This window comes from Aetokthonos hydrillicola CCALA 1050 (assembly GCF_017591665.1).
Classification (GTDB): Bacteria; Cyanobacteriota; Cyanobacteriia; order Cyanobacteriales; family Nostocaceae; genus Aetokthonos; species Aetokthonos hydrillicola.
Map to the genome: position 1 here is coordinate 97,346 of NZ_JAAKGC010000008.1, position 57,671 is coordinate 155,016.

A 57,671-nucleotide genomic window follows, 5' to 3' on the forward strand; every position below is an offset into this window, starting at 1 on the left:
TCCGGACAAATTGCTCAAAAAATCAGAAACTTTTTTCTAAAAGATAAAAAAAACCCTAGAAGGTGTGATCCGACTAGGGGAGTTAGTTATCAGGGTGCATCTACCACTACTATGTTCTAGGGAACACTACTTTCTTCCGGACAAATTGCTCAAAAAATCAGAAACTTTTTTCTAAAAGATAAAAAAAACCCTAGAAGGTGTGATCCGACTAGGGGAGTTAGTTATCAGGGTGCATCTACCACTACTATGTTCTAGGGAACACTGCTTTCTTCCGGATAAATTGCTCAAAAAATCAGAAACTTTTTTTTAAAAGATAAAAAAACTACTAGCCTACTACTGGAAATTGCTAGACGTATGCTAGAAAAAGGTTATTAGGACAAGGAGTGAAGAAGGCAGTCCCGATGAAAAAATTTTCACCGCCAGGCAGGTAAGAGGAATATACCCTGCTCCCTACTCCCGGCTCTCTGCTCCCTCTTACAACTGAAACACTTTTTCTTGACCAACTAGTGGTAAATAACACTGTTGGATCCATATACCGAAGGGGGTATTCTAGTGTATGGATACCTATAGGGCTCACATTGATGTGCATTCAAGGTTATTTTTAAGTAAGGAGAAAAAAAACTCCCAGTAGGTGATAACCAACTACGGGAGGTAAAGATCAAGGTGCATGTACCAGTTAAGAATGTTCTGGGCAGAAACTAGAGAATCCGGATAAAGTTATAAAAGCTGGTTTGCAAAACAGCTTGAAGGAGAAACATTCAGTAATGGAATGCATCTAAGGTATAACAGTAAGCGAAACATCGACTTGAAACTTTCGCGTTTCAACCTAGATTTAGGAGGCAAACAGAAGTTGTGACCCAGGAATTTCACATTTCCGTAACCCCAGTAGGGCAAAATGACTACTTGGTGCGAACGGAACAAGTAGCGCCTGGGGTGCCATTGGCAGAAGAACTGGTAAATTGGCCTGTGGCTGACTGGTTGACAGCTGCGGGACATCTAATGAATGACCCTTTAAAGTCGGTGTTACAGGGGGATGCGATCGCAAGAAACTCTGTAAACTTGGTGGCGCTGGGTCAGCAACTGTATAATGAACTGTTTCAAGGCACTCTCAGAGATAGTTGGATTACGGCACAAGGAATTGCCCAAAACCACCAACAAGTACTACGCTTACGGTTGGGGTTAAAAGATACAAGATTAGCTCGTCTGCCTTGGGAAGTGATGCATTTTGGCGATCGCCCGGTTGCCACAGGAGCTTATATTGCTTTTTCTCGCTACCAAAGTGGAATTACCGCAGCATCTCGTTTGCCATCAACAAACATGCCGCTCCCCCTAGAAGAAGGCGCGATAAAAGTACTAATGGCGATCGCGTCCCCAACAGATAAAGTGCGTCTTGAGCTATTAACACAAGAAGCAATCAGACTTAAAGATGAACTTCAATATCGTCAGGGAGGCAATAATTACTTCCCCCAAATTCAACTAACCGTGCTAGAGCAACCAGGGCGGGAAGAGTTGACACAAGCCCTAGAACAAGGACGATACCACGTCCTGCATTACGCAGGGCATAGTAATTTAGGTCCTAATGGGGGCGAGATTTATCTTGTCAGTCGCAGAACAGGATTAACAGAAACTTTAAGTGGGGATGATCTAGCAGGCTTACTCGTCAACAATAATATCCAAATGGCAGTGTTTAACTCTTGCTTAGGAGCATACACTGCTACCTCAGATCCGGCTGCCGACACGGGCGAACGTAATCTCACAGAAAGCCTCGTAAAACGAGGGATTAAGAGTGTTTTGGCAATGTCAGAACGCATTCCTGATGATGTAGCCCTAACGCTAACACAACTGTTTTATCGTAATCTTGCACGAGGATATACAGTAGATCTCTGTGTGAGTAGGATGCGGCAAGGATTAATTGCTGCTTATGGTTCGCATCAGATGTACTGGGCATTACCCATTTTGTATCTCCAGCCAGAGTTTGATGGCTATCTCAGCCCAGACATGGATTTACATCAGGGTATGAAGCTACTTAACGAGTACAATCCTACCTATGCGGATGAAGCAGATAATGTTGAGATGCCTTTGCCAATAGAAGGTATGATGTCCCCCATTTATGTAAAAGAGTCTCCTGAACTAGACTGGCTAGGTGAAGATACTTGGGGCGATGATCTCGTTGATGAAATCTATGATGACCCAACTACTTACGCAGAAGATTCTGCTATTGTTAACGATCTATTCCGCCAGATCAATAACTCGTCATCTAGTCATGAGCAGTCTCATATGACTGCTGAACTGATAAACGACGATGTTGGTGAAAATAACATCTACGGAAGGCAGTTTTCAGGAGAAATAGGTTCACAAAATAGTGACTTAGAGATGTGGGCACAAATCCCACCAGGAGAAGAATATAGTAGACAAACGACTGATGATACAGCTAGGTTTGAGTTACCCTTTGGAAACCAAGACTTTGAGGAAGCCCAGACTCAAAATTGGGAATCTAATTTCTCAGAACTATACCAATCTACCCCATCACAACAAGTTTTATCAGGACGCAGCGTAAGAAAAAAACTGGGGTCAATTTTTGGAATTGTCGCAATAAGTGCGATCGCATCTGTTGTTGGTTTTAGTTGGTGGCGTAGTAATCACCAAGTGTCACAGCAACCTCACGTTTCTACATTGCCTACTCAATCTCCACCTAGCCAAAATCATCCCCAAGTTAATTTAAAAACCGATGCAAATGGAATTGTGACCGCTTATGCTTATGAAAAATTAAGCAAGGGCGATTTGCAAACAGGACTTCCGGCTGTAGAAGAATTACTTAACCGTGGTGCACTTGATAAAGCTAAAGCCGCGCTTGATGTTATTCCCCAAGCCCAAGCTGATGATCCATCTGTCAACTTTTTCAAGGGACGATTAACTTGGCAGTTTATCCAGGCAGGAGACAAAAAATATACGGTTGATGACGCTCGTCGTTACTGGGAAACCGCAGCTAAAGCGCGACCAGATTCTCTTGTATATACAAATGCCTTGGGCTTTGCTTATTACGCAGAAGACAACTTGAATCGAGCCAATGATTCTTGGTTCAAAGCTTTGAACGTCGCTGTTAAACAGCAAAACGCAAACACCACTAGCACAGCAGTTGCAGCTCCACCACCAACACCTGGGCTAGATGCTTTAACAGCCTACGCTGGGTTGGCACTCGGCTTGTATAAAACTGCCTATGCGCAACCTCCTAATAAACGCCAGCAATACCTTAATGAAGCAATCAAGCTTCGTCAAATGGTCGTAAAAGATGATCCCGTAAATTTCCAGCTCGATCAACTGCGGAAAAATTGGCTATGGTCAGAAAAGTCTATTGATGATTGGCGATCGCTCCTCCAACTTAAAAATGAGAGCAGAGCAATGGCTAGGCATTGAATCAGTTATCAGTTACCAGTTATCAGTTATCAGTAACCGTTTAGAAGGTGATTAAGACACAAAGCTGAATTTTAGCCACTCAATTTTTAATTGAGTGGGGGTCTTAAACGCTTGTACACAAGTGGTCGCCAGATGGTTCGGGTATTGATAAAATGTGCGTTTATGCTAAATCAGCATTAATCTCAAGGGATCTAAACGAATGTGCCATGGGAAAGGTTGATCTTTCATGATTGCCCATCTTTCCTTGAAAACTTCTGCTTGTAGATGGTAATCTTGAGGGCCATCAGAAGAAGAATTAAGCTTAAGAAATAACGTCATTCTGTGCGGCGTTTCGATAGTCTTTACCAACCAACCAGGGAAGGTATTAACTTGATTGGGGTTGTTCGTAAAAGTTATTTGATGGGCGCGAATTCCTACGTGGGAGAAAGTTTCTGGGATAGGTTCAATAACTTCGAGTGTACAATCCCAGTCTATCGCCTCCACATGTTGAGAATCTCTTACAACAGCACGAGAAAAGTTCTTACATCCTGTCAATTGAGCAACAATTAAGTTTGTTGGTTTCTCAAAAATTTCTTGTTTAGAGCCAGATTGAACAACTTTCCCTTGCTGCATTACTAACAAATTTGGGCAAATACGATAAGCCTCTTCCATATCATGGGTTACAAATAGAGTGACACCATGATACGAATCAAGTGTTTCAATCATCTGCTGTGCCAATTGGCTGCGCAAATAAGTATCTAGTGCGGAAAACGGCTCATCTAATAGTAGCGCCTCCGGTTGACTTGCTAAAGCTCTTGCTAAGGCTACCCTCTGTTGTTGACCACCAGAGAGTTGATGAGGATACCGATCGCCTAAGCCTTGCAACTGCAATGCTATCAGTTGTCTTTCTACCTCTTGCCGAATTGATGAACCTGATACTCCTTTAGGTAAGCCAAAGGAGATGTTTTGCGCCACAGTCATATTAGGAAACAGAGCGTAGTTCTGTACTAAAAAACCGAGGCGGCGATCGCGCGGCGGTACATTAATTTTCTGTTCCGAGTCGAATAACACCCGTTCATTCAAAACAATGCGCCCTTTTGTTGGTGTTTCTATTCCTGCAATGCAGCGCAAAATCATGCTCTTGCCAGCCCCAGATCCTCCCAGCAATCCCAATGGTTGCTCATCGCTGCTGAGAGCCACTTTCAAGTTAAAGCCAGCAAGCTTTTTCTCAATGTCTATAACCAGTCCTTGGGGAGTTGAAAAAGTGGGAGCATGCTGATCTACTTGTGTAGAGGAAGAAGAAATTCCCACACCCTTCGTTTTCTCCCGAATTTCTTGCCAAATATTTACTACAACGATCCCAGATAGTGAAATCGCCATGATTACTATTGCCCAAAACCATGCTTGATTCATATCTCCGGCTTCTACGGCAAAATAGATAGCCATTGGGATCGTTTGGGTTTGTTCAGGAATGTTACCTGCTAGCATTAAAGTCGCACCGAATTCACCCAAGGCACGGGCAAAAGCTAGAGTCGTTGCTGCTAAAATTCCAGGGAATGCTAACGGTAAAGTAATTTGCCAAAAAATTCTTAACTCCGATGCCCCAAGAGTCCTTGCTACCTGTAATATATTTTTGTCGATTTGCGCGAAAGCCCCCTGCGCTGTTTTATACATTAATGGGAAAGAAACCACTGTAGCTGCGATCGCCGCACCATACCACGTGAAGACAACGCTGAAGTTTAAAGGCTCCATCAGTTTCCCTAGTGGTCCATTTTTACCAAACAGTAGTAGTAATAAGAAGCCAACAACCGTCGGAGGCAAGATCAAGGGAGAAACAAATATACCTTCAATCAGGGATTTTCCTTTACCTCGGTACTCCAGCATCCAATAGGCTGCTGCAATACCAAGGAAAAACGTTATAAATGTAGCAACTAATGAAACTTTCAGGGAGATCCATAAAGGAGAAAGGTCTAGGGGCATATTAAACAAGGAGTCAGAATTCAGAATTCAGAATTCAGAATTAATTTACATAGGAATTTAAACTTCTCTATTCATTCGCCAGTTGCACAGAACTCCTCGTGAAGAAGGCAGAAGTGGCTCCTCCTGACTCCTGACTCCTGACTCCTGAATACTTTATATCAGCGGCTTACAACTGGCTATTGCACAAGAAAACCGTATTTCTGAAGTATGTTCTTAGATTGGTCGCCAGATAAAAACTGGACAAATGTCTTAGCAACATCACTATTTTTACTTGCTTTAAGTACTGCCATAGGGTAAACAATTGGAGAGTGGGACTTCTCGTCAACAACGACAGCAACTTTTACCTTATTAGAGATTTTGGCATCAGATGCATAAACTAACCCTGCATCGGCGTTGCCACTTTCTACCGCAGCTAGGACTTGTCGGACGTTGTTACCATAGACTAATTTGGGTTTAATTTGGTCATAAATCCCTGATTGTTTGAACGCTTGGTCAGCATATTGTCCGGCGGGAACACTTCTAGGTTCACCAACTGCAATTTTCTTAAACTTTGAGTCGGTCAGGTTACTCAAGGAATTGATGCCAACACTACTATTACTAGGCACAATCAAGACCAGACGGTTATTTGCTAGATTTGTGCGGCTACCGGTCAGCAGCAACCCTTTTTGCTCGAGTGCATCCATTTGCTTCTTCCCAGCAGAAATAAATATGTCTACCGGAGCACCTTGTTCTATTTGTTGCTGCAACGCGCCAGAAGCTCCAAAGTTGTAATTAATATTAACGTTCGATTTAGTTTGCTGGTAGAGGGGCTTGATTTCTTCCATAGCATTTTGCAAGCTAGCAGCTGCAGATACCAACAGGCTTGCATTTGACTGTGCTGCTACCTTAGAGAGATCAAGTAACTGAAAACTAACTACCACAAGCAAACTAGCAATGGTTGTGGCAATCAAGCTAAAAATTCGTCTTCTCTTCATAGAGTTCGATTATGCTCAACTAATACCAACTTAATCAGTATCTTACCAGAGAAAATTGGTAAAGTCTCCCAAAACCCGGGAATATATATATAAAGGAGTCAGGAGTCAGAATACAGGAGTCAGAATGCACCACCCATAAAGGAATTTCAACCCCTCCGCATGGTAACGAGAAGGGCGCGTGGTTTTAACCAGTATTTATTTATCATTCTGACTTCTGACTCCTGACTCCTGAATTCTTCATAAAGGCATAAATGTAAAAATTTATTGAACGGTTTTACAACCACAGAAGTCTTAATATATGGCATCAATCAATTTGTGGGGAGATTGCCCAAATTAATGAGTTCGCGTACTCACTTTGTGCCTTCAAGTGATTAAAAACTTAGGGTGCTGATTTTTTGGTGTGCCCATGACTCCCCGTGATGCAAATTACCCTTTAGGAGTCGTGTTGTCTATGACTAGTCGTTTTAAAGATATGAATCGAGTTATTGAACTTCTTCCAGTCATCATCAGCTTTTTAGTTGCAACATTGTTGACTTTGTCTACTCTATCTCCCCAAGTTAAAGGGAGTGTAGCTCTAAAGTCCCCAGAAATGCATCATCACAACAAAAATCATGTTCATTGAGAAGAAGTCAGGAGTCAGAATTCAGAAGTCAGGAGTCAGGAGTCAGAATTCAGGAGTTAGAAGCAGCCTCAATGAAATGCAAATTCAACCCTCTGCTCCCCCTGCCTCCCCCGCTTACCAACTTTTGACTTCCCCGTAGGGGCTGCTCCCTCTTATTTCCTAGAAAGAGGTACATAAACTGGATTCCCAGGAGTTTGTAAAGGAGTTTCAGATTGGCTTGGCATTTGTTGTAATGTAGGTGGTAATGGGTCAATTAAACTAGGCGTTTTAGTTTGAGAAGTTGGTGATTGATCTGGTTTGGGCTGTACAGACTGGATAATAGGGGTTTGAGCAACCTGATTTTGTCTTTGCAACATTGCAATTTGCTGGACTAAGTCCTCAACCTTGTCGGCTTGGGCAATGTTACCTTGTTCGCGATATCTATCTCGAGCATATTTAAAGGAAACCTTGGCTTGCTTGAAGTTCCTCTCGTTATACAACATGACTCCCAAGTTGTAGTATGCTGTGGGATCATTGGGAATTTCTTGAATGGCTTTTATGTAGGTGTCAATAGCAAGGGATGTTTTACCTTCAAGTGCTAAAATAGAGCCTATGTTATTGTAAGCAACAGCATTTTTAGGATTTAGCTCTAAAAACTTGCGATAAGCAGCGATCGCTTCAGTGTTTTGTCCTTGTTCTTGTAGCGCGATCGCTAAGTTAAAGACAGCATTGGCATTACTGCTATCAAGATTAATCGCTTGTTGATAAGTAGCGATCGCCTCCTGTTTTTGACCTTGCTCATATAGTCCCAAACCCAAATTATATAAAGCTGGTACCATTGTTGGATTTACTACTAAAGCTTGGCGATAAGAGGTGATTGCTGCTGCCGTTTGTCCTTGCTTGTGCAACGTTAACCCCAAGTTATAATAAGCTTCGCAAAGATTAGGATTAATTCTAATCGCTTCAGTATATTCTTGAATTGCTCCGTCCAAGCGATTTTGTAGCAATAAGATATTACCTAAGTAGTTGCGTGCTGTCCCAACATTAGGATCTCGCTCCAAGGCTTGACGAAAAGCATTTTCTGCTGTTTGTAAATCTTTGCGATAATAGCGCATCACTCCCTGTTGGTACAAACTAGCTGCTTCTAGATCTTGAGTAGGAACATTTTGTGCTAGCAGCTTGCTCCCAGGTAACTCAGTACCCGTCAGCACCAACAAAATAGAAGTCACACACAAAACTCTCTTGCCCGGCACAAGCCGCGTTTTCAAGGTAGAGTCAAACCATTTATAGATTCGATATTTATGAAACATTAATGGTACACCTGGACTTATATGTATATGCTCTTCAGTCAGGGTACCCATTACGAAACTCAAAATTGAGATGAAACAGAAAAATGTTGGGGCATGGGGCATGGGGCATGGGGCACCCCTGCGGGGAAGTCAAAAGTCAAAAGTCAAAATTGCTCCCTGCCCCCTGCTCCCTGCTCCCTGCTCCCTGCTCCCTTTAATTCACATTTGCTTCAGCAAAAATCCCGTGGAATTCGATGTCTCTGGCTGCTGTGCAGATTTTGTTTTGTTGTTCAAGTATTTTTGCTAATCCACCTCTTTCAAACTCTGGTGGTAAAGCGATCCTTTGCTCGGTTAATACAGGCATGACTTCCCAACAGTGGCGGCAGAACCAGTAAATGACATGACCATGTATATGGCGTAGAAGCCGAGACGAACAGCAAGGGCAAGTATTCATTTTTCTTAACTCTCTAATAATATAAAATTATTCAATCGAGCTCAACAGCTTCCGATTGCATCGAAGAAATTACGGAAATTACGCTCCTCATATCTTTAGAATAAATTTAAAAAATGAGGAAGTTGTGAGGAAAATATAAATTTTATCATTAATAATACTTAAATCCGTAATATTACTTAAGTTGTCAATTTTAAGTAATATTACTTAAAATAATCCTCACAATTTCCTCATATTGTTTTCCTATAATTAAGACTAGCGATCAGGGTTACGCAGAGTACACGTAGGCCTATAATAAAAGGACTAGGAAATATGTTTCAAAAAATTTTGGTTGCTGTAGATAATAATACAGAGAAGACTGAAATAGATCGGCATGTTTTTGATGAAGCTGTATCTTTAGCAAAAGCAATGAATGCTCATCTAATGTTGCTGCATGTTTTCTATCCGTTCGATGATGAATTCTTCAACCCTTTGGTGGTTGAACCGCATATTGTTCACCCTACCCTATACACAGAAACGAGTAATCAATACATCAAGCGGCTAGAAGAATGTAAACAAGAGGGAGTTGATCTGTTAACATCTTTACGCGAACAAGCAATTACTGCTGGAGTGACTGCGGAATTTACTTTAAAAGCAGGTGATGCAGGTCGTATGATTTGTGAAGTTGCCCGTAATTGGGAGGCTGACTTAATTGTTGTAGGTCGTAGAGGTTATAGGGGATTCAGCGAATTTTTACTCGGCAGTGTCAGCAATTATGTGCTGCATCATGCTCCTTGTTCGGTGTTAACAGTGCAAGGTGCGATTCATGCAAGTGCAGCTAGTTAAGAAAGTAAAGTTAGAGAGACTCGTAATATGAGGATTCTCATAGTAGAGGATGATGAGGTGACAGCCAAAGCTCTGACAACAGTCCTGTGTCACCACAATTATGCAGTTGAAGTTGCTACAGATGGTCAATCAGCATGGGAGTTGGTAAAAGCTTTTGACTATGACTTAATCATGCTTGATGTTATGTTACCCAAGCTGGATGGGATTAGCCTTTGCCGGTGCGTGCGATCGCACGGCTTGAAAATGCCAATCCTCTTGCTTACAGGTAGAGACAGTAGCCATGATAAAGCAATTGGGTTAGATGCAGGTGCAGATGATTATGTCGTCAAACCCTTTGACTCTGAAGAGTTAGTGGCGCGTGTGCGTGCTTTATTGCGTCGGGGGAATTCGACCTCACAACCTGTACTGGAGTGGGGAAACTTACGCTTTGATCCTAGTACAGCCGAGGTGAACTATGAAACGCAACCGCTACATTTAACTCCTAAGGAGTATGCGTTACTGGAATTGTTTTTGCGAAATCCTCGGCGGGTATTTAGTTGTAGTGCAATTCTCGATCATGTATGGTCTTTTGACCATGCACCAGGTGAAGAGGCTGTTAGAACTCAGATCAAAGGTTTACGCCAGAAATTAAAAGCAGTAGGTGCATCCGGAGATTTGATAGAAACTGTTTATGGAATTGGGTATCGCCTTAAACCATTACAAGCAACAACTACGGTTATTGGTAAGAGTGAAGCCGTCGAACAGATTCAGCAGCAGACTTTGGCATCATTAGTCTCTGTGTGGAATCGATTTAAAGATAAAATTAGTCAGCAGGTGTCTGTTCTAGAACAAGCTGCTACAGATATATTGTCAAATACAATAAATCAGGAATTACTCACTCAAGCACAACACCAAGCTCATACATTAGCAGGTTCATTAGGTACTTTTGGATTTACTAAAGGTTCTGAGCTAGCTCGAAAGATTGAACATTTATTGCAAAATGGTTCTATAGGGGCGAAAGAAGGTAAGCATCTGCATAAATTAGTAGAGGCATTACGCCAGCAAATTGATTCACCCCTAAAGCTGGTTTCAGCAGAACACACACCCAACGACGAACGACCCTTTCTATTAATAGTTGATAGCGATCGCCCACTTGCTAGTAAATTAGCGATTGAGGCTGATCTCCAGGGAATACGAGCAGAAGTGGCGACGAACTTATCTGAAGCCAAACAGATGATACATGATCATCATCCTAATGTGGTACTACTTGACCCGACTGTTGCCGACACAACAGAGGAGGGTTTAGCACTATTGGCACAATTGTCTCGGGAAACCCCACCAGTAGCTGTTTTGGTATTTACAGCACAAGACAGTTTAAGAGATCGCGTTGAAGTGGCTAGATTAGGTGGACGTGCCTTTTTCCAAAAACCAGTATCTCCTTTTCAAGTGATTGAGGCAGTTACTCAGATTTTACAACAAGCTGATATACGCACAGAAGCAGTGGTGATGATTGTGGACGACGACATCGAAATTTTAGCCACCCTGCGAACCTTGCTTGAGCCTTGGGGACTTAAGGTGATTTCCCTCAACGATCCACAGCGTTTTTGGGAAACGTTAGAAGCATCTCTACCAGATTTGCTGATTCTGGATATAAAAATGCCACATGTCAGTGGTGTCGAACTCTGCCAAGTCGTGCGCAATGATCCGCGTTGGAGCGGACTCCCGATACTTTTTTTGACGGCTCACACAGACGCAGCTACCCTAAATCAAGTGTTTGCCGTTGGTGCAGATGATTTTGTGAGCAAGCCTATAATAGGACCAGAACTTGTCACTCGCATCATCAATCGCTTGGAACGAATTAAACTGCTGCGGAATTTGGCTGAAGTTGATCCGCTGACTACGGTATTTAATCGTCGTCGCGCCACTGAAGATCTCAATAAGTTCTTGCACTTGAGTCAGCGCTATAATCAACCTCTGTGCTTAGCTATTCTAAATTTAGATAACTTTAAGCAAGTTAATGAAACTTTTGGCCATACAGTTGGTGATAGTGTATTACGCCGAGTAGGACAACTTCTCAAACAAACATTTCCCTGCGAAGATGTTATAGCTAGGTGGGGTGGTGAAGAGTTCATCGTGGGTATGTACGGTATGACTAGAAACGATGCCTTACAGCAACTAGTTCGTCTAAAAGAATCTTTGCAAGCACAAGAGTTTATTACTCCTAATGGCATTAAGTTTCCAGTTACTTTCAGCACTGGTATAGTCCAGTACCCTGTAGACGGCACTGACTTGGAATCATTGTATCAGTCTGCGCGGGTTGCACTTTATCAAACCAAGGTAAGTGGGTGCAATACTGCTTAAGCTGCTAGCTTTGCGATGCTCATGCGCAAAGCGGCAATCATGCGATAGCGGGCATAGCTGCGCCCAAGGCGCGTTGGCGCAGCCTCTCCGTCAGGAGAAGCGTCTCTAGTACCCCTGCGCTTAAGCAAGCGTGACAAGCAGCGTCTCCCAAGAGCGAGAAGAGAAGCGCTGCTCGCACTCGCGAGATCGCGTTCTACTAAAAGAGACTTCCAAATACAACAAGGGGGAGAATTTCTTGGAGTTCATTAAGTACTTCAAAAGTTGTAAGTTCTGAACAGATCCACCATAAAAAGGAAGTTAAATTAATTCACCTTACCAACTTGCCTATACAAACAATTGGAATTAATATAACTTGATAACCTACATTTAAACAAAAAATTTCGTTGTTGACCATAACATAAACACAAGACGGTATTCGTTTCCTTTCTAAAAGAATAGAGGTTCTGGAATTACGCTAATGAGTTAAAATTGCAAGATGAACGCTCCTTTACCTGACAATGAAGCAGCTCGACTTGTCGCTCTTAGCAAATACGAAAAGAGCCTCAATGCGCGGGTTAACCAGCAAGCAGCCGTAGCTAAATTAGGTCAATTGGCTTTAGAGGGTTGTGACCTTTATACGTTAATGGACGAAGCTGTTGCTCTGGTTATCCAAAGTCTTGAAGTTGAGTATTGTGAGGTGTTAGAACTTATTGAAGACGGTAAAGCGGCCCTTTTACGAGCAGGCGGTGGATGGCAAGAAGGGCTTGTGGGTTCTGCGAAAGTGAGTACAGATATGAATTCTCAAGCAGGCTATATCCTATTGGCGAAAGAGCCTTTGATTGTTGAGAATCAACATAACGAAACTAGATTTAGCAATTCTCCTTTGTTGGAGCAACATCAAGTCATCAGCAGTTTAAGCGTAATTATTCTAGGACAAAACATGCCTTATGGCATCTTAGCTGCACATACTACTGAACAAAGAACATTCGTCCAAGACGACATTAATTTTCTGCAAGCTATTGCTAATGTGCTTGCACAAGTAATTTCGCGTAAATGTTCAGAACAAACTCTACAAGCATCACTGAAAAATCTAGCTGATCTCAAGTTTGCGCTAGATCAGTCTTCAATTGTAGCAATCACTGATCCCAATGGAACAATTACTTACGTTAACGATAAATTTTGCGAAATTTCAAAATATTCTAGAGTCGAACTATTGGGACAAAACTATCGCATCATTAATTCTGGATATCATTCTAAAGAATTCTTTCGATTGATGTGGCAGACTATTACTAGTGGAGAAGTTTGGAAAGGCCAGATCAAAAATCGTTCTAAGGATGGAACATTTTACTGGATAGAGACAACAATAGTACCTTTGTTAAATAGTCATTGTCAACCTGAGCAATACGTGGCGATTCATAACGACATCACAGAACGCAAACGTGCTGAACAAGCACTTCAACAAAGTGAAGAGCGTTTTCGGGCTTTAGTGGATGGTGTGAAAGACTACGCAATTTTTATGCTTGATCCTAATGGATTTATTATCAGTTGGAATCACGGAGCAGAGCGTATTAACGGCTATCTTATGGAGGAAATTTTAGGACATCATTTTTCATGCTTTTTTCCTGTTGAAGAAATTGAAAATAATAAGCCGCAGCAAGAATTGAATACGGCTTCTTTGCAAGGTCGCTTTGAAGGTGAAGGTTGGCGCTTACGTAAGGACGGATCTCTGTTTTGGGCAAATGAGATTATTACAGCCTTACGTAATGAATCTGGACAGCTACAAGGCTTTTCTACAGTGATCCGCGATGTTACTGAGCGGCAGCAAATAGAGCAAGCACTGCGCAAAGCTAAGGATGAGCTAGAAATGAGAGTAGCAGAACGCACGGCTGAGTTGATTAGCGTTAATGAGCAGTTACAAGCAGAACTAGATGAACGTAAGCGGACACAGGAAGCACTGCGGGTGTCACAAGCTCGCTTTGCTGGTATTTTAGATATTGCTGACGATGCTATTATCTCTGTAGATATAAACCAACATATTAATCTTTTCAATCAGGGAGCAGAAAAGATTTTCGGTTACACTGCTAAGGAGGTTCTTGGTCAACCACTCGATTTGCTTTTACCACTGCAATATAGCCAAGTTCATCGCCAGCATGTTGTAGAGTTTGCTTCTTCTTCTGGTAAAGCTCGTCGGATGGGAGAACGTAGGAAGATTTTAGCTCGTCGCAAAGATGGTACCCAGTTCCCGGCAGAAGCTTCTATCTCCAAGCTGGAAATCGGCGAAGAAACAGTATTTACAGTTATTCTCCGCGATATTACGGCTAATTTGCAATCGCAGGAAGCTCTTGAGCGCCTTAGTCGTCAGAACGTGTTGATTTTAAATTCAATGGGAGAGGGCTTGTGTGGATTGGACAAATCGGGCAGAATCACCTTTGTAAATTCAGCGGCGGCTAAGTTGCTGGGATACAACGACATAGAATTAATTGGTCAATCGATAGAAATTATCTTACCCCACTCAAATTCAGATGGCAGACCCTACTCCTTGACAAATTCTCCTATCTATGCATCGCTATCGGATGCATCTGTGCATCAAGTAACTAACGAAGTCTTTCGGCGCAAAAACAATTCGAGTTTTTCTGTAGAGTATGTATCAACACCCATAAAAGAGCAAGGTGAGGTGAAAGGGGCTGTGATTACCTTTAAGGACATTACTGACCGCCAGATGGTAGAACGGATGAAAGATGAGTTCATTTCTGTAGTCAGTCATGAACTACGCACTCCTTTAACTTCAATTCATGGTTCTTTAGGTATGCTGGCTAGTGGTTTGGTTGATCCCAGTTCTCAAAGGGGTAAGCGCTTGCTAGCAATTGCTGTAGATAGCACTGAGCGCTTGGTGCGTCTGGTTAATGACATCCTCGATATTGAGCGGATTAAGTCGGGTAAGGAGACAATGATGAAGCATGCTAGTGATGCGGCTGATTTAATGACGGAAGCAATAGATGTCATGCAACCTATGGCACAGCAATATGAAGTGAATTTATCTGTGTTACCTGTATCGGTTCAGCTCTGGGTTGATGGCGATCGCATCATTCAAACTCTAACTAATCTATTGAGCAATGCTATCAAATTCTCTCGGCCAGGAGGTACAGTTTGGTTAAGTGCTAATTGTCACGAAAATTATATAATATTTCAAGTCAAGGATCAGGGGCGGGGTATCCCCAGCGATAAGCTGGAAGCTATTTTTGAACGCTTTCAACAGGTTGATGCTTCTGATTCTCGTCTCCACGAAGGTACTGGTTTAGGTTTGGCAATTTGTCGTAGTATTGTGCAGCAGCACTCTGGGCGTATTTGGGTTGAAAGTGAATTGGGAAAAGGTAGTAGCTTTTACTTTAGTCTACCTATTTTGACTGTACCAGAATCACCTAGAAATAAAAGCAGGGAACCATGAAAACTAAATGCATCTTAGTCATCGATAACGAGGAATACATCGGAGAAATTGCGCAGATTTGCTTAGAAACTGTTGCAGGCTGGAAGGTTTTGACTGCTCGCTCTGGGCATTCTGGATTAATTCTGGCAGAGAATGAACAACCTGATGCTATACTCTTGGATGTCATGATGCCTGATATGGATGGCCCTACTACCTTTCAACATTTACAGGCTAATCCTGCAACTCAAGATATTCCAGTGATTTTTCTGACAGCTAAAGCTCAAGCTTATGATCGTGCTCGGTATGCTTCTATGGGAGTTCAAGCTGCGATCGCTAAACCTTTTAATCCGCTAGAATTAGCAAGTCTTGTGGCAGAAGCTTTGAACTGGAAGTTGTGAAGAAGAATTCAGATCTCAGGATTCAGAAGAATAAATACTGAGCTAAAACCACATATGGACTCGTTACCAAGACAGAAATTGAAACTTTTCTTAAAACACCATCTCTTTATGGGTGGTGTATTCTGACTCCTGACTCCTGACTCCTGACTCCTAAATTGGTATTATGCCATTTCCAGAGCAACCTGACGGCAAGACTTGGCGCAATGACGGCACATTTGAGCGCAGGCTTTCATTCGGGGATCATCGTTCATTTTTTCACACTCTTGAGCGCAGCGATCACATATTACGGCACTAATAGCACAGATATGTGTGTACAAATCGGAAGCCCGAAGCATAAAATCAGCACAAGTCTTGCAGATTTCTGCACAATCAAGCATCAAGGTAACATAAGCTGGTTCAGCATACACACCACCCTTTTGTAAGCAGTATGTCATGGTATTTAAGCAGATGCTGTAACAATTCAAGCAGTTGTTAATACACTGCTCCATTTCTGGGTTCACTTGGTTCCAGGTAAGTGGTTGTCTGGTCATGATTTTCCCTGTTAAATTCCATGGGTTGAGCTTAAAATAAGGTCGTCTTTTCTTAAGCTTTACCTTAGAAAATTAGAGGTGCCTTAGCAACCTCTAAGGGAAGCGGCTCTGATCTTGCTAATGGGGGAAAAATTATTTCTAACTTTTATATCCCATGTTAAGCAAATGGTAACTATTTTCTGAGTAACTGTAAGAACAGGGAGCTAGTTTGACTACAGCCTATAAGCTCACTTGAGTTACTCACCCTACCATTATCCTCCAAAAGTGTAGTTTTGGCATAAATGGAAAGAATTAAATAGACCAACACAGATAATAGCACAATGGTATTAATAGATGTATTGGCTTAAGTACCCAAAGCTAAATCTCTGAACTTTAGTGTGAAAGTAGTCCAGCCAGCACTACTTTCAACTTCAATAGTTCCTTGTAGTTGTTCGACTAACTTCTGTACTAAAGCTAACCCTAACCCTGAACCATTTTGTTTATAGTCGTCAGGTTTAGCAACACGATAGAATTTATCAAAAACTCGTGGCAAGGCTGCTTGTGGAATTTCTGCTGAATTGCTAATACTAAAGATAGTACGCGAGGCAGGGAATGACGGAGCCAATGCTGTTAATGAGCCTGCTGACTTCAGGCATCTAGCATCATGAGGTACTGGTAATTTATCATTTCCCTGCTTTTGATTGTTCTCGTCGAGCGCCCATACTGGACTTTTTTCGTAGCCAACCTTTAGGATAATTTTGCCACCTACTGGAGTATACTTACAGGCATTATTCAGCAATTCAATAAAGATTCGCGCTAAACTCGTATGATCTGACACTAATGGTGGTATATCAGATGGGAGATCAAGTTGAAGAGTTTGTTGGCGTTCTTGAGTACGAATCAAAAATGACTCTGTAATGTTATGCAACCAGTATTCTAACAGCAAGGGTTCTGGTGTGACTAAGGGAGTTGTTGCTGCTTCAACTCGTTGGAGATCTAGCAGATCGTTGACTAGTTCAAGCTCGCGATCGCACTCAACTTGCAAAATCTCTAGATATCGCTGAGTTTGGTCGTCGGTGCTGATTGATTGTAGTATTTGAACTGCCATCATAATATTGCACAGAGGAGTCCGTAACTCATGAGAAACGGTGTTCAAGAAGTTATCTTTAAGAGCATTGAGTTGTTCTAATTGTGCTACAAGTTGTTCTTGCTCGATTTGTTTGTGATGTGTATCGAGAATGCGTTCTTGTTCAGCAATATCAAGTATCTTGCAGATTGCTTCCTCTGTACGTTTGCGTTCATTCACTTCTGTAAGTAGAGCTGCATTTGCTGCGTCTAGTTCACCAGGACTAGGCAAAGCCAGTGCTTTAGGTAATAACGATATGAGTTTTATAGCCGTAAATACAGAGATGAAAGCTGTGATGGTCTTGACTAATCCAAATAACCAATAAACAGGATGCAAGAGCGTCGAGGCTTCGATGACATGAGCTGTACCACAAACAACAATGAATGTTCCGAACATTAAGAACATCCGATTGAAAAGCGAATCTCGTTTAGCGTCGACAAAATAAACTAGGACTACTGCAATTGAATAATAGGCAAGTGCAATCACTAAATCCGATATCACATGAAAGGATAACAATCCTGGGAACCAAAGATAGCAATGACTTTGAGGTATAAACTGTTGAGATAAAAGAATGTGTAAAAATTCCATATATTTGCTGGTGCTACTGACTATCTCAATGTAAACTTCAACTGAAATTAAGTATTTCCTCTTATAGACTATATATAAAATCTTGATTGTGTCACCCCAAAATTACTGAAATTATGTAAATAATATTATTTTTTTTTAATGCTTGTAAAGTGTTTGTACTATTGACATTCATGCTTTTGTGCGGTATAAGACTACTATTTACCAGGGTATCGAAGCTAGTTAATCTGTAGACAATAAGCTTTCCAGTAAAGCATCGTCTCCCTATATATCTGTATTTGCACCTAAATTGTAAGTTTCGTCTTCAGCACAAAAGAGGATATTGACAATACATCTGCACTCCATCCAATTCTCTATCAACAGCAAGCTCGCGAGTGCAAAAGAATCAATCGCGATCACCATTGTGTTGAATTACAAGTTCAAGGACTAGAGAATAGAATCTAATTTTGTCCTCATCCTTAGCAAATAAACTATATAATTGACTTTACATTACTTTACATATGCCTGAAAGCTATGCTCACTGCAATCCTGTTTGACTTAGACGGAACTATAGTGAACACTGACCCAGTACACTACCAGGCTTGGCGAGAAATGCTGTTAAGCTATGGCATAGAAATTGACGAAATATTCTACAAAGCGAGAATTAGTGGGCGGCTGAACCCAGAAATTGTTAAAGATATCCTGCCACAATTATCACCAGAAGCAGGTGCTTTATTTGCAGATGAAAAAGAAGCTCTCTTCCGTGAAAAAGCATCGCACCTCAAACCACTAGAAGGATTTTCTGAACTTTTAGCATGGACAGACACGCATCATCTGAAACGTGCTTTAGTAACAAATGCACCTAGACTAAATGCTGAATTTATGCTTGAAGTTTTGAAGATAAAAGACGTCTTTGATGTCGTCGTTTTAGCAGAGGATTGCATCGCAGGTAAACCAGATCCTGCACCCTATGAGGCTGCTTTGCATAGGTTAGGTATAACAGCAGAACAGGCGATCGCTTTAGAAGACTCACCCTCTGGAATTCGTTCGGCTGTCAGTGCCAAACTCCGTACCATTGGCATTGCTTCCACCCACGATCCGCAAGTTCTACAGCAAAATGGGGCATTTATGGCTATTCCAGATTTTACAGATTTACAATTGTGGACATTTCTTAACTCTTTGTTAGAAGATTTAACCTCAACTACTCCTCTTCAAAGTTGTGAGTCTTAAACTTTAAGGTGCGACAATTTTCACTTACTGTACGAATCACATGGTCTGGGACTCCGTTAGGTAATTGCACCTGAACTTCCAAAGTAACTTTCACATCTGCATCTACTAAACTTGCTAAGTGTTGCAGAACTTCGTTGACTACAAGTCCAGCATCTCGTGTCACACGCACTGGATCTAAATCAACTGATCCATAAAACCGGCGCAGTTGCTTCTGTGGCGGTGTTGTAGGAGTTGAATTGCCTGGACTCGTTCCAGTATCCTTTGTAGTAGCAGTGCTGTTGCTATTGGTTGCTTCCTCTCCTCAATATGGTTCGTATTGCGCCAGATATAAGGGTCAAGGACTTCTTGGCGCAGAAGTGTGGCAGAATAGCTTAAGTGGCAGCCTTACTCTATAGTATATTTTAAAACTTAAGCAACAGCATAGCCTGTATGTTGCCTGACGTTAGGCGGGTGAAATCCTAAGACAATTTTATCTTTGGGAATACCTGCGGCTACTAATTCGTAAGTTACACCATCTTCTGTGTCATCCCGTTGCACCCAGATTTTGCCATCAATAATGTCAATATGAACTAAGCAGCCGTGAATTCGCTTGACACCATCCCAGCCTAGAGTTACTAGCATATAACTATCATTTTCACTATCAAACACTGCTTTACATTTAATATCGGCGTAGGAATACGGGATTTGTGTGTAGGGTACTAATACCTGTTTGATGATGTGTCGATAATTATCTAAGGTATCCATTGAATAATCCCCTCAGTTTCTGGATTGAAAACAAGTAACTTGAGATTTTCACTTTCTATTAAAAGTCTACCAATTGGTTCTTGAAACAAAGCTGTAAATACACTGTCACGCACTGCCAAATACAATGTTCTTTCAGGTGTTAGGCGTTGGATAACAGCACGATACATAACAAATCCGCCAATTGCATCTTTGAGATCCGCCATTTCTGAGGGACTGACAAAACTTTTAATTTCTACAGCACCAATTCACTTGCCAACGCTACAGCACCCCATAAAGGCGCGTCATCACCCAATGCAGCCGAAACAATTTCAAAATTCACTTCAGGTAAAGCAGTCTCTCGCGCCTTTTTCTTCACTACGTCCCACCAACCTTTGCCTGCTTTGGTTACACTACCACCCAGCACAAAGCGCTGGGGATTCATCAAGTTTGCTATATTCCCTATACCTACACCAAGCGATCGCGCAGATCTATACAAAAGTTCCACAGCCAAATCATCCCCAGCAGCAGCAGCTTCACTCACGACTTTCCCCGTAATCAAGTCTAAATTACTCCCCACCAAACCCCGCAACACCTCTCCTCTGTTTCCTTGCTGTTCCAGTTCCTCCCTTGCATCTTGCGCCATATATGGTCCAGAAGCCAACCTTTCGACGCATCCTCGCTTTCCACACAAACAAACTGGACCATTCGGATCTACAACCATGTGTCCAATCTCGCCAGCCATCCCTTCTGCACCTCGCCAAGGTTTACCATTAAGAATCCAACCACCCCCTACTCCAGTGCTAATGGTAATGTAAAACAAGCTATTGTATCCCTGACCCGCACCAAAACGATGTTCTCCTAAAGCAGCAACATTAGCATCGTTGTCTACACTAACAGGAACACCAAATTCCTCTGCCAACAAATCTCGTAAGGGAAGATTTTCCCACCCTGGAACATGATGAGATAATCGCACCTTCCCAGTCGTCGCGTCTACTGGTCCTCCAAAACTCACACCAATAGCAGATGGTTTTGCTTTTTCTAGGAGAGAATAAATGAGCGATCGCATAATTTCTAAATCAGTCTTAGCATTTGCATTTGTTGGCGATAAAGCACGCTCATAACCTACCCATTCCCTCGAACCTGCATGTGCGATCGCCGCTGCAAGCTTTGTTCCTCCAAAATCGAGCGCCAGTAATAATGTCATAAGATTTTTCAACTAAAATTTCACTATATATTTATCAAGATTTATGACACAAACAGTAGCAATTACAGAAGCGATTACCACTTTATCAGACGCAGAAAATCGATTCGGCTTAGTCCGTGTTGAATCCGAACAGTTTTTCACAGAGTGGAATGAAGGATTATTGTCTGAAATTACAGAAGCGGAAAAAGCTTCCGTCGATGTCTTGCGCCGACGGTATCTCTATCATCGTGCTGCTGGTGATTTATTAGAACAGCGTTTTGCAAATTCTCAAACATCTTGGTCAGGTCATCTGCGCCTTCGACAGGAATAAACTTTAACTCCCAATGCCCCATGCCCCATGCCCAATGCCCCATCAAGTTTTCCCCAGCATCTGCAAATTATGTAAAGTCGCAAATAATCCACCCTGCTGTAGGAGTTCTTCATGAGTTCCCTGTTCAATTAATTCCCCTTGCTTGAGAACAAAAATTCGATCTACATCGCGAATGGTAGACAAACGATGAGCGATGATAATAGCAGTACGTCCTACCAAAAGCTCATTCAAAGCTTTCTGAATTAAGGCTTCTGTACCTACATCTAAACTAGCTGTCGCTTCATCCAAGACCAAAATTTCTGGATCACGAATAGCTGCACGAGCAAAAGCTAAAAGTTGCTTTTGACCATGAGAAAGATTTGTACCCCTTTCCCTCAGTTGGGTGTCATAGGCTTGCGGCAGTTGTTCAATAAACTGAGCAACATTGGTTTTTTCTGCTGCTTCTTGAATTTCATCAAAGCTATAGCCATCTCCTAGGGTAATATTGCTTCTGACATTACCCGCAAATAAAAAGCCTTCTTGTAAAATGACTCCCATATAACGGCGCAGTTCTGCTTGGGGTAAGTCTCGGATATCTATTCCGTCTATTAGAATACGTCCTTTACTCGGTTCATATAAGCGACACAAAAGACGAATGATGGAACTTTTCCCCGCGCCTGTGGGACCAACTAAAGCAACTTTCTCTCCTGGTAAGATCGTGAAGTCGAGGTCTTTGATCACATAATCATCGTTTTTATATGCAAACCAGACGTGTTCAAAGCGAATTTCTCCCCGATTTGGGGAATTTGTAGTGCTAAGATCTGCATTATCTAGTTGCTCGCTAAATTCTAAAAATCCAGGAAGCTCATCGATATAGCCCAATGTAGTATCCAATATCGAGAATTCTGTATCGGTTCGATCCTTAATTTCTATTGGTTCATCTAAAATATCACTAACACGCTCAATGGCTGTAAAACCTGCCTGAATAGTCGTAAATTTTTCTGCAAATTGTCTTAGAGGGTCGAATAATCGCTGAGCATACAATACAAATGCAGATAATACCCCAAAAGTTAACTGTTTTTGTAAAAGTAAAAAACCCCCTGTCCATAGAACACCTGCAACAGCAATAAGAGCAATCCACTCTAATGTTGCGGACACTGCTGAATCATAAAAAATGGTCTCATCCATTTCTTGTATATAACGTGTATTGGTAGACCTAAACAATTCAGCATTAAATTTTTCTCGTCGGAACAATTGGACTACATTCATACCGACAATATTTTCTTGGAGTTGGGAATTAAGTACAGATAGTTCTTCTCTGGCTTTATAATTAGCCTTGCGGTATCGCTGCTGAAAGTAAACAATTAACCCAGTAACTGGTAATAGCATCACTAGTAGTAACAGTGCTAGTTTCCAATTCAGCGAAAGCATAAAACCAACTAGCACCACCATGGAAAACAAATCTGAGAAAATTCCAATCGCTCCTGTAGAAAATACATCTCCTAATACTTCCACATCACTAGTAAGTCTAGTAATTAATTTACCTACAGGTGTCTTGTCAAAAAAGCGAACGGCCAAAGATGTTACATGATCAAACAGATCTTGGCGAATTTCCGCAGTTATTTGCTGTCCTATTCTCTGTACCAAATAACCCTGCACACCTGTCAAAGTCAGTTGTACGGTTACTGTAATCAGCAACAACGTAACAATAATATCAAGACCTTCTATCAGTGGGCGATTCTTCAAAAATTCGTACGTGCTAGGTTCAGAGCGAATTAGAGAGATAGCCTGTCCAATTAGCATTGGTTGTACAGCGTTAGCTATTGCAATTGGCACAAGTAAAAAAATACCCAGCATTAACAGCCGTCTGCTACGACGGGCATAAGGCACTAAACGCAAAAATAACCGCCAGTCGTTTTCACGCCGACGGGATTTTCTGCCAAAATTCTTTAAAGATTTAGTAGCACTCATAACAGAGTATTATATGAAATTTTGACAAAAAAGTATACATACTCAATAAATATAGCCCAGTATCACAGACAAAGGTAATCTGTATCTGGTAGGAACAATCTGGTGATTTGGTCAGAATAAATTTAATTCAGAAGTAGCAGCGGGAGCAAGAGATTTTCATATTTAGGAGTAAAACTTGTTTCAATGTGTCTTTGTAACACAACTCCCGCGCTATCTGTAGCGATATTATGCAAGACAAGCTGCTAAGTCTGCATCTGGTTCGGTAATTGGCGCTAAATTATACTTCTGCGACAGAAGCTTAAAGACATTTGGTGAGATAAATGCTGGTAGCGTTGGTCCTAGGCGAATATCTTTTATTCCTAAGTGAAGTAAGGTGAGTAATATAGCGACGGCTTTCTGTTCGTACCAAGATAGAATCATTGATAGTGGCAACTGGTTTACATCAACCTCGAAGGCTTTTGCTAGGGCGATCGCAATTTGAATTGCTGAGTAAGCATCGTTACATTGGCCCATATCAAGCAAGCGCGGGATACCTCCAATATGACCCAAATCCTTGTCAAAGAATCGGAATTTACCGCAAGCAAGAGTTAAAACGATACAATCATTGGGAACTTTTTCCACTAATTCAGCATAATAATTACGATCAGGTTTTGCTCCATCACAGCCTCCAACCAAGAAGAAATGACGAATTTGTCCTCCTTTAACGGCTGCTATTATCTGGTCTGCTACACTCAAAACCGCGTTCCGTGCAAAACCTGTTGTTACTTGACGTGGTTCATTTTTTGCTACTTCATCTTCTGTAAATCCTCGCAGTTCTAAAGCTTTGCGAATTGCAGGAGTAAAATCAACGCTACCATCAACCCCGGTAGCCAAATAATTCAATCCTGGAAAGCCAACAGGACCAATACTAAATAACTTATCTTCATAGTTATCATGAGGTGGCATTAAGCAATTGGTTGTAATGATAATCGCACCAGGGAATTTCGCAAATTCCTTAGTTTGATTCTGCCAAGCTGTACCGTAGTGTCCGTAGAAATGTGGATAGATTTTTTTGAGAAGGGGATAACCATGAGCCGGTAGCAATTCCCCGTGTGTGTAAACTGTAATACCAGTATCGACAGTCTGTTTCAAGACAGCTTCAAGTTGGGGGATATCATGACCAGAAACAAGAATCGCTTTACCTGCTTTTGGGTGAAGGGCAACTTTTGTGGGAACAGGATGACCGTAAGTGTTAGTGTGCCCAGCGTCTAGAAGTTCCATAGTCCGCAGGTTAATTTCACCAACTTTCAGCGCTAAGCTTACCCAATCATCTAAACTCAAGTCTTGAGTGTCGAGCTTTGCTAAAGCTTCGTAACAGAATTGATAAACTCGTTCGTCCTCTTGCCCTAATTCTTGCGCATGGAATGCGTAGGAAGCTACTCCTTTGAGCCCGTACAGCACTGTTAGTTTGAGGGAAAATATATCAACGTTTTTTCCCGATTGACTAATGAATTTCAGAGTCAGGTCTTGGCCTTGTTCCGACAAGCTAGAATCGAAACAGGGTTCGTAGCAGGATAATTCTGACCAATTTTGTGATACGCCTGTTGCTTGCTCTATTTGGAGTTTTAGCTGCTCGCGATAGGCGATCGCGCGTCGAATATAATCGATAAAGCGCTTTTGGTCAAAGTTCACGTTAGTCATTGTGGCAAAGATTGCTTCGCAGTTAAACACATCGACTTCATGAGTGGAAATGCCAAACTCACGCGCGCGTAATGCTACAGGTGCAAGTCCTCGCAAGCAATAAATTAATAAATCTTGAACGCCGTTAACCTCTGGGCTTTTACCACAAGCACCCCATTGATGACATCCTTGACCACTGGCGGTTTGTTCACATTGTTCGCAAAACATATTGCGCATCTCCTCAAAATTGCCTGCGTTCATCATATGCAACCTGGCAGAGGATTGTCTTTGACTTAAGTCAAGAATTTGATAGTTTTAATACTTACGAAATATTACGATATGAAAAACTCTGTTAATAATCAATCAGAATTTGTGAATTTTCTTAACCAAACCCAAATGTTTCAAGGGTTATCACAAGAGCATCTTGGCAGGATCAGCGATATTGCGATCGCGCAACTTTATAACAAAGGAGATATGATTTTTCATCAGGGAGATGAAGCAAAGGGGTTCTTTGTTGTTAAATCAGGTAGAGTTAAGGTTTTTAAACAATCAGCAGATGGAAAAGAACAGATTTTGCACGTTTTTGGATTAGGCGACCATTTTGCAGAAGTCCCAGCTTTTGATGGTAAATGTTACCCTGCTTCAGCCGCAGGGATCGAGAAAACAGAGTTATTATTTTTTCCCCGCACCTCCTTTCTAGAATTACTAGAAAAGCAACCAACTTTGGCAGTTAATATGCTCAAAAGCTTTGCCCGCCATTTACGACGATTTTCTCACCTAATCGATAATCTCTCCTTACGAGAAGTTCCAGCCAGACTAGCAACTTATTTATTGAATTTAAGCGAACGGACAGGTAATTTGGAAACTGTAGAACTTGATTTAACCAAGGGACAGTTAGCAGCAATGTTAGGGACAATCCCTGAAACCCTATCGCGTGTTTTTTACAAACTCAGTCGTGACGGTTTGATTAAAATAGACGGCTCTAAAATTAGCCTCCTCAATCGGGAGGCTTTGAGTAAATTAGTTGATGGTGTTTGAACAATGATTCAAGGAATTAGCCATATTACAGGGTCAGTTATCAGTTATCATTTTGGCTGATAACTGATAACTGTTCACTGATAACTGTGTTTGGAAAGGTATCGCCTCCTATCCAATTCAGCCCAACATATATTCATCTAATACTGTTCGTTGTCTGAAAGGTAGTACAGTTCCGCCTTTGATGTGCCTTTCGAGCCAATCTTCTATGTCAGCTAATATTTCCTGATAATTGAGATCGTGATGAAGGGCGTGACAGCTTTCAGAGTATTCGTAACGCTCTTTATCTGGGAAACCAATCTTTTCAAAGAAAATACGACTACCTTCTGGAAGAGCCACCTGATCAGCTTCACCATGAAGAATCAAGATAGGTACTTGTAAATCATTTGCATGAGATTGAATCCAAGCGACTGTATCTAAAAACTCTGTTGCTAGACGAGCGCTACCTCTTGAATGCATATATCGATCTTGTCTCAAGGTTGCAAGCACGCTCTCCTCCCGTGAAACTCTCGAACGAGCAAAACTAGTATTGAGTGCGAAGCGTGGCATCACTTGTGAGAGTGTCCGCCCTAGAGTCAGTTGGACAGGCGAGATACCAATTTTTCCCAAGGGAGGAGCCATCGTAATCACACCCTGAATTCCAGTTGGGACTCGAAGAACGTAATCCAAAATAATCAATCCGCCTAAACTATGCCCTAAGAGAAAACGTGGACATCTATGTTCCTGTGCCTCAATCAGTTTGAGGAAGGCTCTTAAGTCTTCTCGAAATTCAGACCAACTTGTGATATGTCCTCGTTGCCCTTGTGAACGTCCATGTCCACGTAAATCCAATCCATAAACAGCATATCCAGCCCTAACAAGGTGCTTGAACACATTGCTAAACAAACCACTATGGCTACCTAACCCATGTAAAATCACTACGATTGCATCTGGTTTGCCAAATGGGTGCCAGCTTTGATAATAGAGGTCTAGTCCTCTAACTCCTTTGAGGCTTCCTTCTCGATGTTCCATTCTCAAGATGTCTTACCCTGTTATTTAATGCTTTAAAAGTAAAGTACGTTTAATGCATCGGATTATAGTATTTTATTTTTTTTAAGTAAAGAGTTTTTCAGGCCATAATTTTTTGGACAACTTTAGCAGAACTCATTCCTCTCTTCATACGCTAAGAACCGGAATCAGTTGAAATTTTTGATGAAATTTTCTATACTACTAAATATCGATCAATTCACAGTATTTTTGCTCAGTCCCGATCCCATAACAAAGCCCCTACTCTTAAACATAGGGATTTGCTAGTTTATCACTAAGCATCTTCGTCGAGAATAAACAACACAGGGAAAATTATGCCGAGATTCGATAGACCACAACCACCAGTTTTTGAGCGAGTTGAAGAAGAACGTCTCTACCGGAAACAACGTCTCGCTGCTGCATTTCGCCTGTTTGGTCGTTTTGGCTTTAGCGAAGGAATAGCAGGTCATATTACTGCTCGCGATCCAGAATTTACCGACCATTTTTGGGTAAATCCATTAGGAAAATACTTCGGTCATATCCGCGTTTCTGACCTGATTTTACTTAATAAAGAAGGTGAAGTTGTTAAGGGAGATGCTTCAGTCAATCGGGCAGCCTTTGCGATTCATTCCCAAGTTCATGAGGCGCGCCCCGATATAGTTGCAGCCGCTCATGCTCATTCCCTGCATGGTAAATCTTGGTCGAGTCTTGGTCGCTTGCTTGATCCGTTAACTCAAGATTCTTGTGCTTTTTATCAAGACCACGCCTTGTTTACAGAGTATAATGGTGTAGTTTTAGATACCTCAGAAGGTCAAAAAATAGGTGAAGCATTAGGTGATAAAAAAGCTGTCATCTTGCAAAATCACGGCTTTTTAACAGTAGGACAGACAGTAGATGAAGCTGCATGGTGGTATATCAGTTTTGAGCGATCGGCTCAAGCACAACTTTTAGCGGAAGCAGCAGGTAAACCTATTTCCATAAATCACGAAACAGCTACTTTAACCCGTAGCCAAGTAGGAACCCATTCAGCGGGGTGGTTTAGCTTTCAACCTCTGTACGACAGAATTGTGCGGGAAGAACCTGATTTGTTGGAATAGATTATTGCCCTCAGTCAGTTGGGAGGATGAGGAGGATATTGCTCTCCTCATATCTTGCACCTAGGCTGTCAGCCAGCCAGCCAGCGATTTAAATCGCTGGCTGATAGCTAAAGTCCTCTCAAGAGGACTGATAAAGGATTTCAGTCCATTTCAATGGACTTAAGCTATTAGCCCGGAACTTAAGTTCTGGGCGGGATATCGGGCTAATTTATATTCCTACCTGTATTCAGCAACGCCGTCGAATGAACACCACTGTGGTAAAATCGAACAGCTACAAGTATTGAAAAATTAAACATTTAAACTTGTAAATGAATCAATATCCTTTGTGTACTATAGTAATTTCATCCCAAGTACCACCAGATGAAATAGAGTCTTTAGAAACATCGCTGGAGCTAAGTTCGATAAAGTTACAAAAGTCACCAAGTCGGATCGTAGGTGCAGATGACATAGTTTTTGTGGCCACAGTATTAGGGGGGATAGCAGCAACAGCGGATTTAATAGATAAAAGTATCAAGGTGGCTAAGGCGCTGAATAATTGGCGGCGAAAAATGCGAGAAAAAGGGATAGAACCAAAAGGAAAGTTAGAACACCCAGATCGTTCCTTTATTGACTTAAGCACTGCTACTGATGAAGAAATAGAGCAATGGTTTTCTCAAAAGTAGCTGTAAAAGTTCCCATTAATCCAGGAGTAAAAGAAAGTACTGGACAAGATAATTCGTTCAGTAATCAAATCCTGATATTGTTTTCAGCCCCTCTACTCAATGAAGACTTATCGCCAGTAGAAACTTTATCAATACAGGAAGAAATTGATGCGATCGCTTCAGTATTAAACGATCTATCTCACCCGATAGCAGTGGAAATAGTGGTGAAAGTAGCGACATCAAGGACTCTACAAGATGTGTTGTCTAGTCGTGTCAAACCACTGATTATTCATTTTATTGGTCATGGAATGAGACACGAAGAGAGTACAGCCCTGGTGTTAGAAGATGATCTGGGAATGGCTCGTTGTTTTAGCGAAGAAGAACTAGCGATCGCCTTATCGAATCACAACCAACCACCCTGTCAATTAGCACTATTGAATGCTTGTCATTCAGAAAAGCTAGCTGAAGCGTTTGTAAAAGCAGAAGTATATCATGTAATTGCGGTTAACGCAGAAGATACAATTTTAGATCTTGCAGCCCGATGTTTTTCTCGCCGACTTTATCAAGCATTATTTAATCAAGATACAGTTGCTAATAGTTTTTTACAGAGTCGAAGTGCAGTTAAACTAGATGATAAATTAAGAAAACTGTTTAACTCCGTTACTTTTCAAAAGGGAGTTAATTTCGATGAAGCCTTCAAGTTTCGATTATTACCCCAAATTTCCCATGATCAATCGCTGATTATAGAGCCAGCAGATTCACACCAAGTTATCTATCCCCAGTGGTCAAATACTAATATTCGCCGTAACGATCCAAACTTTGTTGGACGTAAACAAGAAATACACCAAGTCATTAAAGTGCTGGTAGAGTCAGACAAACGTTGTATTGCTCTTCATGGAATGGGGGGAATAGGTAAAACTGCTTTAGCTTATGCTATTGGTCAGTGGTTACATGAGCGCGATCGCTATAAAGATGGAGTTTGGTTTATTAGTTTGCGCGATACTGATTCTGTAGGAACGCTTATTGTCAAAGTTAAACAGACTCTTGAATTAAGTAGTTTCTCCTTAGAGAGAGAGTTAAAGAATCGTCGAGTGTTTTTGATTCTCGATGATTTAGATAAATTGATCGAGAAAGAACCCAGTGATCTAACTGAACTTTTGAACTCGCTTTTGGAACAGAGTCCTCATTTAAGGTTGTTGTTAACTTCTCGTGATTCTGTAGTAAGGGATATTGTTTATTGTCATCAAGAAGAAGTTTGCAGCATGGGAGCATCAGAAACAAAAGAGATATTTAGAAAGTATGCTCCATCACAAGAACAATGGGGAGACAATGATGATTTGTTCTTAGATTTTCGGCTTTTAGTAAAGTTTCTAGATGGCTATCCCTTACCCATTAGACTAGCAGCATCTTATATGGCAGAAACTCAATATACTCTTAAAATGCTGCGGGAAGAATTGGTCAGTGAACCGATGGAAGTTCTAGATAGCTATTCTCCTGAAAAAAGAAAAGAAAGGAGTCTGCGTATAACGTTAGAACTCTCTTTTGATAAATTATCAGTAGAAGCTCAAGATATATTTCCTTTGTTGGCGTTCTTTCCCAGTGGGTTGAGTCTGGATTTAGCTAAAGCTATTTGGGGTAGAAATGGAAATAAGGCTTTGATGGAATTGTTCAAGTTTTCAATGGCAGAAAAGTCTTCAACTGCAACTGATTGGAGAGTCACTTTACCTGAACCTGCGCGTAGTTATGCAGAAAGTAAATTGCAAAAAGGAAGAGGACTTGACTATCTTGCTCCTCAAGTTTTAGAGTTTTATTATGACAGTTTTTGTGACAGAGTTCTTAAACTTTTTGGTAATCGAGATGAGAAGAAGGCGCAGCAGTTGCTTCTGCAAGAAAACTCAAATTTGATTTTATTTCTTGTATGGGGCTATGAATATGAAAATAATTCAAATAAAATCTGTTACAGTGCTGGAATAACAGCTTCGTTAAGTCCTTATTGGCGTTGGATTGAACCGAACAAAGATCCAAGAGCTAGATTAGATCAGGCTTTAGCCGCAGCCCAAAGAAATCAGGATGGAGAGGGAGAAGATTTAGTTAGAAATGTTATAGATGCTTTTTCTGCTAAAGAAGAATTTAAAGATGTTCAATCTTTGGGACTTCAAAGTGATTTACTAAACTCCTTTGAGTTTGAAACCGTCACCGTCAACCGTCGCGGCGAAATTATCGAACGAGAAATCAAACAAGCCCAATGCTTTAACGAAGACTTGGGTGAGGGGATTACCTTAGAAATGGTAGCCATCCCCAGTGGAAAATTCCTGATGGGTTCACCCGAAGGGGAAGGATACGATTCTGAAAAACCTCAGCATGAAGTAACGATTCAAGCCTTCTATATGGGGAAATACCAAATTACCCAAGGACAATGGAGGGTAGTGGCTGCATTACCCAAAATTAACCGTGACTTAGAACTCGAACCCTCGTACTTTAAAGGAAAAAATTTACCAGTTGAACAAGTTTCGTGGTATGAAGCAGTAGAGTTCTGCGATCGCCTCTCTCGTTTAACAGGCAAGCCCTACTGTTTACCGAGTGAAGCAGAATGGGAATATGCCTGTCGTGCTGGTACGACAACTCCATTCCACTTTGGCGAGACTATCACATCAGATTTAGCAAATTACAATGCTGGATACACTTACGCTGATGTTCCTAAAGGTGAGTACAGGAATAAAACAATACCAGTAGGTAAATTGGGTCTAGCAAATGCCTTCGGTTTGTTTGATATGCACGGCAACGTCTGGGAATGGTGTGCAGATCCATGGCATGGCAATTATGAGGGAGCGCCGATAGATGGTAATCCTTGGCTAATTGATAATAATTCTCAATACCGACTGCTGCGTGGTGGTTCGTGGGACCTCATTCCGAGGTTCTGTCGTTCGGCGTATCGCTTCGGGTTCGCGCGCGTCGACTGGAACTACTTCGGTGTGGGTTTTCGCGTGGTTGTGGTTGGTGCAGCCAGGACTTATTAGCCCTTTGCACTTTTGCCCTTCTGCTCTCTGCGCTTCTTCTCTTTGCCCTTGGGAAGTGTAGCGGAGCGGAACGATCAATTTTTTTTACAGATTTATCAGGTAACTCTGTTCCTAATAACCATAACATATAAATTCGAGCATGTAAATCCTATACCAAAGTTTTCTGATTAATGCAGGAAGTTCGCCGTTTGGCACAGGTGAATCAGGTTCCCTTGGAACAATGGTTGATTACCGTGATCGAACGGCATGTAGCAGCCGAGCGATCTCTCAGTCACTTATGGAAAGCAGCACAAGCCGCTGATTATGATCGCTTTGATCAAATTTTGGCAAGAGTGCCTGATGTCAATCCCATCCTGGGAGCTAAATTGTAGCTAGCAGGCTCCTAGAGTTCATCATGTCAAGGAATGAAGATAAAGAATTACATTTTTTATCCTAACCCACACACTACACTCTTTAATCTTCATGTGGTTGGAATTCCTCCTTTCCTGCTCCACATATTGGACAAACCCAATCCTCTGGGATGTTTTCAAAAGCTGTTCCTGGTTCTACGCCACCTTCTGGATCGCCGTCTTCTGGGTTATACACATGTCCACAGATGCCGCATAGGTATTCTTGCATGTTCTTTTGCTACCTTATATTGTTTGCCTTACCTCATATTCTCACGCTTAATCAACATTCTGATCCAACCAGAAAATTTATATAGTTGGTGGGCAATGCCCACCCTCCGAACTGCAAAGGGCTATAGTTTTTTCATGAACTACTTATAAGAGGAACACCTAACCATCCAGCAAAGTTTTCTTGCTGCGTAGAATTAGGATTAGGAATTGGTATGAGTTGATACCTATTAGGGCGTGAATGAGTTAAGGTGACAGGATAGGTACGCAGTTCGTCTTGATGGAAAACTGTAATTTGAATAGTGTCATTTGGTTGGTAATCTTTAAGGCGATCGCTTAATTGACTCGCCGTCACTTTTATGCCATCTATTGCCAACAGTTCATCACCAGGATCAATTCCTGCTAGTTGAGCAGGCGAACCTGCTTCAACAAACTTAATTAAATCCCTTCCATTGTCAGCAGTTACCCTGACTCCGAGGAAAGGTTCCTCATCACTATCCGCTTCTAGCCGTAAGCCAAAAGGTTCTAAGTAGTCGTTAAAAGGCAATTCCTCAGTACCGTCAATATAACGGGCAAAGAAATCAGATAAATCTATTCTCGCGACAGATTCAATAACTTGCTGCAATTGTTCTGGGGTGTAGCCAATTTCTGGTTTGCCAAATTTTTGCCACATAAGGAGCATGACATCGTCAAGCGATCGCTGGTTTCTATGGAGTGACCGAATTAACAAATCCAGCATCAAAGATACCATTTCGCCTTTTAAATAGTAAGAAATTTGGGAATTACCACTATTAGCGTCTTGACGATACAGCTTGATCCAAGCATCAAAACTTGACTCAGAAACGCTTTGTACGTGGCGTCCTGGTGTATTAAGAAACCTAGTGATTTCTTTGCTACAATTGCTTAAGAATGTCTTAAGATCATACACCCCTGCGCGTAAGGGAATTAGTAAATCGTAGTAACTCGTTGTTCCCTCACAAAACCATAGGGATGGTGTGTAATTTTCGCCGTCGTAATCAAAAACTTCCAGTGCTTTAGGGCGAATGCGCTTAACGTTCCACAAGTGAAAGAACTCGTGTGCGACCAATTGCATAAAACGATCATACTTGTCGCGATCGCGAAATCCGAATCGCTGATAAATTAACGAGCAACAGTTCTTATGCTCCAACCCTCCATAAGATTGGGAAGCTAGATGTAGCAAAAACACGTATCGTTGATATGGCAAACCACCGAACATCTGTGCTTCGACGGTGATCATTTTCTTAAAATCAGCAATCATCTGCTGTACTGAGAAATTGCCTTGTCCCCAGACTGCCAATTCATGAGGTTTTCCTAGTACCTCAAAGTGGTAGATTTGGTGAGTGCCAATTTCAAAAGGACTATCTACAAGGGTATCGAAATCGCAAGCATAGAAAGTGTTCGTTTGTCCGGTAACTGAGGGTAATGCAGTTGTTACCTGCCACTGTGTATATGGCGGTATAATAGTCACCTGGATTGATTGATTTTCCCAGCCTGGTAGTCTAAAAAACAATGCTGCTCCATTAAAATAACCGTGTTTTGCATCCAAGTGATTTGTCCGTACAGATAAATCATTTGCAAAAATGCGGTATCTTACGCTTATGTCTTTTAAGCCCCTTGTTTCTACCTGCCAGTGATTCTTGTTAATTTTTTGCCAAGCTAAGGGCTTTTCTCCTGAGAAAGCGCCAAAATCCTGTAAATGTTTAGAGTATTCACGCACTAAGTACGAACCTGGAGTCCACACCGGTAGTTTCAAATCAAGAGTTGGTAATGGGAAGCCTTTTAGGCATAAGGTTACCTCAAACAGGTGCGTTTCTGGTTGAGGCATTGCCACTTGGTAGTGAATTGTTGGTAAGCTTTCCTCAATAGTGATATTGGGGCGAAGTGCAGCTGCTTCAGTCATTTGTATTTATGAGTCTAAATTTTTGAGTTATTAGTCAATAGCAAGATATGGGTTAAACCCGCACTCGGCAAACAAGATATCTTTTTAAACCCGCCTGTACATTGTTCAATAGTCGAAATAGTTACAATATCACTAATTATGGACTACTGCCGACTACGGACGCTGTTAGACTTTGCCAGCCAAATTTATTAACTGTTTAAAGTTAATCAGATAAACTACCTGATTTATACTGTCAATTTTAATCCAACCTTTCTCCTGTAGCTTTTCCATAATTTTGGTAGTTTCTTCGACACCAATTTCTGTAACATCTGCTAGATCTTTGTAGGGAATCTGAAAAATTTCCTTTCCCGTGTCTGATTCTTGACCATAGTTTTCAGCTAAATTAACTAAAGTATGGGCAAGTTTAACGGCTGGAGGTGAAGACCTAATTTGCAAGCGCATATTAACATGTCGCAATCTCCGCACCATCAGTTGGAGCATTCGGTGATGTAGCTGCGGATCTTTGAACAATATTTGAATCAAGCTTTCTCTGGAAATACTTAGTAACTTAACGGGCGAGAGAGCAATGACATCTGTTGAGCGAGGAGACTCATCTAAAATCGCCATTTCTCCAAAAAAATCGCCACGACCTAGAATTGCCAAGGCGATAGAATCTTCACCGACAGTGCGTCGAACTTTAACCCAGCCAGAAACAACGAAGTAAAGTGCGTTACCCCAAGCGTCTTCCATCAAAACGGCTCGTCCAGCTGGGGATTCATGTTCAATTGCAACAGAAAGCAGCCATTCCACAGTTTGGGGGCTGGCTGTACTCATTAACGGGAAAAGTCCACTAAAAGCGTCAATCTGCATGAAATATTTGCAAAAAATGAATCAGGAGCAAAAATAATGGGTTTGTTACTATACTTGCTAGGATAGCTTTGATAAATAGATTTTAGTTATTATCCGACCATTTGTTGTGGTATATATTTTTCTGTTGTGTGTCTTACTGTCCCGTAGAGCCTATACGGTTGGGTTAAGCCGTAAAGGAAAAAGGGAAAAGGTTAAAATTTAACCTTTCCCCTTTTTCCAGGCTGAAACAGAGGTCAAGAGTGCTGATCCAAACCAGATTATTCTTGAGTTCTGAGTGATTGGGCGATCAGGTAGATTTTACTCCACTCACCGAGAACCTGATGGGTTTTCAGTTTTAACTGTTGAGCAATCTCGTCAAATCCATGATCTGCTTTGCGCAACTCTAAAATCTGCTGTTGGGTAGCCGTCAATTTTTCTATCATCACAACAAATAGTTTCTCAGTGAGTCCAAAATTGTGTTCCTTTGCAGAAATTGACAGCCAGTTCTCCACGAGTTCTGGTTCACCTTTAAGACTAAACACACGTACAGCGTGGTAGCTAATTTTTTCTCGTAACCGATAGACTTCCTTCGTCGGCTTATTTAATTTTTTGGCGATTTCATCTTGAGACTTCCCTTGTAAGTAGAGTTTTAGCCAGTACACTGCTTCTTCACCTAAATTTTCGCGCAAATAATTTTCAAACTCTTGTTTGACCATTTGGCGCAGTGCCTGTTGCTCTGACTGTTCTTGTGCTTCTTGATACTCAGCAACCACCTGGCTGTCCATGAGGTTGACCCGATTGTCACTATCATCCGTAAGAACTTCTTCCGAGACTAGCCTCACTGAGTCACTAGCTGGAACCTGGGTTAAGCCACCTCGTTGAGTACGACGCAGATAATTAACAAACCGATATACTAATAAAGGTTGATTGCGTACTGGTCGCAAACAATACTCTTCTAATGCAGCGAAAAGTAAAGAATTCTGTAGTCGTACATCATCTGTTAGTTCTGCTACGGAAGCCATTTGCTGTTGTATGTAGCTATCGCTTTGCAGTAACTCTTGTAAGACTTCTTGTAAAACATCCAATACAGTTCGTTGGCGATCGCGACTTAAGGATACCCAAGTTCTAATTTTATTTCGCAACGTCACTAAACTTGCTAGTCGATTGATCAGGTTGCGATAAGCACGTTCGCGCCCTAAACCCAAGTATCTTTGAATTAAAATCCGATAGCGATATTCCATCGCTTGCTTGGCTATATCCAATTCCTTGGGGTTGAGCATGTCAAAACGTTTTGAGTCGCTTCCCATAAGCCAGCGAATGATACTTTGTCTGGAAGCCTCACTTTGTTGTGGGCATTCCACTTCTAACCGCTGTTGCCAATATTGCTCCAGTTTTTCCACCTCTGGTGCCATGGTGAGATTGCACTCCTCGAAACTCTGTTTTGAAGTTTTCATGACAACCCCTGTTTCTCCCGCTCAACATTTTCAATGGCAGTTGCCCCTAGAATGATGTCCATAACGACATCTGGTGTGATTCTACTCTTATTAGATTTTCGCTCAAGGAACTTATGCAGTAGTTTCTATGTTTTTTCCTAACTTTGAGACCAAACGTACCTTGAATCTAAGCTTGAATCAGCAATTTTTTCAACTACGAGATCTCCCAGCCTAGATTACGTGGAAATACATGTTAACTACTCTTGGGATTTGGGAAAGTTGACATTTTGCACCTGATAATATATCCATTCACCTTAATCTTGACGCTGTTTTGTCCATATAAGTTTCACTCCTGTAGAGTCTTTCTTCAGAAGTTTAGCGCTATATTTATTTTTTTATACAGGTGATTTTCAGGTAAGGCAATTATGCTGCAGGTAGAGGGCAGAGGATTAATGAAGTTGATACGATACATTCTAGCTTTCTCGCTTTGACAAGAACGAAAAAGGTACAAGCCCCTAAAATTATTTATGGCGTTCTTACTCTTGAATGCGTGACTTCCCCAAAGGGGCTGACTCCCTCTTCGGTCAAGTGGTGTTAGATGGTAAGTGGCTCGCCCGTAACATAGTCCTCGAACTATAACCCAAACCAGAAGTGGCGGATTTATTGATTTGATGGGGAAATACTATTTACCTTACGTAGGGCGATTAATCCAAGCAGGTTAATTAAACACTTTACAAAGATTGTTGTATAACTGAAATTACAAATGCATCATAGTTTACAAAATTAAGCAAAACTTAATTTTTTGTTAACTTAGAGCTAATCAACGGCCAAGAGGCGAATTCCTAGAATTAACTTGAACGAAGTGCTAAGTACAAAACTGCAATAATTGAGTTGCATTAAGCACCATATCGCGCTTAGGAGTTATAAATCATGACAGTTTCACCCTTGAAAGAGCCTCAAGTACAAGACAAATCCACGATCCAGCAAGCCCCTCTTAGTGCAGAAGAGTTGCGGAATATGAACGCTTACTGGCGTGCGGCAAATTACTTGTCTGTTGGACAAATTTATTTGTTTAAAAATCCGCTACTTAAAGAGCCTCTGAAGTTAGAACACATCAAACCCAGGTTGCTAGGTCACTGGGGTACAACTCCAGGGCTCAATTTTATCTATGTCCATCTTAATCGGGTAATCAAGCGGGATGACCTGAATGTGATCTACATTACTGGCCCTGGTCATGGTGGTCCTGGGTTAGTCGCTAATACTTATTTAGAAGGCACTTACAGCGAATTCTATCCTAACATTTCTCAAGATGCTGAGGGTATGAAAAAACTGTTCAAGCAGTTCTCTTTCCCTGGTGGAATTCCCAGCCACGTCGCACCAGAAACTCCAGGTTCAATTAACGAAGGTGGTGAACTTGGCTATTGCCTCTCTCATGCTTATGGTGCAGCCTTTGATAACCCTGATTTAATTGTTGCCTGTGTTGTAGGTGACGGTGAAGCCGAGACAGGAGCACTTGCTGCCAGTTGGCATTCTAACAAATTCCTCAATCCAGTACGTGATGGTGCAGTATTGCCGATTCTCCATCTAAATGGTTACAAGATTGCTAACCCAACGTTGTTATCGCGGATTAGCCATGAGGACTTAGAAAACTTGTTCTTGGGTTATGGCTACAAACCATACTTTGTCGAGGGTTCTGATCCAGAAAAAGTCCATCAAATCATGGCTGCAACTTTGGATACTGCGATTGCTGAAATTAAAGCAATCCAGCACGATGCTCGTGCCAATGGCGCGAAATCGCTTCCTCGCTGGCCTATGATTATCATGCGTACTCCCAAAGGGTGGACAGGACCGAAGGAAGTAGATGGGAAAAAGACAGAGGATTTTTGGCGATCGCACCAAGTTCCCTTCTCAGAAATGGCAAGTAAGCCAGAACATCTCAAGCTGCTGGAAGACTGGATGAAAAGCTACAAACCAGAAGAACTGTTTGACGAGAACGGGAAGTTGATTGACGAGTTAGCGGAACTAGCACCTGTTGGCGATCGCCGCATGGGAGCAAACCCACATGCTAACGGGGGTTTACTGCTACGCGACTTAAAAATGCCTGATTTCCAAGACTATGCAGTTGATGTTTCTAAACCAGGTTCCACTGTTGCAGAAGCGACCCGCGTTATGGGTAAATTTCTCCGCGACATTATGAAGCGGAATAAGCACAACTTCCGTCTGATGGGTCCAGACGAGACAGCATCAAACCGGTTAGACAGTGTATTTGAAACAACAAACCGGGCTTGGATGGAAGAAATATATTCCTACGATGACCACCTGTCTGCTGATGGTCACGTCATGGAAATTTTGAGTGAACACACCTGTCAAGGTTGGTTAGAAGGCTATCTACTTACCGGTCGCCACGGCTTATTCTCTTGCTATGAAGCATTCATCCATATCGTGGACTCAATGTTTAACCAACACGCGAAATGGCTGAAGACAACCCGCCATATTCCCTGGCGTAGACCAATTGCCTCCCTTAACTACCTACTAACTTCCCACGTTTGGCGGCAGGATCACAACGGTTTTTCTCACCAAGATCCTGGTTTTATAGACCACGTAGTTAACAAGAAAGCGAGTGTCGTTCGGGTTTACCTACCCCCCGACGCTAATACCCTACTATCAGTGACCGACCACTGTTTACGTAGCCGCAATTATGTGAACTTGATTATAGCTGGTAAACAACCTGCATTGCAGTACCTCAACATAGATGATGCGATCAAGCATTGTACCGAAGGTCTTGGGATCTGGGGATGGGCTAGTAATGATCAAGGCGTAGAACCAGACGTTGTGATGGCGTGTGCTGGAGATATTCCCACAATGGAAACCCTAGCTGCTGCTGACTTCTTGCGGCAACATCTCCCCGATATCAAGATTCGGGTAGTGAACGTGGTGGACTTGATGACACTTCAGCCGCCAACCGAGCATCCTCACGGGATCTCTGATTTCGATTATGCAGCACTTTTCACACCCGATAAACCGATTATTTTTGCCTTCCACGGCTACCCTTGGGTGATTCACCGCCTTACCTACCGTCGCCCAAACCATGATAATCTTCATGTTCGGGGATATAAAGAAGAGGGAACAACAACCACTCCCTTCGACATGTGTGTTCTCAACCAGATAGATCGCTATAGTTTAGCCGATGATGTACTTGATCGTATTCACCGATTTAAGTATGAACGTGCTCATGTGAAGCAGCTCATCCACGACAAATTAATCGAGCATAAACTCTATGTCCGCGAACATGGAGATGATATGCCAGAAATCCGTAATTGGAAATGGACTGGTGGATCTGGTGTGGATAAAACACACTCACAAGACAATGGTTCTCCTTCCCAAGAAGGTGCTGAAGGCACAGCAAAATCGAGATCCTAGGTAAGTTCGTAGTTGCGCTACCTTGCGGGAAGCCACTTCGTGTCTACAGCGCACCCAAGCGCAACTACTAACCTTTGAATGTGTTTTACAAAAGTTTACAGATTTTCGATATTACCTTGAAACCAAAAAAGGAATAGCCTGATGAAATTGGAACTATATCAATATGTTGCTCTCCGTCGAAATTTACCAGAACACAACCTCAAACAGGGTGATGTCGCTATGCTAATTGATTATGTAACTCATCCTAGCGGTGGTGAAGATGGCTATATATTAGAAGTATTTAATGCAGCAGGTGACTCTATTGCTGTTTTTACCGTTCCCATGTCAGCAGTAGAAAAAATGCCCAGTAATGCAGTCTTAGCTATTCGCCCCTTAGCACAGTTATCGTAAGGACCAGGATAAAACTCATCATGCAGTATCAGGTCTTTGTTGAGAGTAAATCTCAACAGCGCTTTCTAGCATCAGTTGTTGGGATGCTAAATTTGACTGTAGAAGGTAAGACAGAGGAAGAAGCAATCTCTAACGTAAAATCTGCCCTCAAAGCACAACTAGCAAAGGGTAAGTTTGTAACCATTGAAGTAAATTCACAACAACAGCAGAATGAAAATATACCCAGGATGAATCAAATAAACTAAGACTGCTCTTGCAAAGCTTTTCTAATAGTGTCAGCATCCAATTCTAATATTTCTGCTATTTCTTGAATGCTGACTCCACGCTGAACAAGCTTTGGAATTATTTCTAGCTTAGTCTCTAATTCGACTTCTTCTTTAGTTTCTTGATAAACCCTGGTTTTTTTGAACATATTTAAATTGAGCATGGCTTCTATTTCCTCACGGCTTAAATTAGGAAACTTGTAGACTACAATTGTCTCTATAAATTGTAGAACTTTTTGCTGAATGAGTGTGTCTGTCAGTTCAACTCTTGCTTTGTTAATTAGCTGTTTAGCGAACTCTGGTGCTTGCTTCTGACTCTTTACAATCAATCCCAGAATTCCTATACCCAGAGAATCATTTGCTACTTCATCAAGTTCATCTAAGTAAAAGCATCTTAGATGAGGTTCTACTAAAGAACGATAACGGAGGTGTAAGGAGGTTTCATTGCTACGCCTGTCATAGATAACAACTGCACACCATTCAGGGTTTGGTGGGCGATATTGACGGAAATACAGGAAAATTTCTCCAAACAGCCGTTCGTAGAACTCCTCATCTTTGTAAGTTTGAAGTTCAAGAAAGTATAGTGGTTCGTTTTCAAAGCCTTCAACGGTAGAAAATAAACCATCTAAACGAAAGGATTGTTGTTTAATTTCTGGTGCAGTAAAGTCGTATGCATTTAGGTTTGTGTCAGGTTTACCAATAAGTTCAAAAAAGATTTGTGGTAGTTCTTTAATGAGTTCGTAGAAAAGATTATCTGTTTTCACTTATTTCACCTCACTAAAACAACAGTGCTTTATTAACAGTTGCTTCAGGAAGCATTGCACTGGTACATTGATAAGATCTTATTAGACCTCGAATTTTACTACTTTTTTGAAAATTACACTACGAACCAATGACTGAAAGATTTGTAGTTCCGCTGTTTTTGCGCTCTAGATACGGAGTGGCTGCAATACTGCTCGGTTAAGCCAAAAAGTTAAGTTTAATGTAGGTTGGGTTGAGGAACGAAACCCAACATCTATAAGGTTTTGTTGGGTAACACGAGCGTTCAACCCAACCTACAAAAATTCTTATCCGAGCAGTATTGGGAGTGGCTGTGTGTAGAGTAGTACAAACTACGAACTTAATTACGAATTGTTTGGACAATGAGGTAGACTAGAATCTATGTTTCCAAATTTTCTACCTACCACAGTCAGCCAGCTGACAGAAGCTACTTCCATCGCGCTTGCTCAAAGTATTGAGCAAACAGCTATCAGCACTCCCCTGAGTCCACAACCAATTAACACTACCTACGTGCATCAGGGTAGTGGTGGAATACCGTTACTGTTGATCCACGGGTTCGATAGTTCTATATTAGAGTTTCGTCGCGTTTTACCACTGCTAGCAGCACATCACGAAACTTTGGCTGTTGATTTATTAGGTTTTGGGTTTACAGATAAACCAGCAGGAATACCTTTTAGCAAAGCTTCTATTAAAACTCATCTTTATTATTCTTGGAAATCCCTCATTAACCAACCTGTGATTTTGGTTGGTGCTTCGATGGGAGGCGCAGCAGCGATCGATTTTACCCTGACTTACCCAGAAGTTGTCCAAAAGCTAGTGTTAATTGATAGTGCAGGGATAACAGGTAGTTCACCGTTAGGTAAATTGATATTTCCACCATTCGATTATTTAGCAACTGAGTTCTTGCGTAATCCTAAAGTACGCAGTAGTATTACTCGTACTGCATACAAAAACAAGGAATTAGCATCACTTGACGCTCTATTATGCGCAGGATTACACGTGGAGATATCTAGTTGGAGTAAAGCTTTGATTGCTTTCACCAAAAGTGGTGGTTATAACGCTTTTAGATGGAAGCAATTACAACAGATTGCGCCACCAACACTAATATTATGGGGCGATACTGACAAAATTTTAGGTACTGGGGATGCAAGCAAATTTAAGCGGGCGATTCCACAAAGTGAACTTATCTGGATCAAAGATTGTGGTCATGTCCCTCATCTTGAACAGCCGCAAATTACTACCCAGCATATTGTAGATTTTATCCAGAGATGAACACGGTGATATGTTTTTGTCTGTGTTCATCTCTGGCTGCAAATTCATTAGTCAAGTAACCACATTGGAGAAGTATCATCAACAGATCCTCCGGGTTGTTCGTGAGGTAACTCTTGTAATTCTCTCTGATATGTTCTTCTATAGGTTATTGCGCTGGTGCTTTGTGTTGGCTGTGCTTTTGCCAGCTGCGCCTTTGCCGGTTGTGCCTTTGTTGGCTGTTTTAAAGCATTAAGTTCTTCTGTAAGCTGAGAATTATTTTGTGCTAGGTAAACTGCTGCTTGTTTTGCTTCGTTGAGTTCTTTTTTTAGTTGTTCTACCAATTCTTTTTGCTCGGCTAAGGTTGATTGTAAATCAACGATTTGTTGCTTAAGAGAAGCTTCCTTTTCTTGTGCTTGTTCCACAGTGTTTTTCAACTCTTTTTTAATGACTTCTAATTCTGCTTTAGCTGGATTTGTACGCTTAGTTGTTGTTTGCTCAACGACTGGTGTTGAATCTTCCTCGGCTTCATGAGAATTGTGTTGTTCTACACTACCATTAGATGAATCAACTGGGGTTGCAGTTGTTTCGATAGTAGTTTCACCTTCTTGAGGTGGAGATTTTTGGGCTTCTTCTTGTATTAGACCAGAAAGACTACGTTGTTGTGGTTTTCTTGCCATTATTTTCTCCAATCACGCTTTAGTTCATTAGCTACACGGCGGTAGTCAGCTTCCGCCTCTCGTGCATTATTTCCTCGCCACTGATGAATCGCTACACCCTCTAGGGCTGAACGTTCATGGGCTTTATAAGCACGGATAAAGGCTTGACAAACAGGTATTCCTAACTCTATGAGGGTGTTTTGAGCTTCTTGTGCTTCCCCTAAACTGCGAGTATCCACCTTAGTCAGTAACACCCGGTGGGGAGTCCCGACAGGAATGACTGCTTTTCTTACTGTTTCAATAAGGATAGCCAAATCCATTGGTGCACACGGTGAGGGCAAAACTATATAATCTGCACTCGCGACTACCGCAGCTAATGCTTCAGAGTGCAGCGCAGGAGGCGTATCCACCATTACTAAATCGTAACCTGTTATCTTTCCTAAATCACCTAAAAGCTTGGGATTTGTCTCTTGGGATAGATCAAAACCCATACCTTTTTGGCTACGCCCAAACCACCAACTAGCAGAACCTTGAATATCTGCGTCAACGAGAAGAACCTTTTTTTTCTCTTGGGCAAAGGTTGCAGCCAGATTGACTGCGGTAGTTGTCTTACCAACTCCTCCCTTTCCATTAAGGATTGCGACTATTTTTGGCACTTTTTGCTTCCGACGCTGCCTAACCCTGCTAGACTGCTATTTCCTTATAGCTATTAGTAATTCTAGTTTACATGAAGTGTTGACATCTTTTAAGCAAAAAAGCTTAACGGAAATTGCTAAAGATAATAAAAAGGAGTCAGGAGCCAGAATTCAGGAGCCAGAATACATCTCCCATAAAGGGACGGTGTTTTAGGAAAAGTTTCAACCTCCGTCTCTTCAACTTATAGAAGAGGTTTTAAACTAGTATTGATCATTCTGACTCCTGGCTCCTGACTTCTGAATTCTTCTTTAGAGATCGCTTAATCTCACACAACTCCGGTTGAAACTCGCCACAATAGAGTTGGTCTGCTCAACAGGGTTTTATGCAAGCAACTAACAGCCTTCCTAAAGGACCCCAAACGTCGGATTTTTTACGGCGTATGAAATTGGTTTTTCAACCAATCCAATATGTGGAAGATTTTTCTAAGACCTACGGTGACCACTTTACCATCACGAGTCGTAGAGGGACAAAGATGGTTTATTTCGGTCACCCTGAAGCACTACAACAAATTTTTACTGCTGATCCTAACCAATTTGAGTCTGGAAGAGGTAACCAAGATTTAAGATTTTTATTGGGTGATAATTCCCTGATTTTACTGGATGGCGATCGCCACCAGCGTCAGCGCCAACTGTTAACGCCTCCTTTTCACGGTGACAGGATGCGGGCTTATGGTGAGACTATCTGTGAAATTAGTCAGCAAATAAGCAACCACTGGAAGATTGGGAAACCTTTTAATATCCGTGAGTCGATGCAAGAAATCACCCTACGTGTTATTTTGCGGGTGGTATTTGGTTTAGATGAAGGACAACGTTTTGAAGAACTGAGACGACTGTTGACTTCCTTACTAGAGGGGATTAGTTCTCCGTTGATGTCCAGCGCTATATTTTTTCCGTTTATACAAAAAGATTTGGGTGCATGGAGTCCTTGGGGTAGGGTAGTCCGCTTAAGAAAACAAGTTAACGATCTTATTAATACTTTAATTAAAGAGCGTCGCGCAGAGTCTAGGCAAAATCGTCAAGATATTCTCAGTTTAATGATGTCTGCTACTGACCAAAATGGTCAGGGAATGTCAGATCAGGAATTAAATGATGAGTTGATGACACTACTAGTTGCGGGACACGAAACGACAGCTTCAGCTTTAACTTGGGCGTTTTACTGGATCGATTATTTACCAGAGGTGCGCGAGAAGCTGCAAAGAGAACTTAACTCTGTTGGTGACAATCCAGATCCAAGTGTCGTTGCAAAATTACCTTATCTAACAGCCGTTTGCCAAGAAACTCTAAGGATATACCCTATTGCAATGGCTGCTTTCTTTAGAGTGTTAAAATCTCCGATGGAGATTATGGGCTACAAACTACCAGAAGGAGCCCTCGTCATACCAAGTATTTATCTAGCACACCACCGCGAAGAAACCTACCCACAACCAAACCAGTTCAAACCAGAACGATTTTTAGAACGACAATTTTCTCCTTATGAGTTTTTGCCGTTTGGTGGTGGAAATCGCCGTTGTATTGGGTTGGCGTTTGCTCAGTATGAAATGAAGTTAGTTTTAGCTACAATCCTGTCACACTTTGAGTTATCCCTAGTCAATAAGCGTCCTGTAACTCCTGTGCGCCGAGGTTTAACTGTAGCAGCACCATCAGGAATGCGGATGATTGCTAATCCTGTCAAAAAGCCTGTAAGTTCTCCAGCGCTGGTTTAGTAAGTTAGGTGGGTAACGCCCACCTATAATATTCGTAATTTGCTAACTTTATTGCTGGGCAGAACGTCGCTCTGTTTCTTGTTTAATAGCTTTAAGCGAATTTTCCAATGCATTTTTGTAGATGTTAAACGCCAGGTCTCGCGGCGCAGAAGAACCAGGATCGAAGGTGACGTCTTGAGTAATCAACACCTGATTGGACGAAATCAGATCGAGTTTCCATAAGCCATTAAGCGACTTAATATCATCTGACTTTGACTTTAATTGGAAATCAATTTGATTGGGATAGTGCTTCGATGAGGCAATAACTAATCGACTTTTTTTAGTAAATAGGAAAACTTTGACGACATTAATTTGCTCAAATATAGTCTGATCACCGTTGTTCTCAAGAATTTGGCTGGACACTACGCCTGGGAGAAAATTCTTGAAGTGGTCGTAATCTGTCAAAACATTCCAGGCAGTACTGAGCGGGGCGGTAACGAGGACTCGCCCTGTATAATGTCCTTGTTCGCCGGTGAGCACAACGCGCCCAGCTTTTAAGGACGTCTGTTCTTCTCCCGGTAATTGGGTGAGGGAAGCGTTGGGTTGAGGTACGGCGTTGGCAGTTAAGGGAACAAATAGGCTGAGGGCAATTACTGACGCATAACCGATAACAAATCGATGATTTTTCGGAAAATAACCAAGCATCATTTATAAAGGTTAAGTTACAACTTAAGCATTTGCTTCGCAGAGTTAGATTTTGTGTAGATTATCACATAGTTGTGTCATTTTAGCACAACAGAGCCAATTTTATGATAGCGATCGCACTTTTCTGGCTCTGCGATCGCCTGGGTTAGAAAGGTCGAGTATTGCTTGGATTGAAAGGCTTTATTATCACCTGCATCATCAATCAACGTTATGGAACCAGAAACTAAGTATGGACAAATCAGCCAGGGATTATAAATCCCTGTCTAAGAGCTAAATTCCTCTAGAAGAGGAATGGAAACGAAATTTATATTTAAAGGTGCAAGATCTGAGCCTCCGACTAGCTGCGAACGTAGAGTGAAAAATGAAAGATGCACATTTTTCTTCACTGGCTGAAATCCTCGCTATATAAGGGTTACAAAATGTGCATCTTAGGAGTCTAGAAGCTTTTTACCTTTAGCTATATAGGGAGCTATTTCCTTGCGAATAATTTCACTCATTGTCGTACTATTGGCAAGACACCAAGTATCAAATGCGGTCTTGTCCATTGGATCTATTACGATTTGTATATAGTCCTTTTTGCGTTCTAGTTTCTTTCTGGGCATGATTTTTTCTTAATTCATACATTCATAATATCATGATTAGTATCATGATATCATTGAATAATGAGGTATAAAAAATATACCCTCATCAGGAGGTGATAAGTTGACAGATCCAAATTATAAGGGTAACGGGAAAGGTGAAGGCTGGATGCCATTATTCCGAATCTTCCGTTTCTTGTTCGGATCTTGGTTTGAATCAGATCCAAGAACGAAACGGGATATCCCCACTGAGAGAAGGGACATAATTAATGACCTTGATATCAGTGAGGACAACGAAGAGAATGGCGAGAACTAACGCTAATCCCTAGCCTCAATAGCCCTCAGCTAGCACCTGGGGGCTTTCTTGTATAATCATAACTAAAACGGCTGTATGGACAAAATAATTTATCCATCTCATTACCGAATCATTTGGCGTGAAGTCAATCCAGAAAGTAGATACTGGGAGTTTCTCAAGCCAAGGGTTTTTTTCAATCCCTTAAATCTACCAATTGAGGGTGATATTGAACGGGCTTTTGGTACAACTAAAAAGAAAATAGTCGTTGAGCTTTTTAGGATAAATATGGGTAAGCCTGGGTACTACTTAGCAGATCTATTAGAACGCAAATACTACTATTGTGGTTCAGAATGGGAGGATGTTAGGACAACGTTGTTAAGCCTTGGGATTGGTCGGGTTGATCCAACGAAGAGTTAATAAGGTTAAGTTTGATTAGTTGGAAACTTTGCGATCGCCAACCCCCAACTTTCCCTTGGGGATTCCCTGACTACAGTGTAACCCTATCGGTCAAAAAAGGTTTTCGATATCTCTTGCACCATGAAGAACACGAATAACTTCTATGCCGTCGTTTAAGGGACGATAAAAGATGAGGTAGCTTTTTACTGCAAAGCTACGGAGTTCAGCACAAAGGTCGAAACGCTCTTTGCCAACGTATAAGCTTTTGGTCGATCATCTCAAGAACGCGATCAGCAGCAGCTTCATCATTCCGACCAATGTACTGCCAAATATCAGCGAGATCGGCTCGTGCTTGGAGGGTTTCTTGTATGCGTCCCATGCTTTACTTTGTACGCTCCTCTTTGAGCTTACGCCTTCCTTCCGCTTTAATATCTTCAATATCAAATGGTACAACCTCACCTCGGTTAGCTTGATCAATACCAACCTGAATTTCGCGACGAAGTTCTTCAAGCCTTAGTTTGCGCAAGTCCTCCCGTTCTTTAAGGAGTCGTAAACCCTCACGAATCACTTCGCTTTGTGACTGGTACTCTCCACCTGCGAGCAGTTCTGCGACAAACTTATCAAATGTTTCGCCAAGATGGACGTTCATGGGATGTTTTATTGGGAAGTATCTCTCTTAATGGTGGCATGACAAACAGCCACTGTCAATTTTTGACATATCCTCTAACTTATGGTTGGTGGAGCGATCGCCTCATCCCTGTCATGTATGAAGTGTTCAGCGGACTGTTGAAAGTGCGATATAGCTTAAGCTGCTAGCGAGTGCGATCGTAATAAATCTTGATAAAATTCGGAAACGCTTATGGGTTACAATTCACAAGACGCAGTGCGAGAAACGAGCCATAATATAAAAAATCATATAAGAGTCTATCCGGAACTTCATTAATCGGTACGGTAGGCTCCCCCTATACTTATACGGGTTACGATTTATACGGGTTAGAAGTTCGTCGTAACTCTTAAACTCCAAAACACTCATAGATCCACTTTCATTCTCTCTTCCCTTATCATCTAACCACCCAACTGCTTGGGAAAACCTTATATAGTTTTTATAATCTTCGCCATTCCACTGTTCTAGTTTTATACCCAGTCGATTTCCTGTCTTAATCCATATCTCCTTTTGCACACTAAAGCCGAAGCGTTTGTCCGAATTGACCCAAAGCTGATCTATTCTTCGTAAGGCTGGACAAGAAAAACTCTTAATATCGTCATAGTCTAAATATCCTTTTTTGTCTCTTTTAGCAATATTGACCATGAGTCGGTCTGTTTGGGAATCAGCTTCTGCCCATTTTTTATCATTTAAATAATATTCAAGTTGAGCATATAAATGCTGTGTAAGAGATTCTGCGACTTGTTGCCTCAACTGTTGTTTTGTATTGTCTTTGTTGAGCAGGTTAATTAGTTCTCGATGAACAGATTCAATATTTTCGGGTGTAAGTAACTGATTCTGTTTAGTAAAATCAGTTTCATCTTTATGAGATATTAAAATCTCAAATGCTTGACGATAATCTTCTATAGCTTTCTGCTCAGTCTCTTTTTTTTGAGCTAGTAAACTTCCTTGAAATTTATAAGATAAAACCTGAATTTGTAAACCTTGCTTAGAATCCAAATCCTTTTGATCCGCTTCCTTTAAAAATTTCTGATTTTGCTGATATTGCTCTTCTGCTTTCGGTGTATTTTTTAGCTGTTGATATGCTTGGGAAATAGCGGCAAATACTAATGCTTGTTTAAGTTTGTGATTATCAATGTTAAAAGATAAGGCAGACAACCTTAAAGCTTCATTATAATCAAAGGTATTATTCTCTGAATTATCCCTCTGACTTTGTAATTTTCCGGCTAGTTTATTTAATTGCTGAACAGCTTTAACTTCTTCTTTCGTTTCATCAAGTTTGTTTTTGGATAATACCCCTACAGTTGCTGCTCCTAGCACTGCTATAATTAAAACAAAAACTCCAACACTAATTCGTCTTTGAGCTTTCTTATTTGCCTCATTTAATACCTGACTTCTTTTCTCTGCGGCTTCTCTATCTTTTCGCTCTCTCTCCAAAGCAGCTTCTTTTTCTTTTGCAGCGTTTTCTTCTTGAATCTCTTTTGCTTTACTCGCTGCTAAATATTCTTCATCCTGATAATTTAACTTTTTATCTTTTGCCCATTCGAAAGCTTCTTGTAATGCCTTTCCTCTCAATAATCGAGATTCATCGGTTCTTCCAGAATCTATCCAAAATCTAAAGCTTTCAGAGTAAGGACGAAGATTTTTTAATTGTTTTTCAATCCAATTGTCATCAAAAATTTGTTTATAAATGAGGTTATAAACTCTTAACTTATTGTGTTCCCTAACGACTAATCCAGAAAGTTGTAACTCGCTCTGCTCTAAAGTATCATCTGCTATTATCTCAGATTGTTCTTCACCCAGTCGAACCATCTGATACAGATCTAGCAAATACCCAGCCCGTTGTTCATCCCGTAAAATTCTAGCTCGAATCGTTCTTAAATGTTCAGGTTCATCTTGAGATTCCCAATTTTCAATAATGCGAGACTTCACCACTTGCTCAACAGAACGAGGATTGTCTTGAACGGACTCCTCTACCATAAACTGACACAGCTTTTGGGTTAAAAACGGTTGTCCTCTCGTCCAATACAAAATTCCTTCCATCACTGCTTGAGGCTCGGGGAATTTTCCCTCTAAACCCCTCTTTAATGGCTCAACTTCATCTATTTGAAAACCTTTGAGGCTAATAGCTTTACCAATATTAAACGGGGTGCGTTGTTTATCTTCTATTAAATTGCTTGGTGATGCGACTCCCAGCAAACAAAAAGTGAGGCGATTGTATTCAGGATTATCAACACGCTTATTATAACAGGCACGAATCAATGCAAAAAAGTCATCGGTGGGGAACTCTAGACTAAGTACACTATCTATCTCGTCAATAAAAATAACGATGTTTTCCTTAACTGCAGTCAGTAATATCTCTTCAAGAAACTTGCGAAATCGTGTCACCAATGAATTCAACTGATTTTCTGACCACCAGTCTGCAAAGTCTATATCTAATCCGAAACTCTCAATAAGAGTATCAATTAAATCTACATACCATTGTTCTGGTGATACGTTCTGAATTCCTCCAGCAGAAAGGTCAATTGCTGCACACTCTACACCATCTTCTCTAAGTCGGCGCATTGTTCGTACACGCAAACTAGACTTTCCACTTTGTCTAGAATTGAGTACATAACAAAATTTACCCGCTTTTAGTCCTTCATACAATTCGCCATCAGCTTCCCGTGTTACATAAGTGGTAGCTTCTTCAGGTAGGCTTCCAGAGAAAATGTACTGGTCATTCATAACTTACCCTAAACGCACTGAGAAATATTGACGATATAACTCACAACTAGGAACACAATCATCACCCAAAAATTTCACCAACCCTAAACTATGCAGTTTGAAAGCAACTTCAGTGTTAAGTCGTACAGGGGTATTTGACGTGACTACTTGTTTATACTCTTTTTCTAGCTGGGGATTATGCTGCAAACGCCACAATTGTTGTCGCAGGTGATCGCTAAAAATTCCTTGTTCTGTTGGTGCAAGTTTCTTGAATTGCTCGAAAGTCATTTGCTCTTGATCTGCGCCTTGCGCGATCGCCTTCTGCACTAGGTAAGGGTGTCCCCCTACTAACTCTATCAACTCAATGTAGTCCTGTTCTCCAAATTTTCCATTTAACTCATACTGCTTGGCAAGTGCTTGTACTTGCTGTAAGTTAAACTCCGGTAATTCAATTAGCTCTCCAACATTAAGCGGCGAGTGATTGGTGTCCAGTTCTGGATAACGTTCAGTAGAATAGACTATCACTAACCGTAATTTCTTCCAAAGATTCCCAATTCTATCACCTGGTTTCGTAGTTTCATACCACCCACGCAGGAGTAAGCAGAATGAGGGAAAAATCTCTAGATGTTCAAATAGTCTTTCAAAATTATCTATAGCTAGTACTAAAGGGCTTTCGCTCGATGATAATATATACTTCTGAAAATAACGAGTACAGTTTTTATTAAGCCCGTAAATATCCTGCCAGTATTTGTCTAGTTGAGGATCTAGCTCTAGAGTGTCAGCAACATCTACACACAACCATTGTAAGAATACTTTTAGGTCAGCAAGAATATTAGAATCGGCTAGTTTTAAATCTAATTTGGCTACTTTATAACCCTGCTGTCTAGCATAGTCAAGTGTTTTCTCCAACAACAGAGTTTTTCCCATCCTTTGGGGAGCCTTAATCCGGATCAGCGCTCCCGGCTGTACAATAGCCTTGTAAGATTTTTCTTCGATTGGCGATCGCTCAATATATATGTTTGTCTCTGGTTCTCTTGGAGAATTTTCAACCGTAAACAGTACTGGTATCTGTCCCTGTAAATCGTCTTCCATTTGAATAGCGACTATACCTTCATCAAAAGCCCTTTGAATAACGTCTTGGTTATCGCTATTGTCATACCCTAGACCATCATAAAAGCCTTGGGCAAACACAGTAGCAGCTTTATCCCCCATCGACTGGTTCATCCCAATGACATAATTAATGTGTTTGCTAATTGCTTCAGCAGGCTTGGATGAATAACAGGCGTTAAGTAATACACATTTTACATAATCTGTATGTAGCTTAAATAATGCTGCTAATCCTGTGGGTGATACAGGTTTGTGATTTCCAGAATCATCTTCTAATATCAAGCTACCATCTTCTTGACCATGTCCGCAGAAATGGACAATTGATGGTTGTTCTTCTGCGATCGCGCGACGAATATCCTGGGAGCGTACAGCAGTTCTAATTTTAATTTCAAATAAATCCCGTTTTACTGCCCGTCTAATAGCTTCCTCTATTAAGCGAATTTCCTTATCCAGTCGTAACCCATCAGGAATTGCTGTCAGAATTAAGATTCTCTGCATTATCTATGATGTTAAGAAATGTTATGGCTATTAAAGAAATTATCGGGACGAAATCGCTGCAAAATGATGATAGTTTCACCGTTTTCTCCTAACCCTTGTGTTGCTAAATCTCTCTCAAGCATATCAAGTGCTTGGGTGTTGCACCAGTAGCTTGCTGCACTCCACAGATTGCCCGATAAATTGTTTGCTCGGCACTTAGTTCTGAAACAATCTCAATAGTTGTCATGGTTTGTGTTTCACATGCTGACTATGTTATAATTTTTATTCTACATTGCACCATGCTGCAGCTTGTAATTCATAATAAGCACCTTGCTGGCAATAGTTTTTGATTAGTAGTTTTGCTTTTTCCCGCCGTTGCTGACATCTTGCACCATTCTGAATCAGCCCGATATCCCGCCCGGAACTTAAGTTCCGGGCTAATAGCTTAAGTCCATTGAAATGGACTTAAATCCTTGATCAGTCCTCTTGAGAGGACTTTAGCTATCAGCCAGCGATTTAAATCGCTGGCTGGCTGACAGCCCAGGTGCAAGATATCATGAGGTGATATACTGATGACCCAAGCACGAACCCAAACTCAAGCACAACAAAAAATATATACCTTCGATGAGTTTATCGAATGGTATCCAGAGAACTCAGTGGTAAGGTACGAATTGCACGATGGAATCATTGTTGAAATGCCTAAACCAAAAGGGAAGCATTCAAAATTAACAGGTTCTCTGGTTGGTAAATTTCTTACAACTATTAGTGAAATTGGTAAAACCGATATTTGGTTTATTCCTAGAGAGTCGATTATTAAACCTAGGCGTGATAAATCGGGCTATGAACCGGATATTATAATTTTGAATCAAGAAACTATTGATACTGAGACGCGCTGGGAAACAGAATCAATTATTCAAAATGCAAGTTCGGTCAAGCTAATAGCTGAGGTGGTGAGTAGCAATTGGCAGGATGACTATTATGATAAACTTCGTGACTATGAAGGTATGGGCATTCCTGAATATTGGATCGTGGATTATGCAGCGTTAGGTGGACGCAAGTTTATCGGTAACCCCAAACAACCAACAATTTTTGTCTGTGAGTTGATTGACGATGAATATCAAATGACCCCATTTAGGGGTGGCGATTTAATTGTATCCCCAACCTTCCCACAGTTGAACTTAACCCCACAACAGATTTTTGATTGGGTACTGTAAGGTAAACATTTAAGTACTGATAACTGTTTACTGTTCACTGATAACTGCTAAGGGATTTGCATTCCCCGTTGAACTGCTGGACGTTGCTGGACTGTCTCAACCCAGCGTTTGAGATTTGGGTAATCATCAAGTGTCAAACCTTGAAATTTGTAAATCGCTACCCACGGATAAGTCGCAACATCGGCGATAGAATATTCGCCACAGATATACTCATTGTCTACCAGTTGTTTATCTAAAACACCATAAATACGTAAAGTCTCTTTTTCGTAGCGCTCAATAGCGTAGGGAATTTTTTCCGGTGCAAAGCGCTTAAAGTGGTTAAGTTGTCCAAACATTGGTCCCACTCCCGCCATTTGGAACATCAGCCACTCTATAACTTGAAAACGACTTTTTTGGTCAGTAGGTAGGAGTTTACCTGTTTTTTCTGCTAAGTAAAGCAGAATTGCACCAGATTCAAAAACTTTAATTCCAGTCTCTTGGTCAACGATCGCGGGAATTTTACTATTGGGATTGATAGCAATATATTCGGGCGTAAATTGCTCTTGTTTAGTAATGTCAATCTTATGGACATTATAGGGCAATCCGACTTCTTCCAACATGACCGAAGCTTTGCGTCCATTGGGGGTGGTAAACGTGTAAAGATCAATCATGTGTTCATGTGCTCCTACCGTAGAATACTTACAACTTCCGGGTTATTGTAGTGCGGGGATCTTGCCCGCGTCCCATATATAAATTATATCGGCAACAGCTTATTTTAAGTTAAAATACCTGATGCGGTGCGTTACGGCTTCGCCTAACGCACCCTACCGTGATTTAACTCGGTATTATTCTGACTCCTGAATTCTGTCTCCTGACTCCTGTTTATTTTAACCCTGATTGTACGCGCCAGAGACTCGCATAAATTCCGTTTTCCTCTAGCAGTTGTTCATGAGTCCCTGATTCGACTAATTTTCCATATTCCATGACGTAAATGGTATCAGCATTACGGATGGTGGAAAGACGATGCGCGATCGCAATTGTTGTTCGATTCACGGTGATACGTTCGAGCGATCGCTGAATTGCAGCTTCTGTTTCGTTATCCACTGCTGATGTTGCTTCGTCTAAAATCAGAATTGGTGGATTTTTCAGAACAGCACGCGCGATCGCAATCCTTTGTCGTTGTCCACCAGATAATTTTTGCCCTCGTTCACCTACAATTGTTTCATAACCTTGGGGCAGTTGCGTAATAAATTCATGTGCTTCAGCAATTTTAGCTGCTGTGATGATTTCATGATCTGTCGCATCAAGGCTGCCGTATGCTATATTTTCAGCTACCGTACCATGAAACAAGAATACATCCTGACTGACTAAGCCAATACAACGGCGTAAGTCTCGTAATTTCAGCGTTTGAATATCAATCCCATCAAGGGTAATATTTCCCGAACTCACTTCGTAAAAGCGCAACAGAAGCTTAACTAAAGTGCTTTTTCCAGAACCAGTCGAACCAACAATGGCAATTGTTTTACCGGCTGGAATATGTAGGGATAAGTTTTGTACAACTGGCGTTCTATCTTGATAAGCAAAAGTGATGTGTTGAAATTCTACTTCTCCGCGCACAGCATCCAATGGCAAAGAAATATTCCCTGTAGGAATAGCGATAGGAGTATCCAATAAATTCATCACTCGATTAGTAGAAGCCATTGCCCGTTGATATTGGTCAAAAGTTTCACCTAATCTGGTTAAAGGCCAAAGCAAACGCTGAATTAAGAATACTAGCACACTGTAAGTGCCTACAGACATTTTGCCATTAACTGCTGCCATACCACCAAAAAGTAGTAGTGCTGTGAAGCCTACCAAGATCAACATCCGAATTAAAGGAACAAATGCTGCTGAAAGTTTAATTGCTTTAGAATTACTGCGGCGATATGCTTCACTTTCTTGTGCTAGACGGGAAACTTCGTAATCTTCAGAGGTGAAACTTTTGATAGTCGTGATACCGCCTAAGTTATTTGCTAAACGGGCGTTAAGTAAGCCGACACGTTCCCTAACCTCCGCGTAGCGAGGGGCTAGCAAATTTTGATAAGCAAACGAACCCCAAAGGATAAATGGGATTGGCAGCATCGACATCCATGCTACACTAGGAGCCAATACAAAGAAAGCTCCGCCGATAATCACCACCGTTGTAAGAACTTGTAGAATGTCATTCGCCCCTACATCCAAAAAGCGCTCCAGTTGATTAATGTCATCACTAAGAATTGACATTAATCCGCCAGTGCTACGTTCTTCAAAATATGCCAGTTCTAAATCCTGTAAATGTTTGTAAGCATCGAGACGCAAATCATGCTGAATGTTTTGTCCCAAATTGCGCCATAATCTAGCGAAGGCGTATTCAAAGACAGACTCTAGGATCCAAATGATGACGGTAAGCACCGAAAGGATCAAAAATTGTCCAAAGACATCTTTCACACCCCACTGGGCAATGATAGAATCTTGTTGCTTGACCACCACATCTACAGCAACACCAATTAACGCTGGTGGTGCTAGATCAAAAAGTTTATTGAGGATAGAGCAAGCCGTTGCTAGCCAAATTTGTTTACGATAATTATGTCCATAGTCAAGCAGGCGCTTGAGAGGATGGACAGAACGGGATCGCTTTGTTGATACTTGACGAGATTCCAATGGTGTAGACACAACCCTATGCAGTTCCCTGAGACTGACATATTAGCATGGAATACAGTCTTGAGTGCCTGAAGATTATCGTTTAGGTAGCACAGGCGACTAAAATCCAGGCACATTTTATGCTGAGAATGTCAAGTTAACCGAACAAATTAGCGATTATTTGCTATCCTCGGATTCACCTGTCGAGTTTGCTCGCCGAAAGCGGTAAGTCAATAAGAAGGGAACTCACTCAGGCAAAAATGACGACTGATCAATATTAGATAAGGAGGATCGAAAGTTGAAGAATTCGCGATCAAGAGGTGAAGCGAGCATATTTACTACAATTGTCAAGTCGCAATTTCTTTATCTTGATTTATCAAAGAAATTGAGATCATAGTACTGCATATAGGTAATATACAGAGTTAACCCTAAGTTGAAATTGTCGGGTGAGTTATACCCACTTCTGACACAAAGCACACACTAAGAGATAATAAACCGATTTATGTCTGGCAAACAACAAAACCGTCTTACTGTTCAAGAAGCTAAAAAAATACTTAATAAGTTTAACTGTATAGACATTCCACCATTTATAAAACCATCAGAAAAACCTATAATCGGTGACGCTTTACTTTTACTAGCTAGTCTTTCTGATTATCAAATATTAGGTATTTGTGCTGATACAGCAGAAGAGGGAATGCTTGCCATGAAAACTTATTCTCTCGCTCTAGGATACGAACCACCCAGCAATTTACCAATAATTGAGGGTCCCGTTTATATCAAATTAAACGGTAAAAATGGCTTGTGTTATCTCGATTCTTACTCAGGACACCATCGCGGTGTACTAGTATCTTGTCAGTCTTACTCCCAAGGAGGAGTTAATGAACTGTATGGGCATTTGCCTTTGGATTTATTTGCCTAGAATTGTAGAAAAAGTAGTCAGGAGTCAGGAGTCAGGAGTCAGGAGTCAGGAGTCAGGAGGAGAAACTTCTGTACGAAGTTAAACCAGAATTTATCCACTACTTGCACTTAGGTGATTTCCAAGAAAGAAAATACCTGGGGAATGCGAGTTTCGGCTTCGCTCAACTCAAGGTTTCGGCTTCGCTCAACTCGCGCTCTTTCAGTTGGTTGAGCGAAGCCGAAACCAACGGCGGTGGTATATTTATTCCTGTAAATCACCTGAGGCAATTCTGAATTCTGGCTCCTGTATAGCTGAATTCTTCTTCAGTAATGTCTCT

At 41.3% G+C, this 57,671-nt stretch carries 53 protein-coding genes and 1 pseudogene; 21 read left to right on the forward strand and 33 right to left on the reverse strand.

What is annotated here, in order from left to right:
• Positions 1 to 852 precede the first annotated feature (852 nt).
• Complete coding sequence (gene hetF / locus G4P69_RS06195) at positions 853 to 3,414, forward strand: cell division protein HetF (RefSeq protein WP_208344582.1); 2,562 nt, start codon at positions 853 to 855, stop codon at positions 3,412 to 3,414.
• Positions 3,415 to 3,579: 165 nt separating this feature from the next.
• Here hetF and modB read toward each other — a convergent pair whose 3' ends face one another.
• Both modB and modA read right to left on the reverse strand, forming a co-directional pair.
• Positions 3,580 to 5,373: a molybdate ABC transporter permease subunit gene (modB, locus tag G4P69_RS06200; RefSeq protein ID WP_208344583.1), complete on the reverse strand. Its 1,794-nt coding sequence runs from the start codon at positions 5,371 to 5,373 to the stop codon at positions 3,580 to 3,582.
• A 176-nt stretch (positions 5,374 to 5,549) separates the two neighbouring features.
• Entirely contained in the window at positions 5,550 to 6,347 is a 798-nt protein-coding gene (gene modA / locus G4P69_RS06205) for a molybdate ABC transporter substrate-binding protein (RefSeq protein WP_208344584.1), read from the reverse strand.
• A gap of 451 nt (positions 6,348 to 6,798) precedes the next feature.
• Between modA and G4P69_RS06210 the strand changes: the two genes are divergently transcribed.
• A complete protein-coding gene (locus G4P69_RS06210; protein ID WP_208344585.1) occupies positions 6,799 to 6,969 on the forward strand; it encodes a hypothetical protein in 171 nt (56 codons plus the stop codon).
• A gap of 152 nt (positions 6,970 to 7,121) precedes the next feature.
• Here the strand turns inward: G4P69_RS06210 and G4P69_RS06215 are convergent, their stop codons facing one another.
• Together G4P69_RS06215 and G4P69_RS06220 are read right to left on the reverse strand one after the other, a co-directional pair.
• Positions 7,122 to 8,258, reverse strand: coding sequence for a tetratricopeptide repeat protein (locus tag G4P69_RS06215; RefSeq protein ID WP_208344590.1), 1,137 nt, complete (start codon positions 8,256 to 8,258; stop codon positions 7,122 to 7,124).
• Positions 8,259 to 8,451: 193 nt separating this feature from the next.
• Positions 8,452 to 8,691: a hypothetical protein gene (locus G4P69_RS06220; protein ID WP_208344586.1), complete on the reverse strand. Its 240-nt coding sequence runs from the start codon at positions 8,689 to 8,691 to the stop codon at positions 8,452 to 8,454.
• A 309-nt stretch (positions 8,692 to 9,000) separates the two neighbouring features.
• Between G4P69_RS06220 and G4P69_RS06225 the strand changes: the two genes are divergently transcribed.
• Both G4P69_RS06225 and G4P69_RS06230 read left to right on the forward strand, forming a co-directional pair.
• Positions 9,001 to 9,513: a universal stress protein gene (locus tag G4P69_RS06225; RefSeq protein ID WP_208344587.1), complete on the forward strand. Its 513-nt coding sequence runs from the start codon at positions 9,001 to 9,003 to the stop codon at positions 9,511 to 9,513.
• Positions 9,514 to 9,540: 27 nt separating this feature from the next.
• Entirely contained in the window at positions 9,541 to 11,853 is a 2,313-nt protein-coding gene (locus G4P69_RS06230; RefSeq protein ID WP_208344588.1) for a response regulator, read from the forward strand.
• On the opposite strand, the gene G4P69_RS06235 is transcribed toward G4P69_RS06230, so the two are convergent.
• Positions 11,850 to 11,990 (reverse strand): hypothetical protein, encoded by a 141-nt coding sequence (locus G4P69_RS06235; RefSeq protein ID WP_208344589.1) that lies wholly within the window; start codon positions 11,988 to 11,990, stop codon positions 11,850 to 11,852. The two genes, G4P69_RS06230 and G4P69_RS06235, sit on opposite strands and share 4 nt — an antisense overlap.
• A gap of 338 nt (positions 11,991 to 12,328) precedes the next feature.
• Here G4P69_RS06235 and G4P69_RS06240 point away from each other — a divergent pair, with 338 nt between their 5' ends.
• Complete coding sequence (locus tag G4P69_RS06240; RefSeq protein ID WP_208348767.1) at positions 12,329 to 15,277, forward strand: PAS domain S-box protein; 2,949 nt, start codon at positions 12,329 to 12,331, stop codon at positions 15,275 to 15,277.
• Positions 15,274 to 15,654 (forward strand): response regulator, encoded by a 381-nt coding sequence (locus G4P69_RS06245; RefSeq protein ID WP_208348770.1) that lies wholly within the window; start codon positions 15,274 to 15,276, stop codon positions 15,652 to 15,654. Before G4P69_RS06240 ends, G4P69_RS06245 begins: the two co-directional genes overlap by 4 nt.
• A 161-nt stretch (positions 15,655 to 15,815) precedes the next feature.
• On the opposite strand, the gene G4P69_RS06250 is transcribed toward G4P69_RS06245, so the two are convergent.
• Both G4P69_RS06250 and G4P69_RS06255 read right to left on the reverse strand, forming a co-directional pair.
• Positions 15,816 to 16,184, reverse strand: a complete 369-nt coding sequence (locus tag G4P69_RS06250) for a four-helix bundle copper-binding protein (RefSeq protein ID WP_208348772.1) — start codon at positions 16,182 to 16,184, stop codon at positions 15,816 to 15,818.
• A gap of 343 nt (positions 16,185 to 16,527) precedes the next feature.
• A complete protein-coding gene (locus tag G4P69_RS06255; protein WP_208345308.1) occupies positions 16,528 to 17,877 on the reverse strand; it encodes a sensor histidine kinase in 1,350 nt (449 codons plus the stop codon).
• Positions 17,878 to 18,387: 510 nt separating this feature from the next.
• On the opposite strand from G4P69_RS06255, the gene G4P69_RS06260 reads away from it, so the two are divergent.
• Positions 18,388 to 19,083, forward strand: coding sequence for an HAD family hydrolase (locus G4P69_RS06260; protein ID WP_208345309.1), 696 nt, complete (start codon positions 18,388 to 18,390; stop codon positions 19,081 to 19,083).
• On the opposite strand, the gene G4P69_RS06265 is transcribed toward G4P69_RS06260, so the two are convergent.
• From G4P69_RS06265 to G4P69_RS06280, 4 genes are all read right to left on the reverse strand, one after another.
• Positions 19,055 to 19,252, reverse strand: a complete 198-nt coding sequence (locus G4P69_RS06265; protein WP_208345310.1) for a hypothetical protein — start codon at positions 19,250 to 19,252, stop codon at positions 19,055 to 19,057. The genes G4P69_RS06260 and G4P69_RS06265 overlap by 29 nt on opposite strands.
• A 239-nt stretch (positions 19,253 to 19,491) precedes the next feature.
• Positions 19,492 to 19,827 carry a XisI protein gene (locus G4P69_RS06270; protein WP_208345311.1) on the reverse strand — a complete coding sequence of 112 codons (336 nt, stop codon included), beginning with the start codon at positions 19,825 to 19,827 and terminating at the stop codon, positions 19,492 to 19,494.
• Positions 19,815 to 20,030: an element excision factor XisH family protein gene (locus G4P69_RS06275; protein ID WP_243902692.1), complete on the reverse strand. Its 216-nt coding sequence runs from the start codon at positions 20,028 to 20,030 to the stop codon at positions 19,815 to 19,817. Before G4P69_RS06275 ends, G4P69_RS06270 begins: the two co-directional genes overlap by 13 nt.
• Before the next feature lie 29 nt (positions 20,031 to 20,059).
• Entirely contained in the window at positions 20,060 to 21,010 is a 951-nt protein-coding gene (locus G4P69_RS06280; protein ID WP_208345312.1) for an ROK family protein, read from the reverse strand.
• 43 nt (positions 21,011 to 21,053) lie between these two features.
• Here G4P69_RS06280 and G4P69_RS06285 point away from each other — a divergent pair, with 43 nt between their 5' ends.
• Positions 21,054 to 21,320 carry a hypothetical protein gene (locus G4P69_RS06285; protein ID WP_310833515.1) on the forward strand — a complete coding sequence of 89 codons (267 nt, stop codon included), beginning with the start codon at positions 21,054 to 21,056 and terminating at the stop codon, positions 21,318 to 21,320.
• Between the two features lie 42 nt (positions 21,321 to 21,362).
• On the opposite strand, the gene G4P69_RS06290 is transcribed toward G4P69_RS06285, so the two are convergent.
• Positions 21,363 to 23,270, reverse strand: a complete 1,908-nt coding sequence (locus G4P69_RS06290; RefSeq protein ID WP_208344535.1) for an ABC transporter ATP-binding protein — start codon at positions 23,268 to 23,270, stop codon at positions 21,363 to 21,365.
• A gap of 225 nt (positions 23,271 to 23,495) precedes the next feature.
• On the reverse strand, positions 23,496 to 25,157 hold the full coding sequence (gene hcp / locus G4P69_RS06295) for a hydroxylamine reductase (protein ID WP_208344536.1): 1,662 nt from the start codon (positions 25,155 to 25,157) through the stop codon (positions 23,496 to 23,498).
• Positions 25,158 to 25,268: 111 nt separating this feature from the next.
• Between hcp and G4P69_RS06300 the strand changes: the two genes are divergently transcribed.
• Positions 25,269 to 25,967, forward strand: a complete 699-nt coding sequence (locus tag G4P69_RS06300) for a Crp/Fnr family transcriptional regulator (protein WP_208344537.1) — start codon at positions 25,269 to 25,271, stop codon at positions 25,965 to 25,967.
• 117 nt (positions 25,968 to 26,084) lie between these two features.
• Here G4P69_RS06300 and G4P69_RS06305 read toward each other — a convergent pair whose 3' ends face one another.
• On the reverse strand, positions 26,085 to 26,975 hold the full coding sequence (locus G4P69_RS06305; RefSeq protein WP_208344538.1) for an alpha/beta hydrolase: 891 nt from the start codon (positions 26,973 to 26,975) through the stop codon (positions 26,085 to 26,087).
• A gap of 329 nt (positions 26,976 to 27,304) precedes the next feature.
• Between G4P69_RS06305 and G4P69_RS06310 the strand changes: the two genes are divergently transcribed.
• The 4 genes from G4P69_RS06310 to G4P69_RS06325 all read left to right on the forward strand — a co-directional run bounded on the left by G4P69_RS06310 (position 27,305) and on the right by G4P69_RS06325 (position 32,095).
• The gene (locus G4P69_RS06310) at positions 27,305 to 28,066 is read left to right on the forward strand and encodes a class II aldolase/adducin family protein (RefSeq protein WP_208344539.1); all 762 of its coding nucleotides are present in this window, start codon (positions 27,305 to 27,307) and stop codon (positions 28,064 to 28,066) included.
• A 308-nt stretch (positions 28,067 to 28,374) separates the two neighbouring features.
• Positions 28,375 to 28,728 carry a hypothetical protein gene (locus tag G4P69_RS06315; protein WP_208344540.1) on the forward strand — a complete coding sequence of 118 codons (354 nt, stop codon included), beginning with the start codon at positions 28,375 to 28,377 and terminating at the stop codon, positions 28,726 to 28,728.
• The gene (locus G4P69_RS06320) at positions 28,710 to 31,724 is read left to right on the forward strand and encodes an SUMF1/EgtB/PvdO family nonheme iron enzyme (RefSeq protein WP_208344541.1); all 3,015 of its coding nucleotides are present in this window, start codon (positions 28,710 to 28,712) and stop codon (positions 31,722 to 31,724) included. The genes G4P69_RS06315 and G4P69_RS06320 overlap by 19 nt, the downstream gene beginning before the upstream one ends.
• Positions 31,725 to 31,894: 170 nt before the next feature.
• Complete coding sequence (locus tag G4P69_RS06325) at positions 31,895 to 32,095, forward strand: CopG family transcriptional regulator (RefSeq protein ID WP_208344542.1); 201 nt, start codon at positions 31,895 to 31,897, stop codon at positions 32,093 to 32,095.
• 82 nt (positions 32,096 to 32,177) lie between these two features.
• Here G4P69_RS06325 and rd read toward each other — a convergent pair whose 3' ends face one another.
• From rd to G4P69_RS06345, 4 genes are all read right to left on the reverse strand, one after another.
• On the reverse strand, positions 32,178 to 32,342 hold the full coding sequence (rd, locus tag G4P69_RS06330; RefSeq protein WP_208348775.1) for a rubredoxin: 165 nt from the start codon (positions 32,340 to 32,342) through the stop codon (positions 32,178 to 32,180).
• A gap of 132 nt (positions 32,343 to 32,474) precedes the next feature.
• A complete protein-coding gene (locus G4P69_RS06335) occupies positions 32,475 to 34,259 on the reverse strand; it encodes a M61 family metallopeptidase (protein WP_208346100.1) in 1,785 nt (594 codons plus the stop codon).
• 165 nt (positions 34,260 to 34,424) lie between these two features.
• Positions 34,425 to 35,108, reverse strand: a complete 684-nt coding sequence (locus tag G4P69_RS06340; RefSeq protein ID WP_208348777.1) for a Crp/Fnr family transcriptional regulator — start codon at positions 35,106 to 35,108, stop codon at positions 34,425 to 34,427.
• A gap of 257 nt (positions 35,109 to 35,365) precedes the next feature.
• Positions 35,366 to 36,541 (reverse strand): HetZ-related protein 2, encoded by a 1,176-nt coding sequence (locus G4P69_RS06345; RefSeq protein ID WP_208344543.1) that lies wholly within the window; start codon positions 36,539 to 36,541, stop codon positions 35,366 to 35,368.
• A gap of 909 nt (positions 36,542 to 37,450) precedes the next feature.
• Here G4P69_RS06345 and G4P69_RS06350 point away from each other — a divergent pair.
• From G4P69_RS06350 to G4P69_RS06360, 3 genes are all read left to right on the forward strand, one after another.
• A complete protein-coding gene (locus G4P69_RS06350) occupies positions 37,451 to 39,940 on the forward strand; it encodes a phosphoketolase family protein (RefSeq protein WP_208348779.1) in 2,490 nt (829 codons plus the stop codon).
• A 141-nt stretch (positions 39,941 to 40,081) separates the two neighbouring features.
• Complete coding sequence (locus tag G4P69_RS06355) at positions 40,082 to 40,330, forward strand: DUF4926 domain-containing protein (protein WP_208346044.1); 249 nt, start codon at positions 40,082 to 40,084, stop codon at positions 40,328 to 40,330.
• A 20-nt stretch (positions 40,331 to 40,350) separates the two neighbouring features.
• Complete coding sequence (locus G4P69_RS06360) at positions 40,351 to 40,575, forward strand: type II toxin-antitoxin system HicB family antitoxin (protein ID WP_243902770.1); 225 nt, start codon at positions 40,351 to 40,353, stop codon at positions 40,573 to 40,575.
• Here G4P69_RS06360 and G4P69_RS06365 read toward each other — a convergent pair.
• Positions 40,572 to 41,357: an Rpn family recombination-promoting nuclease/putative transposase gene (locus G4P69_RS06365; RefSeq protein ID WP_208346043.1), complete on the reverse strand. Its 786-nt coding sequence runs from the start codon at positions 41,355 to 41,357 to the stop codon at positions 40,572 to 40,574. The two genes, G4P69_RS06360 and G4P69_RS06365, sit on opposite strands and share 4 nt — an antisense overlap.
• Positions 41,358 to 41,754: 397 nt before the next feature.
• Between G4P69_RS06365 and G4P69_RS06370 the strand changes: the two genes are divergently transcribed.
• A complete protein-coding gene (locus G4P69_RS06370; protein WP_208348781.1) occupies positions 41,755 to 42,645 on the forward strand; it encodes an alpha/beta fold hydrolase in 891 nt (296 codons plus the stop codon).
• 47 nt (positions 42,646 to 42,692) lie between these two features.
• Here G4P69_RS06370 and G4P69_RS06375 read toward each other — a convergent pair whose 3' ends face one another.
• Positions 42,693 to 43,301, reverse strand: a complete 609-nt coding sequence (locus tag G4P69_RS06375) for a coiled-coil domain-containing protein (RefSeq protein ID WP_208348784.1) — start codon at positions 43,299 to 43,301, stop codon at positions 42,693 to 42,695.
• Positions 43,301 to 43,936, reverse strand: coding sequence for a ParA family protein (locus G4P69_RS06380; RefSeq protein ID WP_208348787.1), 636 nt, complete (start codon positions 43,934 to 43,936; stop codon positions 43,301 to 43,303). Before G4P69_RS06380 ends, G4P69_RS06375 begins: the two co-directional genes overlap by 1 nt.
• 362 nt (positions 43,937 to 44,298) lie before the next feature.
• Here G4P69_RS06380 and G4P69_RS06385 point away from each other — a divergent pair, with 362 nt between their 5' ends.
• Positions 44,299 to 45,678, forward strand: a complete 1,380-nt coding sequence (locus G4P69_RS06385) for a cytochrome P450 (protein ID WP_208348790.1) — start codon at positions 44,299 to 44,301, stop codon at positions 45,676 to 45,678.
• A gap of 48 nt (positions 45,679 to 45,726) precedes the next feature.
• On the opposite strand, the gene G4P69_RS06390 is transcribed toward G4P69_RS06385, so the two are convergent.
• The 3 genes from G4P69_RS06390 to G4P69_RS06395 all read right to left on the reverse strand — a co-directional run bounded on the left by G4P69_RS06390 (position 45,727) and on the right by G4P69_RS06395 (position 46,964).
• Positions 45,727 to 46,365, reverse strand: coding sequence for an SRPBCC family protein (locus G4P69_RS06390; protein ID WP_208348792.1), 639 nt, complete (start codon positions 46,363 to 46,365; stop codon positions 45,727 to 45,729).
• A gap of 74 nt (positions 46,366 to 46,439) precedes the next feature.
• A complete protein-coding gene (locus tag G4P69_RS39870; protein ID WP_279605582.1) occupies positions 46,440 to 46,568 on the reverse strand; it encodes a hypothetical protein in 129 nt (42 codons plus the stop codon).
• A gap of 222 nt (positions 46,569 to 46,790) precedes the next feature.
• Complete coding sequence (locus G4P69_RS06395) at positions 46,791 to 46,964, reverse strand: hypothetical protein (RefSeq protein WP_208346711.1); 174 nt, start codon at positions 46,962 to 46,964, stop codon at positions 46,791 to 46,793.
• Positions 46,965 to 47,331: 367 nt separating this feature from the next.
• Here G4P69_RS06395 and G4P69_RS06400 point away from each other — a divergent pair, with 367 nt between their 5' ends.
• Positions 47,332 to 47,652 (forward strand): hypothetical protein, encoded by a 321-nt coding sequence (locus tag G4P69_RS06400; protein ID WP_208348794.1) that lies wholly within the window; start codon positions 47,332 to 47,334, stop codon positions 47,650 to 47,652.
• Between the two features lie 90 nt (positions 47,653 to 47,742).
• On the opposite strand, the pseudogene G4P69_RS39020 reads toward G4P69_RS06400, so the two are convergent.
• The 6 genes and pseudogenes from G4P69_RS39020 to G4P69_RS39875 form a co-directional block, all read right to left on the reverse strand.
• Positions 47,743 to 47,826, reverse strand: a pseudogene (locus tag G4P69_RS39020) (type II toxin-antitoxin system RelE/ParE family toxin); the annotation flags it as partial.
• A 28-nt stretch (positions 47,827 to 47,854) separates the two neighbouring features.
• Positions 47,855 to 48,010: a hypothetical protein gene (locus G4P69_RS39025; RefSeq protein WP_243902891.1), complete on the reverse strand. Its 156-nt coding sequence runs from the start codon at positions 48,008 to 48,010 to the stop codon at positions 47,855 to 47,857.
• Positions 48,011 to 48,013: 3 nt separating this feature from the next.
• On the reverse strand, positions 48,014 to 48,280 hold the full coding sequence (locus G4P69_RS06410; RefSeq protein ID WP_208348798.1) for a type II toxin-antitoxin system ParD family antitoxin: 267 nt from the start codon (positions 48,278 to 48,280) through the stop codon (positions 48,014 to 48,016).
• 222 nt (positions 48,281 to 48,502) lie between these two features.
• Positions 48,503 to 51,022, reverse strand: a complete 2,520-nt coding sequence (locus G4P69_RS06415; protein ID WP_208348800.1) for an AAA-like domain-containing protein — start codon at positions 51,020 to 51,022, stop codon at positions 48,503 to 48,505.
• 3 nt (positions 51,023 to 51,025) lie between these two features.
• Complete coding sequence (locus G4P69_RS06420) at positions 51,026 to 52,606, reverse strand: AAA-like domain-containing protein (protein WP_208348802.1); 1,581 nt, start codon at positions 52,604 to 52,606, stop codon at positions 51,026 to 51,028.
• Between the two features lie 103 nt (positions 52,607 to 52,709).
• The gene (locus G4P69_RS39875; RefSeq protein WP_279606299.1) at positions 52,710 to 52,832 is read right to left on the reverse strand and encodes a hypothetical protein; all 123 of its coding nucleotides are present in this window, start codon (positions 52,830 to 52,832) and stop codon (positions 52,710 to 52,712) included.
• Between the two features lie 325 nt (positions 52,833 to 53,157).
• Between G4P69_RS39875 and G4P69_RS06425 the strand changes: the two genes are divergently transcribed.
• The gene (locus G4P69_RS06425) at positions 53,158 to 53,799 is read left to right on the forward strand and encodes a Uma2 family endonuclease (protein WP_208348805.1); all 642 of its coding nucleotides are present in this window, start codon (positions 53,158 to 53,160) and stop codon (positions 53,797 to 53,799) included.
• 47 nt (positions 53,800 to 53,846) lie between these two features.
• Here G4P69_RS06425 and G4P69_RS06430 read toward each other — a convergent pair whose 3' ends face one another.
• Positions 53,847 to 54,449 (reverse strand): glutathione S-transferase family protein, encoded by a 603-nt coding sequence (locus tag G4P69_RS06430; RefSeq protein ID WP_208346634.1) that lies wholly within the window; start codon positions 54,447 to 54,449, stop codon positions 53,847 to 53,849.
• A 211-nt stretch (positions 54,450 to 54,660) separates the two neighbouring features.
• Positions 54,661 to 56,469 (reverse strand): ABC transporter ATP-binding protein, encoded by a 1,809-nt coding sequence (locus tag G4P69_RS06435; protein WP_208348808.1) that lies wholly within the window; start codon positions 56,467 to 56,469, stop codon positions 54,661 to 54,663.
• Positions 56,470 to 56,938: 469 nt separating this feature from the next.
• Between G4P69_RS06435 and G4P69_RS06440 the strand changes: the two genes are divergently transcribed.
• Positions 56,939 to 57,355, forward strand: coding sequence for a DUF1824 family protein (locus G4P69_RS06440; RefSeq protein ID WP_208348811.1), 417 nt, complete (start codon positions 56,939 to 56,941; stop codon positions 57,353 to 57,355).
• A gap of 107 nt (positions 57,356 to 57,462) precedes the next feature.
• Here the strand turns inward: G4P69_RS06440 and G4P69_RS06445 are convergent, their stop codons facing one another.
• The gene (locus G4P69_RS06445) at positions 57,463 to 57,621 is read right to left on the reverse strand and encodes a hypothetical protein (RefSeq protein ID WP_208348813.1); all 159 of its coding nucleotides are present in this window, start codon (positions 57,619 to 57,621) and stop codon (positions 57,463 to 57,465) included.
• Positions 57,622 to 57,671: the final 50 nt, after the last annotated feature.

What these genes read in the sequence shown, in the direction of transcription:
- modB (WP_208344583.1), bottom strand. Translation starts at nt 5,373, where the DNA reads ATGCCCCTAGACCTTTCTCCTTTATGGATCTCCCTGAAAGTTTCATTA.
- modA (WP_208344584.1), bottom strand. Translation starts at nt 6,347, where the DNA reads ATGAAGAGAAGACGAATTTTTAGCTTGATTGCCACAACCATTGCTAGT.
- G4P69_RS06210 (WP_208344585.1), top strand. Translation starts at nt 6,799, where the DNA reads ATGACTAGTCGTTTTAAAGATATGAATCGAGTTATTGAACTTCTTCCA.
- G4P69_RS06215 (WP_208344590.1), bottom strand. Translation starts at nt 8,258, where the DNA reads ATGTTTCATAAATATCGAATCTATAAATGGTTTGACTCTACCTTGAAA.
- G4P69_RS06220 (WP_208344586.1), bottom strand. Translation starts at nt 8,691, where the DNA reads ATGAATACTTGCCCTTGCTGTTCGTCTCGGCTTCTACGCCATATACAT.
- G4P69_RS06225 (WP_208344587.1), top strand. Translation starts at nt 9,001, where the DNA reads ATGTTTCAAAAAATTTTGGTTGCTGTAGATAATAATACAGAGAAGACT.
- G4P69_RS06230 (WP_208344588.1), top strand. Translation starts at nt 9,541, where the DNA reads ATGAGGATTCTCATAGTAGAGGATGATGAGGTGACAGCCAAAGCTCTG.
- G4P69_RS06240 (WP_208348767.1), top strand. Translation starts at nt 12,329, where the DNA reads ATGAACGCTCCTTTACCTGACAATGAAGCAGCTCGACTTGTCGCTCTT.
- G4P69_RS06245 (WP_208348770.1), top strand. Translation starts at nt 15,274, where the DNA reads ATGAAAACTAAATGCATCTTAGTCATCGATAACGAGGAATACATCGGA.
- G4P69_RS06250 (WP_208348772.1), bottom strand. Translation starts at nt 16,184, where the DNA reads ATGACCAGACAACCACTTACCTGGAACCAAGTGAACCCAGAAATGGAG.
- G4P69_RS06255 (WP_208345308.1), bottom strand. Translation starts at nt 17,877, where the DNA reads ATGGAATTTTTACACATTCTTTTATCTCAACAGTTTATACCTCAAAGT.
- G4P69_RS06260 (WP_208345309.1), top strand. Translation starts at nt 18,388, where the DNA reads ATGCTCACTGCAATCCTGTTTGACTTAGACGGAACTATAGTGAACACT.
- G4P69_RS06270 (WP_208345311.1), bottom strand. Translation starts at nt 19,827, where the DNA reads ATGGATACCTTAGATAATTATCGACACATCATCAAACAGGTATTAGTA.
- G4P69_RS06275 (WP_243902692.1), bottom strand. Translation starts at nt 20,030, where the DNA reads ATGGCGGATCTCAAAGATGCAATTGGCGGATTTGTTATGTATCGTGCT.
- G4P69_RS06280 (WP_208345312.1), bottom strand. Translation starts at nt 21,010, where the DNA reads ATGACATTATTACTGGCGCTCGATTTTGGAGGAACAAAGCTTGCAGCG.
- G4P69_RS06285 (WP_310833515.1), top strand. Translation starts at nt 21,054, where the DNA reads ATGACACAAACAGTAGCAATTACAGAAGCGATTACCACTTTATCAGAC.
- G4P69_RS06290 (WP_208344535.1), bottom strand. Translation starts at nt 23,270, where the DNA reads ATGAGTGCTACTAAATCTTTAAAGAATTTTGGCAGAAAATCCCGTCGG.
- hcp (WP_208344536.1), bottom strand. Translation starts at nt 25,157, where the DNA reads ATGTTTTGCGAACAATGTGAACAAACCGCCAGTGGTCAAGGATGTCAT.
- G4P69_RS06300 (WP_208344537.1), top strand. Translation starts at nt 25,269, where the DNA reads ATGAAAAACTCTGTTAATAATCAATCAGAATTTGTGAATTTTCTTAAC.
- G4P69_RS06305 (WP_208344538.1), bottom strand. Translation starts at nt 26,975, where the DNA reads ATGGAACATCGAGAAGGAAGCCTCAAAGGAGTTAGAGGACTAGACCTC.
- G4P69_RS06310 (WP_208344539.1), top strand. Translation starts at nt 27,305, where the DNA reads ATGCCGAGATTCGATAGACCACAACCACCAGTTTTTGAGCGAGTTGAA.
- G4P69_RS06315 (WP_208344540.1), top strand. Translation starts at nt 28,375, where the DNA reads ATGAATCAATATCCTTTGTGTACTATAGTAATTTCATCCCAAGTACCA.
- G4P69_RS06320 (WP_208344541.1), top strand. Translation starts at nt 28,710, where the DNA reads ATGGTTTTCTCAAAAGTAGCTGTAAAAGTTCCCATTAATCCAGGAGTA.
- G4P69_RS06325 (WP_208344542.1), top strand. Translation starts at nt 31,895, where the DNA reads ATGCAGGAAGTTCGCCGTTTGGCACAGGTGAATCAGGTTCCCTTGGAA.
- rd (WP_208348775.1), bottom strand. Translation starts at nt 32,342, where the DNA reads ATGCAAGAATACCTATGCGGCATCTGTGGACATGTGTATAACCCAGAA.
- G4P69_RS06335 (WP_208346100.1), bottom strand. Translation starts at nt 34,259, where the DNA reads ATGACTGAAGCAGCTGCACTTCGCCCCAATATCACTATTGAGGAAAGC.
- G4P69_RS06340 (WP_208348777.1), bottom strand. Translation starts at nt 35,108, where the DNA reads ATGCAGATTGACGCTTTTAGTGGACTTTTCCCGTTAATGAGTACAGCC.
- G4P69_RS06345 (WP_208344543.1), bottom strand. Translation starts at nt 36,541, where the DNA reads ATGAAAACTTCAAAACAGAGTTTCGAGGAGTGCAATCTCACCATGGCA.
- G4P69_RS06350 (WP_208348779.1), top strand. Translation starts at nt 37,451, where the DNA reads ATGACAGTTTCACCCTTGAAAGAGCCTCAAGTACAAGACAAATCCACG.
- G4P69_RS06355 (WP_208346044.1), top strand. Translation starts at nt 40,082, where the DNA reads ATGAAATTGGAACTATATCAATATGTTGCTCTCCGTCGAAATTTACCA.
- G4P69_RS06360 (WP_243902770.1), top strand. Translation starts at nt 40,351, where the DNA reads ATGCAGTATCAGGTCTTTGTTGAGAGTAAATCTCAACAGCGCTTTCTA.
- G4P69_RS06370 (WP_208348781.1), top strand. Translation starts at nt 41,755, where the DNA reads ATGTTTCCAAATTTTCTACCTACCACAGTCAGCCAGCTGACAGAAGCT.
- G4P69_RS06375 (WP_208348784.1), bottom strand. Translation starts at nt 43,301, where the DNA reads ATGGCAAGAAAACCACAACAACGTAGTCTTTCTGGTCTAATACAAGAA.
- G4P69_RS06385 (WP_208348790.1), top strand. Translation starts at nt 44,299, where the DNA reads ATGCAAGCAACTAACAGCCTTCCTAAAGGACCCCAAACGTCGGATTTT.
- G4P69_RS06390 (WP_208348792.1), bottom strand. Translation starts at nt 46,365, where the DNA reads ATGATGCTTGGTTATTTTCCGAAAAATCATCGATTTGTTATCGGTTAT.
- G4P69_RS06395 (WP_208346711.1), bottom strand. Translation starts at nt 46,964, where the DNA reads ATGCCCAGAAAGAAACTAGAACGCAAAAAGGACTATATACAAATCGTA.
- G4P69_RS06400 (WP_208348794.1), top strand. Translation starts at nt 47,332, where the DNA reads ATGGACAAAATAATTTATCCATCTCATTACCGAATCATTTGGCGTGAA.
- G4P69_RS39025 (WP_243902891.1), bottom strand. Translation starts at nt 48,010, where the DNA reads ATGGGACGCATACAAGAAACCCTCCAAGCACGAGCCGATCTCGCTGAT.
- G4P69_RS06410 (WP_208348798.1), bottom strand. Translation starts at nt 48,280, where the DNA reads ATGAACGTCCATCTTGGCGAAACATTTGATAAGTTTGTCGCAGAACTG.
- G4P69_RS06415 (WP_208348800.1), bottom strand. Translation starts at nt 51,022, where the DNA reads ATGAATGACCAGTACATTTTCTCTGGAAGCCTACCTGAAGAAGCTACC.
- G4P69_RS06420 (WP_208348802.1), bottom strand. Translation starts at nt 52,606, where the DNA reads ATGCAGAGAATCTTAATTCTGACAGCAATTCCTGATGGGTTACGACTG.
- G4P69_RS39875 (WP_279606299.1), bottom strand. Translation starts at nt 52,832, where the DNA reads ATGACAACTATTGAGATTGTTTCAGAACTAAGTGCCGAGCAAACAATT.
- G4P69_RS06425 (WP_208348805.1), top strand. Translation starts at nt 53,158, where the DNA reads ATGACCCAAGCACGAACCCAAACTCAAGCACAACAAAAAATATATACC.
- G4P69_RS06430 (WP_208346634.1), bottom strand. Translation starts at nt 54,449, where the DNA reads ATGATTGATCTTTACACGTTTACCACCCCCAATGGACGCAAAGCTTCG.
- G4P69_RS06440 (WP_208348811.1), top strand. Translation starts at nt 56,939, where the DNA reads ATGTCTGGCAAACAACAAAACCGTCTTACTGTTCAAGAAGCTAAAAAA.